General features: G+C 64.7%; 36 protein-coding genes and 1 pseudogene. 11 read left to right on the top strand and 26 right to left on the bottom strand.

The window, feature by feature from the left end; translation table 11 throughout:
* Window positions 1-325: 325 nt before the first annotated feature.
* Together ACMV8A_RS13905 and ACMV8A_RS13900 are read left to right on the top strand one after the other, a co-directional pair.
* The gene (locus ACMV8A_RS13905; RefSeq protein WP_495326477.1) at window positions 326-1,381 is read left to right on the top strand and encodes an integron integrase; all 1,056 of its coding nucleotides are present in this window, start codon (window positions 326-328) and stop codon (window positions 1,379-1,381) included.
* Window positions 1,382-1,621: 240 nt separating this feature from the next.
* Complete coding sequence (locus ACMV8A_RS13900) at window positions 1,622-5,212, top strand: error-prone DNA polymerase (RefSeq protein WP_495326475.1); 3,591 nt, start codon at window positions 1,622-1,624, stop codon at window positions 5,210-5,212.
* An 83-nt stretch (window positions 5,213-5,295) separates the two neighbouring features.
* On the opposite strand, the pseudogene ACMV8A_RS13895 reads toward ACMV8A_RS13900, so the two are convergent.
* Both ACMV8A_RS13895 and ACMV8A_RS13890 read right to left on the bottom strand, forming a co-directional pair.
* Window positions 5,296-7,485: pseudogene (locus ACMV8A_RS13895) on the bottom strand (bifunctional diguanylate cyclase/phosphodiesterase); the annotation flags it as partial.
* A gap of 1,043 nt (window positions 7,486-8,528) precedes the next feature.
* Window positions 8,529-9,452, bottom strand: coding sequence for a substrate-binding domain-containing protein (locus ACMV8A_RS13890; RefSeq protein ID WP_495326474.1), 924 nt, complete (start codon window positions 9,450-9,452; stop codon window positions 8,529-8,531).
* An 81-nt stretch (window positions 9,453-9,533) separates the two neighbouring features.
* On the opposite strand from ACMV8A_RS13890, the gene ACMV8A_RS13885 reads away from it, so the two are divergent.
* The 3 genes from ACMV8A_RS13885 to trxA all read left to right on the top strand — a co-directional run bounded on the left by ACMV8A_RS13885 (window position 9,534) and on the right by trxA (window position 17,098).
* A complete protein-coding gene (locus tag ACMV8A_RS13885) occupies window positions 9,534-12,413 on the top strand; it encodes a PD-(D/E)XK nuclease family protein (protein WP_495326473.1) in 2,880 nt (959 codons plus the stop codon).
* Between the two features lie 419 nt (window positions 12,414-12,832).
* On the top strand, window positions 12,833-16,180 hold the full coding sequence (locus ACMV8A_RS13880; RefSeq protein ID WP_495326472.1) for a UvrD-helicase domain-containing protein: 3,348 nt from the start codon (window positions 12,833-12,835) through the stop codon (window positions 16,178-16,180).
* Window positions 16,181-16,237: 57 nt separating this feature from the next.
* Window positions 16,238-17,098 carry a thioredoxin gene (trxA, locus tag ACMV8A_RS13875; RefSeq protein ID WP_495326471.1) on the top strand — a complete coding sequence of 287 codons (861 nt, stop codon included), beginning with the start codon at window positions 16,238-16,240 and terminating at the stop codon, window positions 17,096-17,098.
* A 57-nt stretch (window positions 17,099-17,155) separates the two neighbouring features.
* Here the strand turns inward: trxA and ACMV8A_RS13870 are convergent, their stop codons facing one another.
* The 12 genes from ACMV8A_RS13870 to ACMV8A_RS13815 form a co-directional block, all read right to left on the bottom strand.
* The gene (locus ACMV8A_RS13870; protein ID WP_495326470.1) at window positions 17,156-17,890 is read right to left on the bottom strand and encodes a thioredoxin fold domain-containing protein; all 735 of its coding nucleotides are present in this window, start codon (window positions 17,888-17,890) and stop codon (window positions 17,156-17,158) included.
* A 19-nt stretch (window positions 17,891-17,909) separates the two neighbouring features.
* Window positions 17,910-18,392, bottom strand: a complete 483-nt coding sequence (locus ACMV8A_RS13865; RefSeq protein WP_495326469.1) for a YajQ family cyclic di-GMP-binding protein — start codon at window positions 18,390-18,392, stop codon at window positions 17,910-17,912.
* Between the two features lie 35 nt (window positions 18,393-18,427).
* Window positions 18,428-19,750, bottom strand: coding sequence for a cyclic di-GMP phosphodiesterase (locus ACMV8A_RS13860; RefSeq protein WP_495326468.1), 1,323 nt, complete (start codon window positions 19,748-19,750; stop codon window positions 18,428-18,430).
* A gap of 47 nt (window positions 19,751-19,797) precedes the next feature.
* Window positions 19,798-20,709, bottom strand: a complete 912-nt coding sequence (gene xerD, locus ACMV8A_RS13855; RefSeq protein WP_495326467.1) for a site-specific tyrosine recombinase XerD — start codon at window positions 20,707-20,709, stop codon at window positions 19,798-19,800.
* On the bottom strand, window positions 20,693-21,169 hold the full coding sequence (locus ACMV8A_RS13850; protein WP_495326466.1) for a methylated-DNA--[protein]-cysteine S-methyltransferase: 477 nt from the start codon (window positions 21,167-21,169) through the stop codon (window positions 20,693-20,695). The genes xerD and ACMV8A_RS13850 overlap by 17 nt, the downstream gene beginning before the upstream one ends.
* Entirely contained in the window at window positions 21,166-22,950 is a 1,785-nt protein-coding gene (locus ACMV8A_RS13845; RefSeq protein WP_495326465.1) for a hypothetical protein, read from the bottom strand. The genes ACMV8A_RS13850 and ACMV8A_RS13845 overlap by 4 nt, the downstream gene beginning before the upstream one ends.
* 49 nt (window positions 22,951-22,999) lie before the next feature.
* Complete coding sequence (gene rplS, locus ACMV8A_RS13840; protein ID WP_495326464.1) at window positions 23,000-23,344, bottom strand: 50S ribosomal protein L19; 345 nt, start codon at window positions 23,342-23,344, stop codon at window positions 23,000-23,002.
* Between the two features lie 42 nt (window positions 23,345-23,386).
* On the bottom strand, window positions 23,387-24,130 hold the full coding sequence (trmD, locus tag ACMV8A_RS13835; RefSeq protein ID WP_495326463.1) for a tRNA (guanosine(37)-N1)-methyltransferase TrmD: 744 nt from the start codon (window positions 24,128-24,130) through the stop codon (window positions 23,387-23,389).
* Window positions 24,130-24,642 carry a ribosome maturation factor RimM gene (gene rimM, locus ACMV8A_RS13830; RefSeq protein ID WP_495326462.1) on the bottom strand — a complete coding sequence of 171 codons (513 nt, stop codon included), beginning with the start codon at window positions 24,640-24,642 and terminating at the stop codon, window positions 24,130-24,132. The genes trmD and rimM overlap by 1 nt, the downstream gene beginning before the upstream one ends.
* A 43-nt stretch (window positions 24,643-24,685) precedes the next feature.
* Complete coding sequence (rpsP, locus tag ACMV8A_RS13825) at window positions 24,686-24,925, bottom strand: 30S ribosomal protein S16 (RefSeq protein ID WP_495326461.1); 240 nt, start codon at window positions 24,923-24,925, stop codon at window positions 24,686-24,688.
* A gap of 173 nt (window positions 24,926-25,098) precedes the next feature.
* Complete coding sequence (gene ffh, locus ACMV8A_RS13820; protein WP_495326460.1) at window positions 25,099-26,457, bottom strand: signal recognition particle protein; 1,359 nt, start codon at window positions 26,455-26,457, stop codon at window positions 25,099-25,101.
* Window positions 26,458-26,514: 57 nt separating this feature from the next.
* Window positions 26,515-27,285, bottom strand: coding sequence for an MBL fold metallo-hydrolase (locus ACMV8A_RS13815; protein WP_495326459.1), 771 nt, complete (start codon window positions 27,283-27,285; stop codon window positions 26,515-26,517).
* A gap of 242 nt (window positions 27,286-27,527) precedes the next feature.
* Between ACMV8A_RS13815 and ACMV8A_RS13810 the strand changes: the two genes are divergently transcribed.
* The 4 genes from ACMV8A_RS13810 to ACMV8A_RS13795 all read left to right on the top strand — a co-directional run bounded on the left by ACMV8A_RS13810 (window position 27,528) and on the right by ACMV8A_RS13795 (window position 30,836).
* Entirely contained in the window at window positions 27,528-28,334 is an 807-nt protein-coding gene (locus ACMV8A_RS13810) for a cytochrome C assembly family protein (protein ID WP_495326458.1), read from the top strand.
* Window positions 28,335-28,412: 78 nt separating this feature from the next.
* Entirely contained in the window at window positions 28,413-29,708 is a 1,296-nt protein-coding gene (locus ACMV8A_RS13805) for an HlyC/CorC family transporter (RefSeq protein ID WP_495326476.1), read from the top strand.
* Window positions 29,709-29,799: 91 nt separating this feature from the next.
* Window positions 29,800-30,477 (top strand): FHA domain-containing protein, encoded by a 678-nt coding sequence (locus tag ACMV8A_RS13800; protein ID WP_495326457.1) that lies wholly within the window; start codon window positions 29,800-29,802, stop codon window positions 30,475-30,477.
* Window positions 30,477-30,836 carry a PilZ domain-containing protein gene (locus ACMV8A_RS13795; RefSeq protein WP_495326456.1) on the top strand — a complete coding sequence of 120 codons (360 nt, stop codon included), beginning with the start codon at window positions 30,477-30,479 and terminating at the stop codon, window positions 30,834-30,836. Before ACMV8A_RS13800 ends, ACMV8A_RS13795 begins: the two co-directional genes overlap by 1 nt.
* Window positions 30,837-31,030: 194 nt before the next feature.
* On the opposite strand, the gene radA is transcribed toward ACMV8A_RS13795, so the two are convergent.
* The 11 genes from radA to rnr form a co-directional block, all read right to left on the bottom strand.
* Entirely contained in the window at window positions 31,031-32,395 is a 1,365-nt protein-coding gene (gene radA, locus ACMV8A_RS13790) for a DNA repair protein RadA (RefSeq protein WP_495326455.1), read from the bottom strand.
* A 3-nt stretch (window positions 32,396-32,398) separates the two neighbouring features.
* A complete protein-coding gene (locus ACMV8A_RS13785; RefSeq protein WP_495326454.1) occupies window positions 32,399-32,620 on the bottom strand; it encodes a hypothetical protein in 222 nt (73 codons plus the stop codon).
* Window positions 32,613-33,050, bottom strand: a complete 438-nt coding sequence (locus tag ACMV8A_RS13780) for an NUDIX hydrolase (protein WP_495326453.1) — start codon at window positions 33,048-33,050, stop codon at window positions 32,613-32,615. Before ACMV8A_RS13780 ends, ACMV8A_RS13785 begins: the two co-directional genes overlap by 8 nt.
* Window positions 33,047-34,126 carry an alanine racemase gene (alr, locus tag ACMV8A_RS13775; protein ID WP_495326452.1) on the bottom strand — a complete coding sequence of 360 codons (1,080 nt, stop codon included), beginning with the start codon at window positions 34,124-34,126 and terminating at the stop codon, window positions 33,047-33,049. Before alr ends, ACMV8A_RS13780 begins: the two co-directional genes overlap by 4 nt.
* Window positions 34,126-35,514, bottom strand: a complete 1,389-nt coding sequence (gene dnaB / locus ACMV8A_RS13770; protein ID WP_495326451.1) for a replicative DNA helicase — start codon at window positions 35,512-35,514, stop codon at window positions 34,126-34,128. The genes alr and dnaB overlap by 1 nt, the downstream gene beginning before the upstream one ends.
* A gap of 112 nt (window positions 35,515-35,626) precedes the next feature.
* Window positions 35,627-36,076: a 50S ribosomal protein L9 gene (gene rplI, locus ACMV8A_RS13765; protein ID WP_495326450.1), complete on the bottom strand. Its 450-nt coding sequence runs from the start codon at window positions 36,074-36,076 to the stop codon at window positions 35,627-35,629.
* A 51-nt stretch (window positions 36,077-36,127) separates the two neighbouring features.
* A complete protein-coding gene (locus ACMV8A_RS13760) occupies window positions 36,128-37,036 on the bottom strand; it encodes a hypothetical protein (protein ID WP_495326449.1) in 909 nt (302 codons plus the stop codon).
* A 24-nt stretch (window positions 37,037-37,060) separates the two neighbouring features.
* Window positions 37,061-37,288 carry a 30S ribosomal protein S18 gene (rpsR, locus tag ACMV8A_RS13755; protein WP_495326448.1) on the bottom strand — a complete coding sequence of 76 codons (228 nt, stop codon included), beginning with the start codon at window positions 37,286-37,288 and terminating at the stop codon, window positions 37,061-37,063.
* A gap of 33 nt (window positions 37,289-37,321) precedes the next feature.
* Window positions 37,322-37,726, bottom strand: coding sequence for a 30S ribosomal protein S6 (rpsF, locus tag ACMV8A_RS13750; protein ID WP_495326447.1), 405 nt, complete (start codon window positions 37,724-37,726; stop codon window positions 37,322-37,324).
* 151 nt (window positions 37,727-37,877) lie between these two features.
* On the bottom strand, window positions 37,878-38,624 hold the full coding sequence (gene rlmB / locus ACMV8A_RS13745; protein ID WP_495326446.1) for a 23S rRNA (guanosine(2251)-2'-O)-methyltransferase RlmB: 747 nt from the start codon (window positions 38,622-38,624) through the stop codon (window positions 37,878-37,880).
* Window positions 38,625-38,758: 134 nt separating this feature from the next.
* Window positions 38,759-41,236 carry a ribonuclease R gene (gene rnr, locus ACMV8A_RS13740; protein WP_495326445.1) on the bottom strand — a complete coding sequence of 826 codons (2,478 nt, stop codon included), beginning with the start codon at window positions 41,234-41,236 and terminating at the stop codon, window positions 38,759-38,761.
* A gap of 98 nt (window positions 41,237-41,334) precedes the next feature.
* Here rnr and xseA point away from each other — a divergent pair, with 98 nt between their 5' ends.
* Window positions 41,335-42,681, top strand: a complete 1,347-nt coding sequence (xseA, locus tag ACMV8A_RS13735; RefSeq protein ID WP_495326444.1) for an exodeoxyribonuclease VII large subunit — start codon at window positions 41,335-41,337, stop codon at window positions 42,679-42,681.
* On the top strand, window positions 42,678-43,541 hold the full coding sequence (locus ACMV8A_RS13730; protein ID WP_495326443.1) for a peptidoglycan DD-metalloendopeptidase family protein: 864 nt from the start codon (window positions 42,678-42,680) through the stop codon (window positions 43,539-43,541). The genes xseA and ACMV8A_RS13730 overlap by 4 nt, the downstream gene beginning before the upstream one ends.
* 73 nt (window positions 43,542-43,614) lie before the next feature.
* Here the strand turns inward: ACMV8A_RS13730 and ACMV8A_RS13725 are convergent, their stop codons facing one another.
* A complete protein-coding gene (locus ACMV8A_RS13725; RefSeq protein ID WP_495326442.1) occupies window positions 43,615-45,708 on the bottom strand; it encodes a S8 family peptidase in 2,094 nt (697 codons plus the stop codon).
* Window positions 45,709-45,858: the final 150 nt, after the last annotated feature.

Below are 45,858 nucleotides of genomic sequence, written 5' to 3'. Positions count from 1 at the left end.
AACGATGATTAAACGACGTATTGACAGATAATTGCCTGACTGAATTACTCCATTTCATAAAATCACCTTTGTGAACAGGTGGTTGGCTCCATCCGAAGGAATGCGGGTAGGGCGAATATACCGCGATTTGCCGGGATAACAAAATATGCCCCCTGCCCTGCGCGATAACACAACATACCCGCGACATCACTCCAACCATTTTTCGCGTAACAACAAATAGTTACACACGCCCCGACAGCATGTGCCGGCTGATATGTTGCAAACCTCCATTGCATATGTATATTTATACATCTATCGTATTTTAACCACCACAGGAGTTTATGGCATGGAACAGCCAGCGAAGGAACCGCCCAAGGGGCGCCTGCTTGACCGACTGCGGGATGCGATTCGTACCCGTCATTACAGTTACCAGACGGAAAAGGCCTATCTGCACTGGGCGCGCCGTTTCATTTACTTTCATGACAAGCGGCACCCGCAAGAGATGGGGGAGACCGAGATTGCCGCCTTTCTTTCCCATCTGGCCGTGGAGCGGCGGGTCTCGGCCTCCACGCAGAATCAGGCCTTGAATGCGCTGTTGTTTCTTTACAAGCAAGTGCTGGAACGGGAGGTGGGGATGATTCAGGGCGTGGTGCGGGCCAAGCGGCCGGTGCGTTTACCGACCGTGATGACGCGGGATGAGGTGGCGGCCATCCTGCAGCGCCTAGCGGGGCGCGAGTGGTTGATGGCGGCGTTGATGTACGGTACCGGCATGCGCGTAATGGAGTGTCTGCGCTTGCGGATAATGGATATCGAGTTTGGCTTTCACCAAATCCGGGTGCGTGACGGCAAGGGACAGAAGGACCGCTCCGTTCCCCTGCCGGACAGCCTGATCTCTGCCATCAGGCAACAGATTGAAGAGGTGAAGCGCGTTCACGCCGCCGATCTGGCCGATGGGCTGGGTGAAACATCGCTGCCGTTCGCGCTGGAACGGAAATACCCCAATGCCGCGCGTGAACTTGGCTGGTGGTATCTGTTCCCCTCTTCTCAGACCAGCCGCGATCCGTACTCTGACCGTACCAAGCGTCATCATGTCGATGACTCGGTCATTCAGCGTGCGGTGAAACAGGCCGTGCGTGACTCGGGTTTGAACAAGCAGGTTTCCTGTCACAGTTTTCGCCATTCGTTTGCCACTCATCTTCTTGCTGCCGGTCATGACATCCGCACCATCCAGGAACTACTCGGCCACAACGATGTGAAGACCACGATGATCTACACCCATGTTTTGGGCAAGGGTGGCCAGGGGGTGTTCAGCCCGCTGGACTCGTTGGGGGTGGGAAGCGGGATCGGCGGTGCTCGCCCGGAGGAGCGGGCTCCTGCGGGAGGAGGATTGATGTTCATGTAGGGGCGTAGGAGCCCACTCCGTGGGCGAACATTCCGTCGGTGAATAGACGCTTGCCCCAGCGCTGTTCGCCGAGAAGACTCGGCTCCTACAAGATAATTCGCCCTCGGAGAGGGCTCCTGCGCATGGGCTCCGATTGCCCCCTCCCGACCTCCCCCACTGTCGTGGGGGAGGAGAATAAGGGGCGGGGTACTGCCGATGCCATTCGCCCGCAGAGCGGACTCCTACAATTTCCATTTTCTTATGTCGCATTCCTACGCCGAACTCCACTGTCTGAGCAATTTCACCTTTCTGCGCGGCGCCTCGCATGCGGAGGAGTTGGTGGCGCGTGCCGTCGAGCTGGGCTATGCGGCGCTGGCGATCACCGACGAATGTTCGCTGGCCGGCGTGGTGCGGGCGCATGTGGTGGCCAAGGCGCAGGGGCTGAAGCTGATCATCGGCAGCGAGCTGCGTTTTGGTGACGGCATGAAGCTGGTGCTGCTGGCGATGAACCGGGAGGGATATGGTCATCTATCCCAACTGATCACCACGGCGCGGCGGCGCAGTGCCAAGGGGGAATATGCGCTGAGTCGGGACGATCTGACGGATGGTATGCCCGGGTGCCTGGTGTTGTGGGTGCCGGAGTATGCCAGCCCCCTCCCTAACCCTCCCCCTGCCAGGGGGAGGGAATGTTCTCTTTGTGATCCTCCCCCTGGCAGGGGGAGGGAATGTTCTCATTGTGATCCTCCCCCTGACAGGGAGAGAGAATGTTCTCTTTGTGATCCGCCCCCTCCTGAGGAGCGGGAATGTCCCCTCCCCCACGACCGTGGGGGAGGCCGGGAGGGGGCGCTGATTACGGCGCAGTGGCTGGCGCACACCTTTCCCGAACGCGCCTGGATCGCCGTGGAGTTGCACCGTGGCGCACAGGACCGCGAGCACCTGGAACAGCTGGAGCATTTGTCGCAAGCGAGCGGCCTGCCGCTGGTGGCGGCGGGCGACGTGCACATGCACGACCGCGCGCGCCGGCCGGTGCAGGACACGCTGACGGCGATCCGCCTCGGCACCACGCTGGCCGCGGCGGGTTTCGCCCTGTATCCCAACGGCGAGCGGTATTTGCGTCCGCTGGATGATCTGGCGCGGCTGTACCGGCCCGAGTGGCTGGCGGAGACGCTGCGCATCGCCGCGCGCTGCACCTTCTCCCTTGATGAGTTGCGTTACGAGTATCCCGAGGATGACGTGCCGCCGGGCGAGTCGGCGGCGGCCTATCTGCGCCGCCTCACCTATGCGGGCATGCACGGCCGTTGGCCGAACGACGTGCCGCAGAAGGTGATCGGCCTGGTGGAGCATGAGCTGGAGATCATTTCCGCCATGCACTACGAACCCTTCTTTCTGACCGTGCACGACATCGTGCGCTTTGCGCGCAGCCGCGGCATTCTGTGCCAGGGACGCGGCTCGGCGGCCAATTCTGCGGTGTGTTATTGCCTGGGCATCACCGCCGTCGATCCATCGCGCGCGGAGATGCTGTTCGAGCGCTTCATCTCCAAGGAACGCGACGAACCGCCAGACATCGACGTGGACTTCGAACACGAACGGCGCGAGGAAGTTATCCAGTACATCTACCAGCGCTACGGCCGCGAGCGCGCCGCCCTGGCGGCGACGGTGATCACCTATCGCCGCCGCAGCGCGCTGCGCGACGTGGGCAAGGCATTGGGGCTGTCGCTGGATCAGATCGACCGGCTGACCGCAGTGCTGGCCTGGTGGGATCGCGGCATCCCGCCTGAACGGGTGCGCGAGGCGGGGTTGGACCCGGACAGCGCACTGGTGCAGCAGGTACTGCATCTGGCCAACGAGCTGCGCGGCTTTCCGCGCCACCTGTCGCAGCATGTGGGCGGCTTCGTCATCAGCCGTGGACCGCTGGCGCAGTTAGTGCCCATCGAGAACGCTGCCATGGAAAACCGCACGGTGATCCAGTGGGACAAGGACGATCTGGAGGCCCTGGGCCTGCTCAAGGTGGATGTGCTGGCGCTGGGCATGCTGTCGGCGCTGCGCCGCTGCCTCGACCTGTTGGCACAACACCGCGGCCGCTGCCTCACGCTGGCCGACATTCCCGCTGAAGACCCGGCCACCTACGCGATGATTCAGCAGGCCGATACCCTCGGCGTGTTCCAGATCGAGTCACGCGCGCAGATGAGCATGCTGCCACGGCTGAAGCCGGCCTGTTTCTACGACCTGGTGATCGAGGTGGCCATCGTCCGGCCCGGCCCCATTCAGGGCGACATGGTGCATCCCTATCTGCGCCGGCGCCAGGGGCTGGAGCCGGTGAGTTATCCCAATGCAGAGGTGCGCGGCGTGCTGGAACGCACGCTGGGCGTGCCGATCTTTCAGGAGCAGGTGATCAAGCTGGCGATGGTGGCGGCGGGCTTTACCGCCGGCGAGGCCGACGGCCTGCGCCGCGCCATGGCGGCGTGGAAGCGCAAGGGCGGCTTGGAGCCGTTCGAGCGCAAGCTAAAGCAAGGCATGCATGAACGCGGTTACAGCGATGAATTCGCCGAGCGCATCTACCAGCAGATCCTCGGTTTCGGCGAATACGGCTTCCCCGAGTCGCACAGCGCGAGCTTCGCCCTGCTCGCCTACGTCTCCGCCTGGCTCAAGTGCCACGAACCGGCGGCCTTTGCCTGCGCCCTGCTCAACAGCCAGCCGATGGGGTTTTATGCGCCGTCACAGATCGTACAGGACGTGCGCCGCCATGGTGTCGAGGTGCAACCGGTGGATGTGCTGCATAGCGCGTGGGACTGCTCGCTGGAACCGCCCTCCCCCTCCCCGTCCCTCCCCCTTGCAGGGGGAGGGAGTGACAACCCCATCCCCCACGATAATGAGGAAGGCCGGGAGGGGGCTGTTTTCCTCTCCGATCATGGCGGAGATGGGGATGGTGCCCGTCGAAGCCCCCCACCCCTGCCCTCCCCGCCTGGCGGGGAGGGGGCCAAGCCCCTCCCCCACGACTGGGGGGGAGGCAGGGAGGGGGCCGTGTCTCTCTCCGATCATGGCGGAGATGGGAATGGTGCCCGTCGAAGTCCCCCACCCCGCCCCTCCCCGCCTGGCGGGGAGGGGGCCAAGCCCCTCCCCCACGACTGGGGGGGAGGCCGGGAGGGGGGGCTTACCCTGCGCCTCGGCCTGCGCATGGTGAAGGGGCTTTCCGCCGACGCTGCCGCGCGCCTCGTCGCGGCGCGTAACCAGCGCCGCTTCAGTTCCGTGCCCGATCTGGTGCAGCGTGCCCGACTGGAGCGGCGCGATGTGGACGCCCTGGCCGCCGCCGGCGCGCTCGCCACCCTCGCCGGGCACCGGCGCCAGGCACGCTGGCAGGCACTGGGCAGCGAACCGTCGTTACCGCTGTTTGAACAACTGGAGTTCGCCGAAGCGCAGCCACGATTGCGCGCCCCCAGCGAGGCGGAGGATCTGATCGCCGATTACGCCAGCACGGGCCTCACTCTCGGCCGCCACCCCCTGGCCCTGCTGCGCGAACGCCTGCGCCGCGGCGGCAACGTAACGGCCCAGCAGCTCGGCGTGCTCGATGACGGCCGCCATGTACGTCTCACCGGCCTGGTGACCACACGCCAGCACCCCGGTGCCGGCGGCACGGTGTTTCTCACCCTGGAGGATGAGACCGGCGTGGCCAACATCATTGTGTGGAAGGATCGCGTGGAACGCTATCGGCGCGAAGTGTTGCAGGGGCGCCTGCTGGAGGTGCGCGGCCGGCTGCAAAAGGAAAGCGGCGTGATACACCTCGTTACCGGGCGCCTCATCGATCGCAGCGCCTGGCTCGGAGAGTTGCCGACGGAGTCACGCGACTTCCATTGAGACACGCCGCGCCACACGGCGCTCGTCCCATCCCACATAGAGGTGTCCCGAATTCGGAAGCCCTGAACTTATTCAGAGTTTACTTAGCCCTTCTTCTGTAGGCTCTCGGTGATCCAGTGGGCAGGCACCGGCTTGCTGAACAGATACCCCTGTGCAGTGGCGCACCCCTCCTGCAACAGAAAGGCCTGCTGCTCGGCGGTTTCCACACCTTCCGCAACGATGTCCAGTTGCAGGCTGCGGCCCAGGGCGATGACGGCGCGAATGATCGCGGCATCGTTGATGTCATCGGGGATATCGCGCACGAAAGAGCGATCGACCTTGAGGGTATCAATGGGAAAACGCTTGAGATAACTGAGCGAGGAATAGCCGGTACCAAAGTCGTCGATGGCCAGGGTGACGCCGAGGGCGCGCAACTCGTCCAGCACACGGATGGTTTCCTCCGCATGCTCCATGACCACGCTTTCGGTGATTTCCAGCTCGAGGTATTGCGGCGCCAGGCCGGTTTCCTGCAGCACTTCCCAGACTGTGGTGACGATGCCGCCGCGCATGATTTGCATACCGGACAGATTGACCGCCACATGCTCCAGTTGCAACCCCATGTCCAGCCATTGCTTCATCTGCTGGCAGGCCGTGCGCAACACCCACACGCCGATGGGCTGAATCAGGCCGGTTTCCTCCGCCAGGGTGATGAAACGATCTGGCGCCACCAGACCCAAATCCGGATGACGCCAACGCAGTAGCGCCTCGGTGGCATACGGCTTGCCGTCGGCCAGGCTGACCTTGGGCTGGTAATACAGCACCAGCTCATCACGTTCCAGCGCCTGCCGCAATGCCGCCTCCATCTGGAACCGCTCCACGGCGTTGGCCGTGAGAGCAGCCGTATAGAACTGATAGTTGTTGCGGCCCCGCTCCTTGGCCCGATACATGGCGATATCGGCGTTTTTGACCAGGGTTTCGGCGTCGTCGCCATCGTCGGGGAACAAGCTGATGCCGATGCTGGCGCCGAGGTGGATGTCGGCGCCGCCGACACGGAAGGTCTCCTGGAATACGTCGAGCAGTTTTTGCGCCACCTGTGCCAGATCGCCGGATGAGGCCACCTCCTCGGCGATGACGATGAATTCATCGCCGCCGGTGCGGGCGATGGTATCCGTCTCACGTACGCGCTGCTGGAAGCGTTGCGACACCTGCTGCAACAGGACATCGCCCACCGGATGACCGAGGGTATCGTTGACATCCTTGAAGCGATCCAGATCGAGGAACAGCACACCGACACGGTGGCCGTTGCGCCGCGCATGGGACAGGGCATGGGTCAGACGCATGTTGAACAGCACACGGTTGGGCAGATCGGTGAGCGGGTCGTGGTGCGCCAGATGGTCCAGTTGTTGCTGCGAACGCTTGAGCACGGTGATGTCGGTGAATACCAGCACATAATGGGTCACGGCACCGCGTTCGTCGTGTACCGCGCTCACGGTGATCCACTGCGGAAACGCCTCGCCGTTCTTGCGGCGCGCACGGGCCTCGCCCTGCCACTGACCGGACTGATGTACCTGCGGCCAGACATTCTTGAACAAGGCCTCGTCCGCGGCATCCGCATGCAGCAGGGCTATGGTCTTGCCCTTGACCTCGTCCCGCGTATAGCCGGTGATCGCCACGAAGGCGTTGTTGACCGTGGCGATACGGCCGTCGACGCCGATGATCATCACGCCCTCGGCGGTACTCTCGAACACCGCCGCGGCCTGACGCAGCTGCATATCTATCTCGCGCTGCTCGGTCACGTCCCAGAAGATGCCGAGAATACCTATGGTCTGGCCTTGCTCATCGCGCAGCGGCGATTTTACCGTGTGGATGTAACGTGTCTGTCCGTCCTTAAAATAGGGTTCTTCGCGCTCATCGATATCGCCGCTCGCAATTACCTGGCGATCGATACTGCGATAACCTTCGGCCAGTTCACGCGGGTGAAAATCGAAATCGGTCTTGCCTGCGATACCGTCCTGTGTGATCCCCAGATCATTTGCGTATTGACGGTTACAGGACACGTAGACCAGTTCGGTATTCTTGAAGAAAACGCGCTGCGGCAGGTTGTCCACCAGCAGGCGGTACAGGCGCTCGCTGTCGCGCAGCGCCTGCTCGCGGATCTGCACTGCCCCAGCCATGCCGTTGAAGGCGTTGCCGAGCCGCCCCAGTTCATCACGGCTGACCACTTCGACGCGGCGGGCATAGTCGCCGCGCTCGATGGCCTCTGCCCCCTCCACCAGGTGATCGACCGGACGGGAAATAGTGCGGTTGGCTGCCCAGGCGCCAACCGGAACAATGACCAGCGCCGACAGCAGCAACACCACCAGCAATACCGTTTGCGTACGGCGGATCTCGCCCTGCACCACAGCCTTTTCCACACCGGCAACCACATACGCCTTGGCCTGACGCTCCAGCGGCAGCAAACGGGCTGCGAGGTAGTAATCGGCATGCTCAAGCGTCAGCGCCACTTCCCCGTCGACGGCCTCACGCAGCGGTGCGACGACACCAAGCTGCTTGACCAGTACCGTATTCAATCCGCCCAGGCGAGAGCCGTCATCGAACAGAATGGCGACCCCCACACCGCTCTTCTGCTGCATCGCTTCCGCGAAATCCTGCAGGATGAAGTTGGTGGCTGTTAGCACACCCACGGTCAACACGCTGCCGTCCGGATAGGCGCGCAGTACCGGCACTACCGTTTCCTGCACAAAGCCGCGCAGACAGCGCCGATATGCCATGGTCGGCGGCATGTCGTCGCCATCCCGCTCCAGCTCCAGCGTCTGCGGCAGCTCGCCGCGCTGCCAGGAGCCGTCACCGGACTCGCTGCGCAGGTAAACCACCGGCAGACCGTCCTGCCACGACACATAACCACTGAGCGGCGCCTCGGCCGCGGAGAAGAAGGCCAGCAGGGTGCCACGCCCGTCATACACCGCAAGCTGCCCCACATCGCCAGCGCGCGCCTGGTTGCGCAACATGTCGGCCAGATGCTTCTTTTCCACGTCGTAGATCAGCGGCTGGTAATCCTCCACCGCGGCGTACTGGTGGATCATGCTCACCGACGCCACCAGGTCGTCGCGCTGCACCAGGCTGCGCGCGTTGTTCTGCAGATGCATCTCGCGCAGCGCCAGTTCCTCGTTCACCAGCATAAAGACCTTGGCAAACTGTTGCTGAGCGGTGTCGAGATGGAATTGCTCGATCAGATGCGACAGCGCGATACCAACTACCGTCAGTACCAGAACGATGGAGGACAGCAGCAATAACTGCAGGCGAAATTTGATGCCGTAGAGGTAGGCCATGAAGGTTCCTAAAAGATCGGCTCAATCCGCTCGACGTTGTCCCGCGTTACCATGACGGATTCCACTACGACGTGCTTCGGCACCTTTTCGCCGCGGCCGATGGCCAGTGCCACCTGTGCCGCCTCGACGGCGCAGGTGGGATAGGTAAAGCTGGCGCTCTGCTCGCCGCGGCGGATGGCCTCGCGCGCCTCGGCGATGTAATCGATACCGACGATGAGCAGCTTGGCTGGCTCTATCCCGGCCTTGCGCAGGGCGATGCGCGCCCCGGCGGCCATGCTGTCGCTCTGGGAGTAGATGGCGTCAAAGACCACACCCTGCCGGATCGCCTCCTCCACCGCGCGGATGGCGTCGGCGCGCAGGTAGTTACCCACCTTGGTGGCGCTGACCTGAACGCCGGGGTGATTCTTCAGCTCGGCAAGAAAGGCCTCGGTGCGGGCAATGGCGGTGGTCGCCGTAGGCACACCCTGCAGCATGAGTATCTTGCCCTTGCCCTTGAGCTGCGCTGCCATATAGCGGGCGGCACTGCGGGCGATGGCGGCATCGTCCGGCGCGATAAAGCTGGTGTAATCCTGCGATTCGATACGCCGCGTCAACAGCACCACCGGGGTGCCGGCACGATAGGCAGCGGACAATACCGGCGTCATGGCGCGGCCGTCGCGCGGGCTGGTGATGAGCACATCCACCTTGCGGTGCACCAGATCCTCGATGTCGCGGATCTGCCGCGCGGTCTCGCCGCGGCCATCAGTCACGGTAAGACTCACGTTCGGGTAGGCACTCAGGGCACTCTTCAGCCCTTCCGCCTGGGCGATACGCCAATCATTGGCCAGGGTATCCTGGGCAAACCCGATGGTCAGCGGGCGCGATTCCGCCAGGACCATGCCGGCCGCACATAACAGCAGTACGCCGACCACGCGGCTTATTCTTTTTGTCATGGCTCGCCCCTGCTTCATTTATTGCCAAAACCCACACTGGGCAGCACAGGTTATCACAACCTCCGGCGCCGACGGGTTACCATGACGGCCATGACCGCCACCCTCATCCCGCTGCCCCCCGCCGCCGACACCCTGGAGGTATTGGCGGGGCATCTGCTCGCCGATCACATCGGCCACCTGCCCCTGCTTGGCGAAGTGACCGTGCTGCTGCCCGATGCGGAGGCGGCGCCGCGCCTGCGCCGGCGGCTGCTGGAGGGCGCCGCCGCACACGGCCACGCTGCCCTGCTCGGCCCACGCATCCTCACCCTGGCAGAGTGGCTGGATGGCATGCCCCTGGCCCGCACCGTCATCAGCGACCACGGCCGCGAACTGATGCTGGTGGAGGCTTTGCGGGAACACCGCGCTCTGTTCGGCCACGGCAATCTGTGGTCCCTGGCCGACAGTCTGCTCGACCTGTTCGACGAACTGACCCTGAACCGCATCGGTCTGCCGCCCACCTTGGAGGAATTCCGCCGCCGCCTCATCGCCGGCTACGGCCCGGACAGCCGCGCCCTCGGCGCCCTCACCCTGGAGGCGAAGGTGGTCCACACCCTGTGGCAGGCCTGGCATGCCCAGATGGAGGCGCGCGATGTCATCGACCGCCCCAGCGCCCACCTGCTGCGCCTCGGCGCCAGCCTCGACAAGCGCGACGGACCACTCTACCTGGCCGGCTTCAGCCGCCTGAGCCGCGCCGAAACCGAGTGGTTGCGTACCCTGCGGGAGCGGGGCCGGGTACACCTGTTTCTGGCCGCCGACACGCCGCTGTGGACCGCGCTGCAAGGCGGGGACTATGCGACGGATATGACCCCCTACGCCACGCTGCTCGAACAGGCGCTGTATCCGCAGGCTGTGCCCCTGGCCGAACGCGCCCGCGCCTTTGCCGTGGCGCATCCCGTCTCGCCGGCGAGCGGGCGTCTTGCGTTGTACGCCGCCGACGGCGCGGAACAGGAGGCCCGTGCCGTGGAATTGCAGGTGCGGCGCTGGCTGCTGGAGGGCTGCGAGAGCGTGGCCATCGTCACCGAAAACCGCCGCCTGGCCCGCCGCGTGCGCGCCCTGCTGGAGCGAGCCGGCGTAGCCTTGCAGGATGCCGCCGGCTGGGCCCTGTCCACCACCAGCGCCGCCGCCACCCTGGAGCGCTGGCTGCAATGTGTGGAGGAAGATTTTCCCTACCAGGCCATGCTCGACCTGCTCAAATCCCCCTTCGTCTTCGCCGGCGAGGAGCGCGCGGCGCGCCTGAACGACGTCTATCGCCTGGAGCAAGGCGTGGTATTGCAGGGCAACATCGGCCGCGGCCTGGAGCGCTACCGCCACCAGCTGCGGGAGCGCCAGGGCCTGCTGCCGGCGGAGATGGCGCCGGAGCTGGAACGCGTTGCCGCCCTGCTCGACCACCTGGACCACGCCGTCAACCCGCTGCGCCTGCTCTCCGCGCGTCCACAACGTCCGGACCGCCTGTTCGGCGCCCTGCACGAAACCCTGCTCCGGCTCGGGCTGGCCGCCAGCTTTGCGGCGGATGCCGCCGGCGCGCGTCTGTTGCAGGAACTGGAGGCCATGGCCGCGGCCATCGAGGACGACACCCCACCGCTGGCCTGGAGCGAGTTCCGCGCCTGGCTCGGCCGCACCCTGGAACGCTACAACTTCCGCCCCCCGGTGAGCGGCGGCCGGGTGCAACTGATGGGCCTGGAACAAAGCCGCCTCGGCCGCTTCGACGCCATCGTCATCGCCGGCGCCGAGCGCGAATACCTGCCCGGCGCCGCCAGTCCCTCCCCCTTCTTCAATGAAGCGGTGCGGCGTGAGCTGGGGCTGCCCACCACCGAGGAAATGCGTCAGGATCGCCTGCACCTATTCCGCCGCCTGCTGGAGGCAGCGCCGCGTGTGCTGCTTACCCTGCGCCGCCAGCAGGATGGCGAAGACATCCTGCCCAGCCCCTGGGTGGAGGTTCTGCGTGCCTTCCACCGTCTCGCCTGGGATGACGAACTGACCGACCCGGTCCTGGCCGCCTGGCTGCACGACGCGGCCAGCGAGGTGTTCCGCTGCGATACCACCGCCCTGCCTCCCCCTGTGACCATGGCCCGACCGGCACTGCCCGCCGCCATGCTGCCCAAGACCGTATCCGCCAGTGCCTATCAGCAGCTCATCGATTGCCCCTATCAGTTCTTTGCCGCCCGCGGCCTTGGCCTGGCCGCACCTGAGGCGATCCGCGAGGCGCTGGAAAAGGCCGACTACGGCGAGCGTGTGCACCGTACGCTACAGGCCTTTCACCACGGCATCCGCGGCCTGCCCGGCCCCTTCGGCCGCGTCATCACCGCCGCCAACCGCGACGAGGCGGAAGCGCTGCTGCGCCGCATCGCCGAACAGGTGTTCGCCGACGATGTGGCCGGCAACCTGTTGCACCGCGGCTGGCTGTTGCGCTGGCAGGCGATCATCCCGGCCTATATCGATTGGGAACTGGAGCGGGAACAACAGGGCTGGCGCGTGGAACAGGCGGAAGCCACCCTGCGGCGCGAAGACTGGCTGCCGGGGCTGGCCTTGAAGGGACGCATCGATCGTCTCGACCACGGTCCTGAGGGACGCGGCATCGTCGATTACAAGACTGGCACGGTGCCGAAAACGGAAGACGTGGAACAGGGTGAGGCGGTGCAACTACCCTTCTACGCCATGCTCACCGACGAGACGCTGGCCCAGGTGGAATACGTGGCGCTCGATCAGCAAGACAAGAAAGTCACCGCCATGGCGACCCTGAGCGGCGAGACACTGGCCGCGCTGCGCGACGCCAACGCCAACCGCCTGCGCACGCTCTACACTGAGATGACCGCCGGCCGCCCGCTACCCGCCTGGGGCGACAGCCGGACATGCCAGCGGTGCGACATGGCCGGTGTGTGCCGGCGCGCCATGTGTGAGGACGTGGCCACACCATCGGTGTGAGGACACATGGCAGTTTTTGCGGCACAAAAAAATGAGGGCGGCCTTACGGCCGCCCTGGGTGTCCCTACTTGTGGCTCCCTGCCGCCTTCACTTCCTTGCGAAGGGTCTCCTGTGGTCCATGCATACTGCATCCTGCACCACGCACGGGCGTAATGCTAGCAGAGCACCCCACCCCGGCAAGCGCGATGCCGCTCACAGAATCACACATTGCCTTGCGCGCGTTGCACGAATATTTTTCAGCAACTGACGCCTGAACAATCACTTGCAGCGCCCCCGCTGGTTTACCGCTATACAGTGACCACGTCGCACCCGCGCGGCCACTGACACGGCTTTCAGAAAATTCCTACAAATAACGGAGCGCCAAACACGGCACGCCGACAGTGGTATGCTTTGCCCTCCATCACGCCTATGTCCGACGCATGACACACCACCCCAGCGATCCCGCCGTCAACGCCACCGTCATGGCCTCCGCCGGCACCGGCAAGACCTGGCTGCTGGTGACGCGCCTGGCACGCCTGCTGTTCGAGGGCGCTGCGCCGGACACCATCCTGGCCATCACCTTCACGCGCAAGGCGGCGGCGGAGATGCAGATGCGCCTGGCCGAGCGCCTGCTGCGGCTGGCGTCTCTGGACGCCGATGCGCTGGTCCATGAATTGCGCCAGATGCATGTCGAACCCACGACAGAGGCGCAGGCGCGCGCCCGCGCGCTGTACGAGGAACTGCTGCACGCGCCGCGCCCCCTGCGCACCACCACCTTCCACGCCTTCTGTCAGGAGATGTTGCGCCGCTTCCCGCTGGAAGCCGATGTGCCGCCCGGCTTTGAGCTGACCGAAAAGAATGGCGAGCTGCGCGCTGCCGCCTGGGAGGCACTGATCAGCGAGGCCACCACGGCCAGCGACGATCAGGTGGCACGTGACCTGGCGCTGCTGCTGGAGCTGTGCGGCGGCCAGAGCAATGTCACCGCCGCCCTGGACAGTTTTTTCGACCACCGCAGCGACTGGTGGGCCTACACCACCGGTCAGGCCGATGCCTGCGGCCATGCCCTGGGGCGGCTGCGGCAGCAGTTGCAGGTGGATCCCGACACCGACCCGCGCGCGGTTCTATTCACGCCGCACAACCTGGCCCAACTGGTCGAATTCCGCGACTTGCTGGCGCTGCACGTCACCAAGACCAACGAGGAGCACCTTGCCCTGTTTGCCGTCATCCTGGCGGACGACGCCGATATCGACCGGCGCCACGCCGCACTGACGACGGTATTCCTGACCCAAAAGGGTGATCCGCGTGTCCGCAAGGAAAGCAAGGTACAGGCGCAAAAGATGGGCATCACCGGCGAGACGCGCTTTCTCGAACTGCACGCTTTGATGTGCGCACAGCTGGCTCAGGTGCGCGATGCCCTTGCCGCCCAGCAGACGTTGCTCCTGCATGGCGCCTGGTATCGTGCCGGCACCCGCTTGCTGGAGCACTACCAACGTATCAAGGAAGAACAGCGCCTGCTCGACTTCACCGATCTGGAGTGGCGCGCCTATCGTCTGCTCACCGCCGCCGACAACGCCCATTGGGTGCAGTACAAGCTGGACCAACGCATCAACCATCTGCTGGTGGACGAGTTTCAGGACACCAACCCGACGCAGTGGCGCCTGCTGCTGCCGCTGTTGCAGGAGATGGCGGCGACCGCCCCCAGCGAACGCCAGCGCAGCGTGTTCCTGGTGGGCGACGGCAAGCAGTCCATCTATCGCTTCCGCCGCGCCGAACCGCGCCTATTTCACACCGCCCACCACTGGCTGCAGCAGCACCTGGACGCGGACGCCTATCCGCTGCACGTGTCCTACCGTTCGGCGCCGGCGGTCATGGAATGCGTCAACCGTGTCTTCGGCGCCGCCGGTCCGCTGGCCGGCGTGCTGGACGACTTTGCCGCCCACGACACCCATCACCAGGCCCTGTGGGGCCGCGTGGAACTGCTGCCGCTGATTGAAAGCGTGGCGGCGGACCCGTTGCCGCCGCGCGACACCCTGCGCAATCCGCTGACGGAACCGCGCCGCGTGCAGGAGGATGAACGCCATCTGCAGGAGGGCCGGCAGATCGCCGCCACCCTCACCGCCCTGATGGATGCCGGTACCCTGCTCGGCCCGCCGCAGGCGGCCCGCCCTCTGCGTTACGGCGATGTCATGCTGCTGGTGCGCAAGCGCAGTCACGTGCACGCCTATGAACAGGCGCTGCGCGAGGCCGGCATCCCCTATCTCGGCGCCGACCGCGGCACCCTGCTCGACAGCCTGGAAGTGGACGACATGGTGCGGCTGCTGGAGACGCTGATCGCCCCCTACAACAATCTCGCCCTGGCGCAGGTGCTGCGCTCGCCCCTGTTCGCCTGCAGCGACGATGAATTGATAGCCCTCGCCCAAGGCCAGCGCGGCGCCTGGTTCGAACGCCTGCAACATACCGATGCCGCCCCCGGCACGCCGCTGCGCCGGGCCGCCGACTGTCTGGGCCGTTGGCACGCCTTGGCCGGCGCCCTGCCGATCCACGATCTGCTCGACAAGGTCTACAGCGAAGGCAATGTCATCGCCCGCTACGAGGCGGCCTTCCCCGCGCACCTGCGCCCGCGCCTGCGCGCCAATCTCACCCGCTTCCTCGAACTGGCGCTGGAGATCGACCACGGCCGCTATCCCAGCCTCACCCGCTTCCTCGCTCGCCTGGGTGAGATGCGTGAACAGGATGAGGCGCCGGACGAGGCCCCCAGCGATGCCGCCACCGATCGCGTGCGGCTGATGACCATCCACGCCGCCAAGGGGCTGGAGGCGGGCGTGGTGTTTCTTGCCGACGCCGCCGCCACCGGCGGCAACGACCGCCCCTGGCATGCACAGGTGGGCTGGCCGGCGGAGGCCGAAGCGCCCGAGCATCTGTTGCTGGTGGGCAAGAAAGAGCAACTGGACGCCTTTACCCGCGCCCAGCTCGAGGAAGAGCAGGCCGCCGAGCGGCGCGAAGCGGCCAATCTGCTCTACGTGGCGCTGACCCGCGCCCGCCAGTTGCTGTATATCTCCGCTTGCCAGCCCAACAAGGGCGACAAGCTGGGCTGGTACGGCGACCTGCAACAGGTACTGGAAGAACCGATAATCTCCAATGCCATGCCGAGCCGCGCCGGTGTCACGCCCACAGCCGTTGCCGCCACCATGGTCACACCTCCGCCTGGGCTGCGCGAGGTACTGGATGTCACACCGCTGGCGCGGGAAATCGCTCCCAGCCGCAGCGTGCATGCCCGTGGCAACGACGGCGGCGACGAGGACGGCCGCCTGCGCGGCATCGCCATCCACCGCATGCTGGAATTGCTCAGTAACGGCAGTGCCGCCGCCGCGGTGCGCCATCAGGTGGCAACGGAACTGCAACGCCAGCCCGACGATGTCGAGCTGACCGTCTGGTGGCAGGAGGCGGCCGCCGTGCACAGTGCACCGCAGTTTCGTACCCTGTTCGATCCGGCCTGTTACCGCCAGGCCTGGAACGAAGTGCCCTTGCAGTACAGTGAGAAGGGCTGCGCCGTGTACGGCCTCATCGATCGCCTGGTGCTGCTGGACGACGAGGTGATCATCGTCGATTACAAGACGCACCGTCAGGCGGTAAATGGCCGTCTCGCCAGCCTCGCCGCCCCCTACGCATCCCAAATGGCCTACTATGCCGCAGGCGTGCGCCGGTTGTGGCCGGGCAAGCGGGTGCGCCCGCTGTTGCTGTTCACCGCCACCGGCGCCAGCATCGAGGCCGGTATTGAAATCGCATGATCACGCCATAGATAAGCAACCCGACGAACCCGGGCAGTCGAATAGGCCAATCAATCCATGAGCGACAACGCATACATCATCGACGTTACCACCGACAACTTCGCCAGCGTGGTGGAGCAATCCATGCAGGTGCCGGTACTGGTGGACTTCTGGGCCGCCTGGTGCCAGCCGTGCAAGGCATTGCTACCCATCGTGGAAAAGCTGGCGGCGGAATATCAGGGCCGGTTCCTGCTGGCCAAGGTGAACATCGACCAGCAACAGACGCTGGCCAATCAGTTCGCCGTGCGCAGCGTACCGACGGTCAAGCTGATCCGTGACGGCCGTATCGTCGACGAGTTCAGCGGCGCCCTGCCCGAATCCCAGGTACGCGCCTTCATCGACAAGCATATGGAACAACCGGCGGATCGCTATCTGGCCGCCGCCGAACAGGCCTGGGAAAATGGCGACGCCGCCCAGGCCGAGGCGATACTGCGCCAGGTGATGAGCGAGGTGCCGAATGATCACCGCGCCCAGTTGATGCTGGCGGAACTGCGCGCCGCCACCGGCAACACCGACGAGGCCACCCAGTTGCTTGCCGCCTTACCGACAGACCTCGCCCTGTCACCCCAGGCCGAGGCGCTGCGTGCCCGCCTTACCTTTGCCACGGCGGCTGCCGGCGCCCCCGAAATCGAAACATTGCAGCAGACGCTGGCCGCCAACCCCAAGGACAGCCAGGCCCGCCATCGACTCGCCGCGCGACTGGTGTTGGCGGGAGACTTCGAAGGCGCGCTGGAACAACTGCTGGAACTGGTGCGGCGTGATCGCGCCTACGGTGACGACGCCGGCCGCAAGGGCATGCTGCAGATATTCGACCTGCTCGGCGGACAGGGCGAACTGGTGAACCGCTACCGGCGCCTGATGTTCACAGCGATGCACTGACGCAAGACACAGACGCCGCCTTGCCGAAAAAGAAACGGGGCCATACGGCCCCGTTATTCATTTCTTCGCCAGACGCATGGCATCCAGTTCCTGCACCAGCCGCTGTGGCGGCAGGTAGCCCGGAACCACCGTGCCATCCTCCAGTATCAGGGTAGGCGTGGCGCTGACACCGAGCGACTGTCCCAGGGCGAGGTGTTCGGCCACCGGATTGTTGGCGCAGACGTTAATACTCACCTTCTCCTCATTCTTGGCCAGGTCCATCGCCTTGTTGCGACTGCTCGCGCACCACACCGACGCCACCTTGTCATAGGACGGCGAGGGAATGCCGGCACGGGGGAAGGCGAGATAGCGCACGGTGATGCCAAGATCGTTCATCTCCTTCATGCCGCTGTGCATCTTGCGGCAATAGGTGCAGTCGATATCGGTGAACACGGTAATGGTGTGCTTGGCCTTGCCCTTGGCGGGGTAGATGATCATCGACGCCTTGGCCGCATCCAGCGCGGCCAGCCGCGCCTTGCCGCGCCAGGCCTCGGTCAGATTGGTCTGCTGCTGCAGATCGAACATGTCGCCGCTGATCAGATGGCGGCCGTCGGCCGAGATGTAGAACAGGCGCGGACCATAGGCAATCTGATACAGCCCGGGGATGGGCGAAGGACCGATGGCATCCGGATTCTGGCCCGGCATCAGCCCATCGACGGCGGCGCGGATATTCGCCGTGGCGGCATCATCGGCATGCAGCGGCGCTGCAATGAGCAGCAGGGAAACAACAGCAACAAGAGCGGAACGCAACATTGACAATACCTTTGTGTAATCAATCACGAAAATTGGTGAATTGCAGCGGCATGTCCAGCTCGGCACCGCGCAACAGGGCTATGGCCTCCTGCAAGTCATCACGCTTCTTGCCGGTAACCCGTACCTGCTCGCCCTGCACGGCGGCCTGCACCTTCATCTTGCTGTCCTTGATGCGGCGAACGATCTCCTTGGCCAAGTCCTTGTCGATACCCTGGCGTACCTTGATGCGCTGACGGCAGCGCATGTTGGCGGTCTCGATGTCCTCTTCCTGCATGCACTTGATGTCGATGCCGCGCTTGGCCAGGCGCTGATAGAGGATTTCCTTCATCTGCTTGATCTGGAAATCGTTCTGCGCATGCAACACCAGGGCCTCGGACTCCTGTTCCACCTTCGCCTCTGAACCCTTGAAATCGAAGCGATTGTCCACTTCGCGGTTGGTCTGGTCCACGGCATTGGCCAGTTCGTGTTTATCGATTTCAGAGACTATATCGAAAGACGGCATGGGTTCCTCACTAGAGACAATGTACTTTGGCCACCCTATTGGGTAACCGGCATTTCTTCGGCAGCGCCTTCGAGCACCAGGCTGCGCACATCGATCCCGTAGGCGTTGGACTGCAGAATCCGTTTAATGTTCAAAGGCCAGCTGTCATCGGCATAGTGGGCAAGATTGAGCAGCTTGCGCACCGGATAGGGCTTCTTTTCCGTATCCAGCACCAGGGTAATGATGGGCCGCATGCGCTGCGCCAGGTTCATGGTCATCACTACACCCACCTCGCCGGTTTCCAGCTCGACGATGCTGCCGATGGGATAAATGCCCAGACACTTGATGAATGCTTCAATCAAATCGCGCACAAAGCTGTGCGGTGTCCATCCATACATCAGGTTCAGCGCCTCATGGGGAGAAATACCCATGTGATAGACACGATCCGAGGTAATGGCATCGTAGACATCCACCACTGAAACTATCATGGCAAACCGGCTGATCTCATCGCCCTTGAGGCCGCGCGGATAGCCGCTACCGTCCACCCGTTCGTGATGGGAGCGGATGATATCCAGTGCCTGCGGGCTGATATGCTGACTGTGCCTCAGCATGTCATAGCCATACTCAGCATGGCGTTTCAGTTCCGCCATCTCGTCATCGGTCAGCCGCTCTATCTTGTTCAGGATGGTCAGCGGCACCTTCATTTTGCCGATATCGTGCAACAGTGCGCCGTGACCAAGATCGCGCAACTCGTGCTCGGTCAAGCCCAGATGACGCCCGAACACCAGGCTCATGATGCAAACATTGAGACTGTGCTGAGAGGTGTATTCGTCCCGATGCTTGAGCATGGTAAGCCAGACCAGGGCGCTTTCATTGGTCATGATGGAATCGACCAGGGCATTGACCACCTTCTTGGCCTCGACCGGGTCCACCGCACGTCCCAGCCGCACATCTTCCAGCACTTGGGTAACGTATTCATGGGTGCGACCGTAGGTTTCGCGGGCCCGTTGCAGCACGGTGAGAAAGGCCGTCGTATCCTGCTTGCCACCAGGCTTGACATTACTCTCCCGGTTCACTCGCTGAGTGGTGAAACGCGGTGGCTGTACCGCCTGCGGCTCGTCATCCGCCGGCTGTTCGAGCAGGAGATAGTCATCCATACGACGCAGCAGCCGCATGTCCGGCTCCCAACCTATGGACTGGGTCACGTCGACAAACACATGCTGGCAACACTCGCGCAATTGGGCGATCTGTTCTTCACTGGTAATGGGGAAGCCCTGGAACAGGAACGGCGTCCCCAGCCACGGCCGGTCCAGCTCGGCCACATACATGCCCGGCTTCAAGTCGCTGACGTAGACCTTGATGCGCTCAATTTCCTGCACTTTCCGGCTCCTGCTGCCCTGCCTGAGTTCTTTCCATCATAGCGCAATCACCCACGCGGATGATGCTGCGCATGCAGTGCCTTCAGCCGCTCGCGCGCCACATGGGTGTAGATCTGCGTGGTGGACAGGCTGCTGTGTCCCAGCAGCATCTGCACCACGCGCAGATCGGCGCCATGGTTGAGCAGGTGGGTGGCGAAGGCATGGCGCAGGGTATGGGGCGACAGGTGAGAGGTGATCCCCGCCTGGCGGGCATAGCGCTTGATCAGATACCAGAAGGCCTGCCGCGTCATGGCCTCGCCGCGCCGGGTGGGAAACAGCGCAGCGCTCGCCTGTCCCTGCACCAGTAGCGGCCGCGCCTCCGCCAGATAGCGTTCCAGCCAGCTCACTGCCTCCTCGCCCAGCGGCACCAGGCGCTCCTTGCTGCCCTTGCCCAGGATCCGCACCACGCCCTGCTGCAGGCTGACCCGGTACATCTCCAGGCTCACCAACTCCGACACACGCAGGCCGCTGGCATACAGCACCTCCAGCATGGCGCGGTCGCGCAAGCCCAGGGGATCTTCGATATTCGGTGCCGCCAGCAGCGCCTCCACCTCCGCCTCGGTCAGCGCCTTGGGCAGGCCACGCCCCAGCTTGGGGCTGTCGATGCGCGCGCTGGGGTCCTCTGTGAGCAACTGCTCACGCACCAAATAGCGGTAGAGACGGCGCAAGCTGGAGAGCAGACGGGCGGTGGTGCGCGGCTGGGCGCCGGCGGCAACCCGGCTGTGCAGATAGCTCAGCAAATCCTGCCGTGTCGCGGCCTCCAGCGTGCCGAGCCCCTGCTGCTCCAGCCAGCGCGCCGCCCCCTGCAAGTCACGCCGGTAGGCGGCCAGGGTGTGGTCGCTGAGGCCGCGCTCCATCCACAGCGCATCGAGAAAACGCTCCAGCAAAGGGCTGGACAAGGTCTCAGCCTGCGGCTTCATGCTCGAGCAGCCAGTTCTTCAGCCGTAGCGGTTCGCCGTCGACAGCGCCCATGTAGCCCCCCAGACCGTGGGCAGCCACCACGCGGTGGCAAGGGATGAGCAAGGGTATGGGGTTGGCGCGGCAGGCCGCAGCGACCGCACGGGCGCTGCTGCCAAGGCGTTGCGCCAGCACCCCGTAGCTGCACGGCCGGCCCGCAGGAAGCGCCAGCAACGCCTGCCATACCCGTTGCTGGAACGGCGTGCCCTGCGGGGCGAGGACCACGCTTGGCGGCGTATGGGCGGCGGAAAAATAGCGTTGCACGTCGGCTGCGGCCTGGCGCGCGCAGTCATCTTGCGGCGAGTGTAGCGGCGTAGTGGCAGGCAGAAATTCCGCTTCACTCACAGCATCGCCTGTACAGCGGATACCAAAGCGCCACGCCGGCAGCGGCGTGGCGATCACCGCCGACCACACCGAAGTCATTGCGGCCGGACCAGCAGCAATTGCTGCAAATCGCGGCGCAGTACCGCCCGACGCCCGGGGTCGTCGGTGGTACGCAGCAGTTCCTCATACAGGGTGCGGGCGTCGGCCACCACACCGGCCTTGGCCAGCGCCTGGGCGGCCTGGTAGCGCGCCGTCTGGCCCCAGGGGTCCAGCGACTGCGGCAACGGCACCATGGCGGAGCGCAGATACAGGGCGGCGGCCTCCAATGGGCGCGACTGCGCCAGACGGGAATCCGCCATCCAGTACCACAACTCGCGCTGCAACTGCATATCGGCAACCTGGCCCTGCAAAGACTCCAGCAGGCGATAGGCCGCCTCGTGCTCCCCCACGGTCTGCAGGTCGAACAGCACCTGGATCAGGCGATCCAGCTCCGGCCGCGACAGACGGGCACTCTGCCCGATCATCTCGCGCAACACACCCTCCGCCTGGAGATAATCCCCTCCCAACAGCAGCACCCGTGCCTGACGCAGCCGCCACATCACCCGGTCGGCCCCGGGCGGCGGCTGATCCAGACCGGCCATCAGGCGCGCCGCCAGCGGCAAATCACCGGCCGCGATCACCGGATCGAGCAAGGTGCGCCGCACCCCTTCCGGGATACTTGCCACCTCGGCATAACGCGCAGCCACCAGATATAGCTGATGCACCACCTCAGCCCCGCCTTCCTGCTGCAGCAGGTTTTCCACCAGAGAGGCATGGGCCTGCTGGCGTACCGCCTCGCTGGCGCCATGCAGGGCCAGCAGGGCATTGATGGAACGTACACGAATGGGATACATGCGGCCGGCCGCCTGCGCCTTGGCCAGCCAGGCGGCATCGTCACCGATCAGCAACTGCTCACGATTGCCCACCTGCCGGGCATAGGCCAGGTAGGCCTCCCACAGGGCGTCAGGGGTCAGCGCAAACAATTCGCCATCGAGGGGATACTGGCGGATGCGGGAAAACACCTGTTCCAGGGCGATGGCCTGTGCGGCGGGGTCTGCGGCGGCAGCAGCAGCTTCTGCGACCACGGCCTCGGCCTGCTGGCGCACCTGCGGTGTCAGCCCCTTCTCCTGCAGCAGCTCCCGTACCTCGCGCAGCACGCGACGCGGCTCCCATTGCCCGCTGCGCAGGCGCGCCAGCAACAACAGGGGGCGGGCCTCGCCGGAATTCAGACCGTGCAGCGCCTCCACCGCGTCCGCCGCACGCCCCTGCCCCAACAACACCTGGGCACTGAGCAGGGCATCCTCCGGTCCGCCGCGGCCGTAGTCATGGCGGTAGCGCAACATGGCGGCATAGGCGTCGTCACCGCGCCGGTCGGCGCGGTAGCTCTGAATCACCAGGCGCCGCCAGGCGGTCAACTCGATATCACTGCCGGTGCCACTCCACAGCAACTGGCGCAGGACGCTGCGGGCACGTTCCACCGCCCGCAGTTCGATAAGGGCGCGGGCACGCCAGGTCTGTGCCCAGCGGAAAAAATCGGCGGGGACATCGGCGGGAAGTTGGCCGATACGATCGTGCAGAGCCTGCCAATCCCCCCCCGCCGCGAGCAATTGCACACGGTGATGCTCCCAGGCCATCCAACCGGCGGCATCCTCCTGCCAGGCCGGTTGTTCCTGCTCCAGCAGCGCCAGCGCCAACCGCGGCGCACCGCCAGCGGAGAGCGCCTCCAATTGCGCGAGGGTGACCGCCGTCGCCGGCGTCGCCGTCAGTAACAGCCACCAGGCCCAAAGCAAAAAGCGGATGCCACCGCGAGGGTGGCATCCGCTTTTATTCTGCACAGTCATGGTACCTATTGCTGTCCCGATCCGCGCCCGGCGGCAGGACCGGTACGACTTACAGCTTCTCTTTGATACGAGCCGACTTGCCGGTGCGGCCGCGCAGGTAGTACAGCTTGGCACGGCTGACGTCACCACGGCGCTTCACTTCGATGGAAGCGATGGCCGGGCTGTAGGTCTGGAACACGCGCTCCACGCCCTCGCCATGGGACAGTTTGCGCACGGTGAAGGCCGAGTTCAGGCCGCGATTGCGCTTGGCAATCACCACACCCTCGAACATCTGCAGACGCTCGCGGTCACCTTCCTTTACCTTTACCTGCACCACGACGGTATCGCCAGCGCCGAATTCCGGCACCTCGCGGTTCATCTGTTCGGCTTCAAGTTGTTCGATGATGTTGCTCATGACACGTTCTCCGGAAATATCCGCCGCATTATACACATAGAATCAATTTTGTTCATGCCCGCCGATGAAATCAGTGAGCAATTTCTGCTGTTCCTTGCTCAGCTCCAGCCGTTCCAGCAAATCGGGCCGCCGCAACCAGGTCCGTCCCAGTGCCTGCTGCATGCGCCAGCGCGCGATGGCGGCATGATCACCCGACAGCAGCACCGCCGGCACCTCCCGTCCCTCCCATACCTCGGGCCGGGTGTAGTGCGGACAATCGAGCAGCCCGCCGGCGAAGGAGTCCTGCGCGGCGGAGGCCTCGTGGCCCAGCACACCGGGCAGCAGGCGCGCCACCGCATCCACCAGCACCATCGCCGCCAGCTCGCCGCCGGACAAGACGTAGTCGCCGATGGACCACTCCTCATCCACTTCCGCCTCGATGAAGCGTTCGTCGATGCCTTCGTAGCGCCCGGCCACCAGCAGCAAACGCCGCCGCCGTGCCAGTTGCTCCACCCCGGCCTGATCCAGCGGCCGCCCCTGGGGCGACAGGTAGACCACGTGGGCCGGCTCCGGGTCTGCCATCCGCGCCGCCTGCACCGCCTCGGTGAGCGGCTGCGCCAGCATCACCATGCCGGGACCACCGCCATAAGGGCGGTCATCCACCGTGCGGTGATTGTCGTAGGTGAAATCTCGCGGATTCCACAACGCCAACTGCAAAATCTGCCGTTTTACCGCCCGCCCGGTCACGCCGTACCCGGTCAAGGCATCGAACATCGGCGGGAACAGCGTGACGACGTCGATGCGCATCAGAAGTCGGGGTCCCAGTCGACCCGCAACAGGCCGCTGCCCAGGTCCACCTCGCGGATCACCTGATCCACATAGGGCAGCAGGCGCTCGCGTTCGCCGCGCACCACCACCACATCGTTGGCGCCCGTCTCCAGCAGGTGGTCCACCACCCCCAGTTCGACACCGTCCAGCGTTACCACCTTCAGGCCGATCAAGTCGGCCCAGTAAATCTCATCCCCAGCCGCCCGCGGCAACTGGCTGCGCTCGATGGCGATGTCGCAGCCGATCAGCGTCGCCGCCGCATCGCGGTCGTCGCAGCCTTCCAGCTGCGCCACGATGCCCTTGCCGTGGACACGGCCGCCCACCGGCTTCATCGGCATCCATTGGCCGTCACGCAATACCTGCCAGGGGGTATAGCGAAGGATATTGTCCAAGGGCTGGGTGTGGGAGAATACCTTCACCCAGCCGCGCACGCCGAACAGGCCGGCGATGCGGCCCACGACGATACGCTTATCCTGCCCCGACTCAACCATCAGCGCACAGGCCGAGCGGCCCTCCGTCGATGGCGCAGTGGAATCAGGCGCTCTGCTTCAGCAGGCTGGCGACGCGCTCGGATGCCTGAGCACCCTTCGACAGCCAGTAATCGACGCGCTCACGGTTGATGCGCACCGATTCTTCGTTGGCGGCAGCGATGGGATTGAAGAAACCCAGGCGTTCGATGAAGCGACCGTCACGACGGTTGCGGCTGTCGGTAACAACGATGTTGTAGAAGGGGCGCTTCTTGGCGCCGCCACGTGCCATGCGGATAGTGACCATTGTGTAAAAAATCCTCGTGTACACAAACAAACGGGGCCGCTGACTTCAGCGGCCCACGGCGGAAAGCCGCATATTCTATGTCAGAGAAGGAAAAAAGAGAACAGGCATGAGGCAAATGGCGGACAACGGGCGGAGAGCGCCCCGCTGCCGCACTCGCAATATATCTTATTGATTCAGAAAGGCATTCCAGGCGGCATGCGGCCCTTGAGGGCACGCATCATCTTGGCCATGCCGCCACCGGACATCTTTTTCATCATCTTCTGCATCTGATCGAACTGCTTGAGCAGGCGGTTGACATCCTGCACCTGGGTGCCGGAACCGTCGGCGATGCGGCGCTTGCGCGAGCCCTTGATGAGGTCCGGGTGCTTGCGCTCCTGCGGGGTCATGGAATTGATGATCGCCTCAAGACGCTTGAACTCCTTGTCGTTGACCTGATTTTTAACCGCCGAGGGCAGATTGGAGACACCGGGCAACTTGTCCAGCAGGCTGGCCACGCCACCCATGCTCTGCATCTGGCGCAGCTGGTCACGGAAGTCGGCTAGGTCGAAGCCCTTGCCCTTGCTGATCTTCTTGGCCAGTTTCTCCGCCTCGGCACGGTCCACCTTGGCCTGTACCTCTTCCACCAGGGACAGTACGTCACCCATACCCAGGATGCGCGAGGCGATGCGTTCGGGGTGGAACGGTTCCAGGGCGGAGCTCTTCTCGCCCACGCCGAGAAACTTGATGGGCTTGCCGGTGATCTGGCGCACCGACAGGGCGGCACCGCCGCGGGCGTCACCATCAGTCTTGGTCAGCACCACGCCGGTGAGCGGCAGGGCATCGCCAAAGGCCTTGGCAGTGTTGGCGGCATCCTGGCCGGTCATGCTGTCGACCACGAACAGGGTTTCCGCCGGCTCCAATGCGCCGTGCAGACGCTGGATCTCCGCCATCATGTCGGCGTCGATGTGCAGACGGCCGGCGGTATCGACGATGACCACATCGAGATAGTGTTTGCGGGCGTAGTCCACGGCGCCCCGGCCGATGGTCACCGGATCCTGGCTGGTCTCGCTGGGGAAGAACTCGACGCCGACCTCACCGGCCAGGGTCTGCAACTGCTGGATGGCGGCCGGACGGTAGATGTCGGCGCTGACCACCAGCACCTTCTTGCCCTGGCTCTCTTTCAGCCAGCGCGCCAGCTTGCCCACGGTGGTGGTCTTGCCGGAGCCCTGCAGGCCGGCCATCAGCACCACGGCAGGCGGACGCACATTGAGGTCGAGGCCAGCGTGGGCCGCTCCCATCAGCCGTACCAGTTCGTCGTGAACGATCTTCACCAGCACCTGGCCGGGGGTGAGGCTGGACATCACCTCCTGGCCGACGGCGCGCGCGCGCACCTGCTCGATGAAGTCGCGCACCACCGGCAGGGCGACATCCGCCTCCAGCAGCGCCATGCGCACTTCGCGCAGGGTGTCCTTGATATTGTCTTCGGTGAGGCGACCGGCGCCGCGCAGGGTACGCAGCGTTCGTGTCAGCCGTTCGCTGAGGCTGTCAAACATGTACGGGGTCCACAGTGACGGCGGGGCAAACCCGCCGGGGGTCAGAAGTGGCGGGGATTATAGCGTGAAGCGCTCGCCACCGGTGAGATGGTCGACGTCATAGCCGGCGAGCAGGGTGCGGGCCTCCTGAAAAATCTTCTCCTCCGCCCCCGGCTTGGCATGGGTCAGCCAGATGCGTGGGCGGTGGTGCAGTTTGCCGAGGTCCTCGGCCAGCATCTCCGGCGAATAGTGCCGTGCCGCGCGACACAGTTCCCGTTCGGCGTTAGGGAAAGCGGCCTCCACAACCAGCAGATCCAGCCGGGGACCGGCATTGAGCGCGGCCCAGAAAGTATCGTTGGTCGTCGTGTCGCCGCTGAAGGCGAAGACGCCGCTCGGTGTGGCAATGCGGTAACCCACCGTGGGCACGATGTGCCTCACCGGAATCATCTCAAACTGGCGCTCACCCAGAGTCACCACCTCGCCCGGCTCCAGTGTCTCGAAACGCAGCACCGGGCGTTCCGGGTGCGGCAGACGGGTGAAGTCCGGCCAGATCACCCCGTTGAAAACATGCGCCTGCAGGGCGCGGATGGTATCGGGCAGGGCGTGTATGAGTATCGGCGCGTCAACCCGGTCGAATACCGAATCAACCACCAGCGGGATGGCGAGTATGTGGTCGAGATGGGAATGGGTCAGAAAGATGTGCTTGATGTGCGCCATCTCATCCAGCGTCAGATCACCCACGCCGCTGCCCGCATCCAGCAGGACGTCGTGGTCTATCAGGAAAGAGGTGGTCCGGAGCCCTGCCCCGATGCCACCACTGCACCCCAATACCCGAATATCCATACCCAATCTCCCACACCCTGTCCTGCGGCGGACTCCCTGTACACGCCTGCTACCACGGCACATCGCCATGATTCGGCTGCTTTTGTAGCACGATACGAGGTATTTGCACACTGCCGCCCATCAGGGAATAAGGCAAGTCCGGCGGATGCCCCAGCCGCGATGGGCAATCCGTCACACCGGCCGCCCGCGCTGCGCTTCAACGCCGCCGCCAGTTATGCGATGATGCCCGCCTGACGACGCCCAACACCATGACTATCGCGCTTACCTTCCTCACCGTTGCTCTCTATTTCGTGGCCACCATGCTGCTGCTGCGGCGCCTGGCGTTGGGGGCGACGGCCAGTGAGCGTTCCCGCATGCCGGCCCTGCTGGTGGGACTGGTCGCTGTCGCCCTCCATGGCATCCTGGTCTACCAGGCCATCTTCCTGCCGGAAGGGCTGGACCTGGAATTCTTTTACGTCGTCTCGCTCATCGCCTGGCTGGTGGCCCTGCTGTTGCTGCTCGCCGCCCTGACCCAGCCGATAGAGAATCTGGGTGGCGTGGTGCTGCCCCTGAGCGCGCTGGCGCTGGTATTGCAAACCGTATGGCCGGCCTCCCCCAACCTGGTGGCGCAGACCGGCGTCGAAATGCAGGCACACATCCTGCTGTCCATCCTCGCCTACAGCCTGCTGGCCCTGGCCGCAGTACAGGCCATGCTGCTGGCCGTTCAGGATCGCCACCTGCGCAACCGCCATCCGGGGGGATTCATCCGCGCCCTGCCGCCGCTGGAAACCATGGAGCGCATGCTGTTCCACATGATCGGTCTGGGCTTTCTCCTGCTCAGCCTGTCGCTGCTATCCGGCTTCCTCTACCTGGAAAACATGTTCGCCCAGCATCTGGTGCACAAGACCGTGCTGTCGGTCATCGCCTGGCTGGTCTTCGCCATCCTGCTGTGGGGACGCTGGCGTTTCGGCTGGCGCGGGCGCAAGGCCATCTTCTGGACGCTGGCCGGCTTCGTACTGCTGATGACCGCCTACCTGGGCAGCAAGCTGGTGATGGAGCTGATCCTCCAGCGTTAACCTGCCAGGGTTGACAACACCCCACGCAACCCTTTGTAATCAAAATACTTTAATAACCATGGGGTTTACCCTTTCTTGATCGACGACATACCTACCGGCCTGTTGGTCGGCGCCTTGATCATTCTCATCCTCCTCTCCGCCTTCTTCTCCGGCTCGGAAACCGGTCTGTTCAGCCTGAATCGCTACCGGCTGCGCCACCTGGCGAAGAAGATGCGCCAGCCCGGCGCCACGCGCGCCTACGATCTGCTGCAACGACCGGACCGCCTCATCGGCCTGATCCTGCTGGGCAACAATTTCGTCAATATCCTCGCCTCGGCCACCGCCACCCTGCTCGGCCTGAAACTGTACGGTGAGGCCGGTATCGCCATCGCCACCGGCGCGCTTACGTTTCTGATCCTGATCTTCGCCGAGGTGGCGCCGAAAACGGTTGCCGCCCTGCATCCCGAACGCATCGCCTTTCCCGCCGCCTTCGTCCTCAAACCGCTGCTCAAGGTGTTGTATCCGCTGGTGTGGGCAGTGAATACCGTTGCCAACGGACTGCTGCGGGTGTTCGGCATCTCCACCGCCGACGCGCCCAAGCTGCACCTCTCCAGCGATGAATTGCGCACCGTGGTACATGAAGCCGGCAGCATGATCCCGCAACGTCACCAGCAGATGCTGCTGTCCATCCTCGATCTGGAAAAGGTCACGGTGGAAGACATCATGATCCCGCGCAACGAAATCTTCGGCATCGATCTGGAAGATGACTGGGCCGACATCGTGCAGCAGCTCAGCAGCAGCCAGCACACCCGCGTGCCGGTATTCAAGGGCGGCATCGACAACGTGCTGGGCATCGTGCACCTGCGCAACGTACTGGCCGTGCACAAGCACGGTGAGCTGACGCGCGATGCCTTCATGAAGGTGATCCGCGATCCCTACTTCATCCCCGAGGGCACCGCGCTCAACACCCAGCTGCTCAATTTCCAGCAGCAGCGCCGCCGCATCGCCCTGGTGGTGGATGAATATGGCGACATCCAGGGGTTGGTCACGCTGGACGATATCCTGGAGGAGATCGTCGGCGAGTTCACCACCGACCCGGCCACCCTGAGCAAGGACATCCACCCGCAGGAGGATGGCACCTACCTGGTGGAAGGCAGCGCCAACATCCGCGACCTCAATCGACTGATGCAGTGGAACCTGCCCACCGATGGGCCGAAGACCCTGAACGGCATGATCATCGAATATCTGGAAACCATCCCCGAGGCCGGCACCAGCCTGCTGCTTGCCGGTTATCCGCTGGAAATCGTGCAGACCACGGCCAGTGCGGTAAAAACCGTACGCATCGACCCCAATTTCCGCGCAAAAGGCACGGTGGAGACGGCAGACCAAGGGTAGCAAGGCGCCGATACATGGCGCAGGCGGCAGTACCCTAACCAGACGGGCATGGCTATACTAGCCAGCAAGAATAACTAGCGGAGTGACCTGCGTGTCCAAACTGACCCTTTCGTTCAAGGGTAAACTGCTCAAATACTTCCCGTTGAGCAACGGCGAGACCATCATCGGCAGCGATCCCGGCTGCACCGTATTCATCGACAGTCTCGCCATCCAGGCACGCCACGCCAGCCTGACCCTGGACGGCGAGACGGCGGTGCTGCGCGATCTCGACACCCCGGACGGCACCTTCGTCAACGGTACACGCATCAGCAGCGAGCACACCCTCAAGAGCGGCGACGACATCCGCATCGGCAAGCACAATCTCACCTTTACCCTGGAGACCGCGGTGATCGCCGAACCTGCGGTCACCACCGAGGAAACGGCCGCGCCGGTGCCGCTGGAAGAGGCGATGCCGGAACCGGAAATCACCGAGGCCGACACACTGGAGCTGGAACCCATCCATACCCCGCGCCACGCCTTCCTGCAAATCCTCAATGGCCAGAATATGGGCAAGACCATCAGCCTCAAGCGCAACCTGATGAACCTGGGTAAGCCGGGGGTGCAGTTGGCGGTCATCGCCCACCGCAATGACGGTTTCTTCCTCAGTCACCTGGAAGGCGACACACCGACCCGGGTGGGCGATACGGCCATCGGCGACAAGGCCTGGCAGCTGCATGACGGCGACATCATCCAGATCGGCAACGTGCGCATGCAGTTCACCCTGCACTGATGAACGAAAAACGCCACTTCAAGCGCATCCCCATGGACGGCCATGCCGCCCTGTTCTGCGGCGGCGACCGTTGGGACAGCCGCCTGCTCGACATCTCTCTCAAGGGTGCTCTCATCGCCGCTCCCGCCGACTGGGAAGCGGACTCCGCCAGCAACTGTCAGCTGGAACTGCATCTGGACGGCGACGTGGTGATCTGCATGGACGGCACGGTGGTGCACTGCGAAAACGGCCACCTCGGCTTTCGCTGCGATCACATCGAACTGGACAGCATCTCCCACCTCAAGCGCCTGGTGGAACTGAACCTGGGCGATGAAGCCCTGCTCGAACGCGAGCTCACCGAGCTGTCCCAGGGCGGCTGAGCCCTTAAAAAACCAATTTGCCGCAGAGGCGCAGAGACGCGGAGAAAACTCTTGGCAGTAACCGCGCTGTGGCAGCATGTAACCATTTGCGTGGCTGACAGAAGGGAATACCTCTACCCGTTCCGAGCCGCACGGCACACACTCCACCAGAAAATATCTCTGCGCCTCAGCGTCTCTGCGACAGGTTGTTCAGATCAGAACTGCTGCAAGGCCTCGTCGAGGCGGCGCACGCCGATGATCTCCAGGCCGTCCACCTTCTGCTTGGGTTTGTTGGCCAGCGGCACCAGGGCGCGGGTGAGGCCGTGCTTGGCCGCCTCGCGCAGGCGGTCCTGACCGTTGGGCACCGGGCGGATCTCGCCGGCCAGCCCCACCTCGCCGAACACCACCAATCCCTGCGGCAGCGGGCGGCTGCGCAGGCTGGACAGCACTGCCAGCAGCGTCGCCAGATCGGCACCGGTTTCGGTGACGCGCATGCCACCCACCACGTTGACGAATACGTCCTGGTCGTGGGTGACGATGCCGCCGTGGCGGTGCAGCACGGCGAGCAGCATGGCCAGGCGGTTGTGCTCCAGGCCGACGGTGACGCGGCGCGGGTTGGACAGATGGCTCTCGTCCACCAGGGCCTGCACCTCCACCAGCAGCGGCCGGCTGCCTTCGATGGTGACCATGATCACGCTGCCCGGCACCTCCTCGTCGTGGCGCGACAGAAAGATGGCCGAGGGATTGGTGACCTCCTTCAGCCCCTTGTCGGTCATGGCGAACACGCCCAGCTCATTCACCGCGCCATAGCGGTTCTTGAACGCGCGCACCACACGGTAGCGGCTGCCGGAATCACCTTCGAAGTACAGCACCGTGTCCACCATGTGCTCGAGCACGCGCGGCCCGGCCAGTTGGCCGTCCTTGGTGACATGACCCACCAGGAACAGCGCGGTGCCGCTCTGCTTGGCGTGACGCACCAGCTGCGCCGCGCTCTCGCGCACCTGGGCCACCGAGCCCGGCGCCGATTGCAGCAGCTCCGTGTACACCGTCTGCACCGAGTCCACCACCAGCACCTGCGGCTTCTCCTGTTGCGCCGTGGCGAGGATGTCCTCCACCCGCGTCTCCGTGAGCAGGCGGACATGGCCAGCATCGAGACCGAGACGCTGGGCGCGCATGCTCACCTGCTGCGGCGACTCCTCGCCGGTGACATAGAGGGTGCGCTGGCCCGCGCCGAGGGTGGCGAGCGTCTGTAGCAACAGCGTGGACTTGCCGATGCCCGGATCACCACCCAGCAGTACCACTGAACCGGCCACCAGGCCACCGCCCAGCACGCGGTCGAATTCACTGCTGCCGGTGGACAGGCGCGAGGTCTCCTCCGGCGCCACCTCTTTCAGGCTCTGCACCACCAGGGTGCCGGCGGTGCCGGCATAACCGGCGTGGCGCCCCTTGCGCTCGGCCGGCGGCGCCGCGATGGTCTCCACCAGGCTGTTCCAGGCGCCGCACTCGCCGCACTGCCCCGCCCACTTGGGGGCCTGCGCGCCGCACTCGGTACAGCTGTAGATGGTCTTGCCCTTGGCCATGGCCTATTCCTTATCGTCGTCGGCATCCGGGTAATTGCGCCGATCGGCCTTGCCGCCGCGACGCGTCTGTTGCCGCTGCGTGCGCAATCCCCACAACAAGGCGAATACCAGCGCCGCGGGCAACAACACCAGCAACAGGATGGTTGCCGTCACGCCCATTTCGGCCGTGCAGGCGGAGAGAGGCAGAGACAGCGGCAGCACGCTCATCAGTCGGGTTCTAGACATGCAGATAGCCCTCCGTGTCAGCGGGAAACAGCGCGCGCAAGGCGACACGCGAACTGGCGTTGAGCGGCAGGGCGCCCAGTTCACTCCAGGCCACCCAGCGCGCGGCACGGGCATCGTCACCGGCCTGCGGCTCGCCGCTCAGGTACTCCGCCGCCAGGTCGACGATGACATAGTGAAAGCGCAACGCGCCCTGGTCGTCGTGCTCGAGGTGTTCGCAGGTGTAGATGGGCGTGGTGGCGCGGATGACGACGCCGGTCTCTTCCAGGATTTCGCGCTCCGCCGCCTGCTGCAGCGTCTCGCCCAGGCGCTGGCGACCGCCGGGGATGGCCCACAGCCCGGCGCCGGGCGGACGGCCGCGCTGCACCAGCAACACGCGACCCTGGTGCACCACCACCGCGCCGACACCGACCTGCGGCCCCGCCGGTGTCACGCCCCGTTCTCGACCGCATCGACGCGCGGCATCACCCGGCACAGCAGCTCGTAGGGAATGGTGCCGGCATGCTCGGCGATCTCCTCCACCGGCAGTCCCTCCCCCCACAGCACCACCGGGTCACCGGCGCGGGCCGCGGGCAGGCTGCGCAGATCGACGGTGAGCATGTCCATGGAGACGCGGCCGATGAGCGGCACACGCTGGCCATTGACCAGCACCGGCACGCCATTGGCCACATGGCGTGGATAACCATCGCCATAGCCCGCCGCCACCACGCCTACCGGCATGTCCTCGGGGCAGACAAAGGCACCGCCATACCCCACCGCCTCGCCGCGCCTCAGGTGATTCACCGTGATCAGCTCCGAACGCAGGGTCATCACCGGTTTGAGGCCATGTTCAGTGCCCCGCCCGCCCAGCAGGGGCGACACGCCGTACAGCATGATGCCAGGACGCACCCATTCGGCATGGGAGTCGGGCCAGCCTAGCAGGGCGGCAGAGTTGGCGATGGAACGCTCGCCGGGCAGTCCGGCGGTATGGCGGCGGAAATCGGCCAGCTGGCGGGCGGTGAAATCGTCATTGAGGTTATCGGCGTTGGCCAGGTGGGTCATGCAGCCGACCACCGCACTCACATTGCGGCAGGCCGCGAGCCGCTGCCAGGCGGGCTGCGCCTGCGCCAGGGGAAAACCAAGACGATGCATACCGCTGTCCACTTTGAGCCATACTGCCAGCGGCTCGGGCAGCTGCACCTGTTCCAGCAGTTCCAGTTGGGTGGTGTTGTGGATGGCGGGAATGAAACGGTGACGGGCGATGGCCTCCAGTTCATCGGCGCCGAAGAAGCCCTCCAGCAGCACGATGGGCTGCTGGATACCCGCCTCGCGCAGCTGCAGCGCCTCAGCCAGACAGGCCACACCGAAGCCGTCGGCGTCCGCCAGGGCGCGGGCCACGCGCAACATGCCATGGCCGTAGCCGTTGGCCTTGATGGCCGCCAGGACACGACTGTCCGGCGCGGCGGCGCGGGCGCGGGCCAGGTTGTGGCGCAGCGCCGCGAGATCGATGACGACCTGGGTGGCGCGCATCAGTACTCCTCGTACCCTCCGTGCGCGCAGTTCTCGAAGCGGGTGTACTGGCCAAGGAAGGTGAGACGCACGGTACCGATGGGGCCGTTACGCTGCTTGCCGATGATGATCTCCGCGGTGCCCTTGTCGGTGCTGTCGGGGTTGTACACCTCGTCGCGGTAGATGAATACGATCAAGTCAGCGTCCTGCTCGATGGCGCCGGACTCGCGCAGGTCGGACATCACCGGACGTTTGTTGGGGCGCTGTTCCAGCGAGCGGTTGAGCTGCGACAGGGCGATCACCGGGCAGTTCAGCTCCTTGGCGAGGGCCTTCAGCGAACGCGATATCTCGGAGATCTCACCGGTGCGGTTTTCGCTGGTGCCAGGCACCTGCATCAGCTGCAGGTAGTCGATGACGATGAGGCCGAGGCCGTGCTCCTGCTCGCGCGCCAGGCGGCGGGCACGGGCGCGCACCTCGGTGGGGCTGAGGGCCGGGGTGTCGTCGATGAAGATCGGCGCCTCCGACAACAGGCTCACCGCCGAGGTCAGGCGCGGCCAGTCCTCGTCGTCCAGCTTGCCGGTACGCACCTTCTTCTGATCGATATGGCCGAGGGAGGACATCATGCGCATGGCCAGCGCCTCGCCGGGCATTTCCATGGAGAACACCGCCACCGGTTTCTGTTCCTTGATGGCGACGTGCTCGACGATATTCATCGCGAAGGTGGTTTTGCCCATGGAGGGGCGACCGGCGATAATGACCAGGTCGGACTTTTGCAGACCGGCGGTCATTTCATCGAAATCGTTGTAGCCGGTGGCAACGCCGGTAATCGGGCTGTCCATGCTGAACAACTGGTCGATCTTGTCCACCGCCTTGACCAGCAGGTCCTTCATGCCGGCAAAACCGACGCGGGCGCGCGCACCCTGGTCGGCGATCTCGTAAACCTTCTTTTCCGCCTCATCCAGCAGCTGGAACACCGAACGCCCGTCCGGATTGAAGGCGGTGTCGGCGATGTCGTTGCTGACGCGGATCAGTTGGCGCAGCACCGAGCGTTCGCGCACGATACTGGCATAGGACTTGATGTTGGCGGCGCTGGGGGTGTTGCCGGCCAGGCTACCGAGATAGGCGATACCGCCGGCATCGTCGAGCTGACCCTTTTTGTCCAGCCACTCGGCCAGGGTGACGACATCACAGGGGTCGCTCTTCTCCGCCAGCAGACGGATAGCATGGAAGATCAGGCGGTGGTCGCGGCGGTAGAAGTCGTCCTCGGCCACCAGATCGGCGACCTTGTCCCAGGCGCTGTTATCCAGCATCAGACCGCCGAGTACGGCCTGCTCGGCCTCAATGGAATGGGGCGGAACCTTGAGCGCCGCGGTGGCGTCCTGCCCGTGGGAAATGGCGAGCTTCTGCATGGCGTTCGGTTAGCCGGCTGACCAGAGGGTTCCCAGAGTGCCCCAGGCGGCTGCCCGGAGGAAGGGCGCAAAATCCATGCCCGCCCCATGGCGGGGCGGGCATGCGTGCAGCTTAGGCAGCGACGACGACGACCTTGATGGCCTGGGTGACGTCGGTGTGCAGGTTCAGCTCGATCTCGAACTCGCCGGTCTGGCGAATCGGGCCTTCCGGCATGGCGATCTCCTGACGCTTCACCTCGATGCCGGCCTTGTTGACGGCCTCGGCGATGTCGGCGGTGCCGATGGAACCGAACAGCTTGCCTTCATCACCGGCGTTGTGGGCGATGGTCACGGCGCCCAGCTCGGCGAGCTTGGCGGCACGGGCCTGGGCGGCGGCCAGCGCAGCGGCGGCAGCCTGCTCCAGCTCGGCGCGACGGGCCTCGAACTTCTCGATGTTCTCCTTGGTGGCCATCACGGCCATGCCACGCGGCATCAGGTAGTTGCGACCGTAACCGGAACGCACCTTGACCTTCTCGCCCAGGGCGCCCAGATTGCGAACCTTCTCCAGCAGAATGACTTCCATCGTTTTTACCTCGACTTAAATTTGCGCCCGGTCTTGCCGCGCCACTTCAAATTATTGATTGGGTCTACCGGCCCCGAGACGGGTCCGAAAATCCATCCAGTTATCCACCATACCTGCTATCGCCAGGGTGAGCGCGGTTTGCGTCGTCACCATCGGCAACAGCAGCAACACGTACATTGCCACCAGCCAGCCCACGTTGGCCCCGGTGCGCGCCACCAGACCGTGTACCAGCGCCACCCCCTGCAACAGATGCAGCAGCAGCGCCAGCGGCAACAGGTCGGTCAGCATCGCCAGCCCCGGTGTCTGCATCCAGGCCAGCGCCAGCAGCAGCACCGTCACGCCGGTCAGCACACGTCCCAGCCGCAGGGCATGGAACTCGCTGCGGAACCCACCCGGGTTGTACAGCGCCGCCTGCCACCAGCGGGCCAGGAACAGACTCAAGGCCACGCCCAGAGCCACCGCCGCACCGACCATGCCCGTCATCAACCCGGCCATGTCGTCCAGCACCGGCCGCAGGATCTCCTGCTGCTCGGCCGTGGCCTGCTCCACCATGCGGTACAGCATCTCGCGCCACCAGCCGGCGGGGTCAGCCACGCCGGCATGGAAGCCGAACACCACCATCACACCGAACAAGCCCGCCAGCAGCAGGCTGCGGGCCAGATTGCCGGTACGGCGCAGACTGTAGGCCGATACCAGCAGCGGCAGCCACAGCACCAGCAGAAAGGCCAGCGGCGCCATCACGTTGCCTACCAGCACCCCACCGAGCACGGCAGTGGCCACACTCGCACCGGCCACCACCTTGCCCGCCTCGAGCAGGCCGAGGCGCAGGGTTACCAACCCCACCGCCGCTGCGCTGAGATAACCCAGCGGCGGCAGCAGCAATCCGAGCATGGCGGCGACACTGGTGACCAGGATCGCCGCCATCGGCCCGCGCATGATGGTGTTCGCCAGGAACCTCATCGCGGCGTTCCGTTCAGAACGGGATTAATCGTGCGAATCGGTGTACGGCAGCAACGCCAGATAACGGGCGCGCTTGATGGCCAGGGCCAGCTGACGCTGGTACTTGGCCTTGGTGCCGGTGATGCGGCTCGGCACAATCTTGCCGCTCTCGGTCACGTAGCCCTTCAGGGTGTTCAGATCCTTGTAATCGATGTACTTCACGCCTTCGGCGGTGAAGCGGCAGAACTTCTTGCGTCGGAAGAAACGAGACATGTGTGTGCTCCTGGTAGTGTCCGTGCAACAGCCTTACTCGGCTGCGGCCTCTTCGGCATCGGCTTCGTCGTCAGCCATGTCGTCACGGCTGTTGCGCTCGCGGCGGTCGTCACGCTCTTCACGCGACTTGGCCAGGAACGACGGCTCGGTCACCGCCTCATCCATGATCAGGATCAGGTTGCGGATCACTGCATCGTTGAAGCGGAAGGCGGACTCCAGCTCCTTCATGGTCTCGATCGGGCACTCGATGTTCATCAGAACATAGTGCGCCTTGTGGATCTTGTTGATGGGATAGGCCAGCTGGCGGCGGCCCCAGTCTTCCAGGCGATGAATCTTGCCGCCGGCGGTTTCGATGGTCGAACGGTAACGTTCGATCATGGCAGGAACCTGCTCGCTCTGGTCCGGGTGGACCAGAAACACGATTTCGTAGTGCTTCATTGTCACTCCTTACGGTTTGGACAGCCTCGGCATGGACTCCGCCGAGGCAAGGAGTAATACCGCCACAGCGGCGGCATTAAAGGCGCGGGATTATAAAGGGTCCGGGGGGCAGGGTCTAGGGCTAATGGCCAGAAAAAACGCGGCCTGGCGGCTAGCCGCCACGGCTGCGCTGGCGCAGGGCCTCGAACAGGCAGATGCCGGTAGCCACAGAGACATTGAGACTTTCCACGCTGCCTGCCATGGGGATGCGCACCAGCACGTCGCAATGTTCCCGGGTCAGGCGGCGCAGGCCGCTGCCTTCCGCCCCCATCACGATACCGAGGGGGCCGCGCAGGTCGGCCTCATAAAGCGAGGTGTCGGTCTCCCCCGCCGCCCCCACCAGGAATACCCCAGCGTCCTGCAACAGGCGCAGGGTGCGGGCGAGGTTGGTCACCTGTACGAAGGGCACGGTCTCGGCAGCGCCGCTGGCCACCTTGCGAGCCACCGGGGTCAGGCCGCAGGCCTTGTCGCGCGGGGCGATGACCGCATGCACCCCGGCGGCATCGGCGCTGCGCAGGCAGGCGCCCAGGTTGTGGGGATCGGTGACACCGTCGAGGATGAGCAGAAAGGGCGGGACATCCAGCTCGGTCAGCAGTTGATCGAGGAAGGCCTCGCTGCGCGCCTCGGCCTGACGCACCCGTACCGCGGCGCCCTGGTGGCGATCGCCACCGGTGAGCTTGTCCAATTCCTGGCGCTTGACCCAGTGTGGCCGCAGCCCGGCGGCCTCGGCGGCAGCGGCCAGGGCCTGCAGGCGCTGGTCACGCCGGCCGGAATCCAGCCACAGCTCCATCACGCCGTCGGGGCGCTGCAATACCGCCTCGACGGCGTGCAGGCCGAATACCAGTTCTGTCGCTGCCATGGGGTAACCCACCACTTCGTTGAGAAAGCCACGAACCGCCTCCCCCGCTGGCGGGGAAGGTTGGGAGGAGGGGGGTGGCGAAGCTAGCGCCCCTCCCCAGCCCTCCCCACCGGGTGGGGAGAGGGCCAGCGACATTACTCCGCTGCCGGCGCGCGCTTCTTGCCACCGCGGCGGCGGCGGCGCTTCTTGGATTTGGACGCCGCACCGCCTTCCTGCCCGGCCGCTTGCGGCGGCGCGGCCTGTTGCTGCACTGGCTGCGCCTGGTCCTGCGACTGCGGCTGTTGCGGCGGCTGGGATTTTTTCCTGGAGCGGGAGCGGCCCTTCTTCGGCGCGGCCTCGGAACGGGGCTGCCCCTGTCCCTTGCCCGACTCCTTGCCCGACTCCTTGCCCGACTCCTTGCCCGACTCCTTGCCCGACTCCTTGCCCGACTGGGCCCCCTCTTCCAGCACCAGTTCGAAATCGATCTTGCGCTCGTCGAGATCGACACGCACCACACGCACCTTGAGCTTGTCGCCCAAACGATAGATACGTCGGGTGCGCTCGCCCACCAGGCGGTGGTGCGCCGGGTCGAAGTGGTAGTAGTCGTTCTGCAGACCGGTCACATGCACCAGACCCTCGACGTAGATGTCGGCCAGCTCGATGAACAGGCCGAAACCGGTGACGCTGGTGATGATGCCGTCGTAGACCTCGCCCACCTTGTCCAGCATGTACTCGCACTTGAGCCAGTCCACCACGTCGCGGGTGGCCTCGTCGGCGCGGCGCTCGGTCATGGAGCAGTGCTCGCCGAGCAGCATCATGTCGTCGTGGCTGTAGCGGAAGGCCGCCGGCCGCTTGCCGGACAGCACATGACGGATGGCGCGGTGCACCAGCAGGTCCGGGTAGCGGCGGATCGGCGAGGTGAAGTGGGTATAGGCCTCGTAGGCCAGGCCGAAGTGGCCCAGGTTGTCCGGCGAGTACACTGCCTGGGCCATGCTGCGCAGCAGTACGGTCTGGATCAGGTGGGCATCGGGACGGCCGGCGATGTGCTTGAGCAGCTCGGAGTAATGGCGCGCCTCGGGGCGCTCGCCGCCGCCCATGGACAGGCCCAGCTCGCGCAGGAATTCGCGCAGGTTGGTGAGCTTTTCCTCGGTCGGCGTGGCGTGCACGCGGTAGACGATGGGCACCTCGGCCTTGGACAGGAAATCGGCCGTGGCGACGTTGGCCAGCAGCATGCATTCCTCGATGAGGCGGTGGGCATCGTTGCGCACTACAGGAATCACGCTCTCAATCTTCTTGTTCTCACCGAACACGATGCGCGTCTCGGTGGTATCGAAGTCGATGGCGCCGCGCCGCTCGCGCTGCGTCTGCAGCACGCGGAACAGGGCGTACAGGTGTTCAAGATGGTCCACCAGCTCGCCGTACTGGGCACGCAGCGTCTCGTCGCGTTCCACCAGCATCGCCGCCACCTTGGTGTAGGTGAGGCGCGCCGCCGAACGCATCACGGCGGGATAGAACTTGTAGTTGCCCAGCACGCCGGTGGCGCTCACCTCCATGTCGCACACCATGCACAGACGGTCGACGTTGGGGTTGAGCGAGCACAGGCCGTTGGACAGCTGCTCGGGCAGCATGGGGATCACACGGCCGGGGAAATACACCGAGTTGCCGCGCACGCGCGCCTCGGCATCCAGCGGGCTGCCCGGCTGCACGTAATGGGACACGTCGGCGATGGCCACCACCAGACGCCAGCCCTTGCCGCGCGGCTCGGCATACACCGCGTCGTCGAAGTCCATGGAGTCGTCACCGTCGATGGTGACCAGCGGGATGTTGCGCAGATCGACGCGGCCCTGCTTGGCCTCCTCCGGCACCACCGGCGGCAGCTTGGCCGCCTCGTCCTCCACCAGCAGCGACCACTCCTGCGGCAACTGGTAGGCGCGGATGGCGACATCGATCTCCATGCCCGGCGCCATGTGGTCGCCGAGGATCTCGATGACACGACCGATGGCCTGGCGGTAACGGGTGGGCTGCTCGAGGATCTGGGCGGTCACCAGCTGACCGTGGCGCGCGCCGTAGGCCTGCTCGGCCGGGATGAGGATTTCGTGTACCACGCGCTTGTTGTCGGCGATGACAAAGCCGACGCCGCCTTCCACACGGTAGCGTCCCACCACGCGGTCGGTATTGCGCTCCAGCACCTCGACCACGGCGCCCTCGCGGCGGCCACGCCGGTCCAGGCCGGAAACACGGGCCAGCACGCGGTCACCGTGGAATACCGCCTGCATCTCGCGCGCGGTGAGGAACAGGTCGGAACTGCCGTCGTCGGGCACCAGAAAGCCGAAGCCATCCGGGTGGCCGATGACGCGGCCGGGGATCAGATCCATCTTGCTGATCAGGCCATAGCCGCCGCGGCGGTTGCGCATCAGCTGGCCGTCGCGCTCCATGGCGCGCAGGCGGCGAGTCAGGGCATCCAGCTGTTCCGGGTCGTGCAGGCCGAGGGCCTGGGCAATCTGGGAGGTTTCGAGGGGAACCCCCTGGTCCTCCAGCAGCTGCATGATGAATTCACGGCTGGGGATGGGGTTTTCGTACTTCTGCGCTTCGCGCTCCTGGAAGGGGTCTTGCTTGCTTCTGCGTTTTGACATGTGTTCGTTTATGCGTTCCTGGGTATATAAGGCGCCAATTGTAGCCGTTCCGGCCAGTCAAGGGCAGAAATTATTCCCAACATGAGTAAAATGCCCCCATGTCCACCTCATCCGACACCCCGAACCGCGACGTCTACACCGTCTCACGCCTGAACGCCGAGGCGCGCGCCGTATTGGAGGGCAGCTTCCCCCTGTTGTGGGTGGAAGGCGAAATCTCCAACCTGGCCCGCCCCGCCTCCGGTCACTGGTACTTCTCCCTCAAGGACGCCGGCGCCCAGGTGCGCTGCGCCATGTTCCGCCAGCGCAACCAGCTGCTGCGCTTCAAACCGCAGGACGGCATGCACGTACTGCTGCGCGTGCGCATCTCGCTGTACGAGGGGCGCGGCGAATTCCAGCTCATCGCCGAGCACATGGAAGAGGCCGGCTCCGGCGCCCTGCAACGCGCCTTCGAGATGCTCAAGCTGCGTCTGCAAAACGAGGGGCTGTTCGACCCGGCGCGCAAGCGGCCGCTGCCGCGCCTGCCACGCCGCATCGGCGTGATTACCTCACCCACCGGCGCCGCCATCCGCGACATCCTCACCGTGCTCTCGCGCCGTTTCCCGGCCATCCCGGTGGTGATCTACCCGGTGCCGGTGCAGGGCACGGGCGCCGGCGAGCAGATCGCCGCGGCCATCAAGCGCGCCGGCGAGCGCGCCGAATGCGACGTGCTCATCGTTGGCCGCGGCGGCGGTTCGCTGGAAGACCTGTGGGCCTTCAACGAAGAGGTGGTGGCGCGCGCCATCCACGCCTCGCCGATCCCCATCGTCAGCGCCGTAGGCCATGAGGTCGACTTCACCATCGCCGACTTCGTCGCCGACATGCGCGCGCCGACGCCGTCCGCCGCGGCGGAACTGCTGAGTCCAGACCGCGAAGAGATGCGCAGCCAACTGCTGCAACAGCGCATCCGCCTGGCGCGCAGCTTCCAGCGCCAGATGCGGCACAAGAAACAACTGCTCGACGCGCTGCAAAAACGCCTCAAGCATCCGGGCCGCCGCCTGCAGGAGATCGCCCAGCGCCTGGACGAAATGGAACAGCGCCTGGTGCGCGCCAGCCATCACCTGCTGCGCCATACCCGTGCGCACCTCGCCGCACTGCACGCCCGGCTGGAGCGCCATACGCCGCTGCACCGCGTACAGTCCATGCAGGCGCGACGGCAGGAATTGCAGCGCCGCCTGCACAGCGCCACGACACAACATCTGGAGCGAATGAACCGCCGCCTGGCCCAGGCCGCGCACACCCTCGACGCCGTCAGCCCGCTGGCCACCCTGAGCCGCGGCTACGCCATCGTCACCGCCGCCGACGGCAGCGTGCTGCGCGCCGCCGCGCAAACCGCGCCGGGCCAGCAGGTGCAGGCCCGTCTCGGCCAGGGCCACCTGCTCTGCCGGGTGGAAGGAGTGGAAAAATGAATCAGCAACCGTCGGTATCGCAGCATTACACACAACTCGTTCTGGTGTGTCTGTTGCTGCTTTGCACCAACGCGGCCTACGCCCTGCCGCAAAGCGCCGCCGTCCCCGGTGGTGTCGCCATCATTGCGCTGGGGGAACACAAAACGCTGCCCAAGGCCTATTACCAGGGCCGTCCGGTCATGGTGCTGAAAAACGAAGGCCGCTGGCAGGCAGTGGTCGGCATCCCGCTCAGCGCCGCGCCGGGCCGCCACACCCTGCGCGTGCAACCGCAGGCAGGCGCGGACCGTACCCTCACCTTCGAGGTGAGCGCCAAGCAATACCAGGAACAGCACCTCAGCGTGCCGCCGCGCATGGTCAACCCCAGCCCGGAGGATCAGCAGCGCATCGCGCGCGAACTGAAGCTGAGCACGGAAACCTACCGCACCTTCAAGGCCGCCGCGAACGTCCCCACCCGCTTCATCCTGCCGGTGGAAGGACGCTACAGCAGCCCCTTCGGCCTGCGCCGCTTCTTCAACGGCGAACCGCGCAACCCACACAGCGGCATCGACCTCGCCGCCCCCACCGGCACCCCGATCCGCGCCCCCGCCGCCGGCCGCGTCCTCGCCACCGGCGACTTCTACTACAACGGCAAAACCGTCTTCCTCGACCACGGCCAGGGCCTCATCACCATGTTCTGCCACCTGGACAGCATCACGGTGAAAACCGGCCAGGTGATCGAGACGGGACAATCTCTCGGCACCGTCGGCGCCACCGGTCGCGTCACCGGCCCCCACCTGCACTGGAGCGTCAGCCTCAACGATGCGCGCGTGGATCCGCTGTTGTTCCTGGCGCCGGAGGTTGTGGCGCAGTTGATGCAATAAGTCGTTCTGCACCCTCCCCTGTCAACCACGAGGCCAAACGACAAAGGCCCGCTTACGCGGGCCTTTGTCGTGGCTACACAAGTCGCCGTCTCAGCAGCGGAGCAGCAAGGAGCGTCAAGGCAAGCCAAGCGAAGCTGCCGCCACCGCCGCTGGATGAAGTGACTGCGGTATAAGATGCGGAGGCTACCGTCGTGACACCGCTCGTGACCACGACAGACTGCTGTGCCGGCGCATTCCACCCTGCAACAGCCTTGAACTCAATCGTGTGATTCCCCGGGGTTATATTGCCCTCCGTGGCGCCGCTGTCAAACCAGGTACTGGTGCCAACTCGGCGCCATTTGGCGCCGGCATCGATCGCACCCTGCGGTGAGAGGACCACCTGAAGTGCGCCATTCAGGGTGTAAGTCTCATTGACGTTGTTTGTCGTTCCGGCGATCACGGAAACCTGCTGATTTGCCGGCTTGGTCCACCCGGTTATCGTTCTGAATTCCAGTGTGTAAGATCCTTCAGGGATATCGGTCTCTGTAGTTCCGCTGTTGCGCCATATACTCGTACCGAGACGGCGCCATTGAGCACCGTCGGTAACCGCCTCCGCGGGTTCAATCTGTACCTGCAAAGAGCCATCATACAATGCCGCCAGATAATCCAGGGCCGCCACCACATCGATCCTTGGCTTATCAACGCCGTTGTAGCTCACTGTAATAGAACTGGTGGCCATTGCAGCTTCCCGGTCACTGACCGATGCGGTGCGATACATCTGCCTCAACAGCGCGAAGGCGCCGGCCACGTGAGGTGCGGCCATGGAGGTTCCGGACATGGTGACGTATCCGCCGCCATTCTGAGACGATCTGATGTTTGTTCCTGGCGCCACGACATCTATCAGCGCCCCCCAATTGGTGTAGACCGAGATGCTGTCGTTCTTGTTGCTTGCAGCCACCGTAACGGCGGTAGATATACAGCCCGGTGCACCGACGGCATCATCGTAGTAGCTGTTGCCCGCAGCAATGACGGTAGTGATCCCGGCTGACCGCAAATTATCAATGTATGCCTTGCGCATATCTACATCACACGCCTCGGTGTAACGTCCACCACCGAGACTCATATTTACTGCGGCAATGTCTTGGTACCCACTCAGATTGTCATAAATATGATCCAACGCCGCCATTTGATCCGTGCTATAGGTCAGAACGCAGGGGTCTCCCAGGCCCGAGTCACTGCAAGCCGTTCCGGTAAACCGGCTGAACACCTGTATCGCGATGATGTCGGCGCCTTTCGCGACCCCGGAATAGGTGTCGGTACCGTCGATTGCATTCGCACCGGCGGCAATGCCCGCGACATGGGTGCCATGGCCACAGCCTGCGGCACCGGAACAGTCCACGCCGGAACCGGCCGCCGTCGATTCGGCGACACCACCCGGGCAGAGGGAAGTGGAGCCGTACGGAGCATAAGTGGTGGAGAAACACGCCTCCGATACCACCCGCGACTGAAAAAAGGCATGACTCTTGTCCACGCCGGTATCCAGTATGGCAACAGCGATGCCGCCTCCAGTGCTTCCCTTGCCCCAAACATCGTCGGCATTAATCAAGGGCACGCTGTCCTTCAGCGCGGGAGGAACGGGAACATCCTCATGCACCGCAACCACCTGCGGGTCCGCCAGCAGCCGCTCCAGTGTGGACGCATCGGCAAACATGGACAGATACGGCACAGTACGGAACAGACGCAGGTTGGCGATGTTGTCCGGCAACGTCACCGGCACCCGCGGCCTACCGGATGCATCTGCATCCGGCGTAATACCCAGGCGGGTAAGTACATCGCGCTGGGCACGGCTGATACCGTTGCGCTGCCCCGCCTCCTGCACACCATCCACCATCGCCCGGCCCAAGTCCGTCTGCTCGGGCAGGCGCACCTTGATGATGACGCGCACCCTGCCCTTCTGCTCTGCCTTGGCCAGCAGGGGTTCCGCCGCCTGCCGCACATCAATGTCTGCACCGGAACCTCCCCTGCCCAGGGCGGTGACTGCATTAACAGCCGCCGTGGGGGCGACCACTAGACCCCGATCCTGCTGCTCCCCCGCAAAGACCGACAGAGAAAACACAGCCAAGACCGCTGCAACCGCAGCAATGCTCAGCCAATCTCGTAAAGAATCCTTCTCACGCCTTGAAATCACGCCAATCTCCTGACCTTATGTTTTTGGCTCTTCCCCGGATCGAGTGGGTAGCTTAGCCTGTTGAACCATGAGAGACATAGACCTGTACGCCCAGATTCTTGGATTGCGGTCGCCGTGGAAGGTGGCCGATGTGCAATTGTTGCGTGATGC

The organism is Sulfurivermis sp. (genome assembly GCF_059410345.1).
Note: the sequence above shows the minus strand (reverse complement) of the source record. Positions and strands in the feature narration are given on the sequence as shown.

Coding starts and splice junctions, on each gene's coding strand:
- ACMV8A_RS13880 (WP_495326472.1), top strand. CDS start 12,833: ATGACACACCACCCCAGCGATCCCGCCGTCAACGCCACCGTCATGGCC.
- ACMV8A_RS13900 (WP_495326475.1), top strand. CDS start 1,622: ATGTCGCATTCCTACGCCGAACTCCACTGTCTGAGCAATTTCACCTTT.
- rimM (WP_495326462.1), bottom strand. CDS start 24,642: ATGGTTGAGTCGGGGCAGGATAAGCGTATCGTCGTGGGCCGCATCGCC.
- alr (WP_495326452.1), bottom strand. CDS start 34,126: ATGCGCGCCACCCAGGTCGTCATCGATCTCGCGGCGCTGCGCCACAAC.
- ACMV8A_RS13865 (WP_495326469.1), bottom strand. CDS start 18,392: ATGCCGTCTTTCGATATAGTCTCTGAAATCGATAAACACGAACTGGCC.
- rplS (WP_495326464.1), bottom strand. CDS start 23,344: ATGAGCAACATCATCGAACAACTTGAAGCCGAACAGATGAACCGCGAG.
- dnaB (WP_495326451.1), bottom strand. CDS start 35,514: ATGCAGAAGCTCGCCATTTCCCACGGGCAGGACGCCACCGCGGCGCTC.
- ACMV8A_RS13870 (WP_495326470.1), bottom strand. CDS start 17,890: ATGTTGCGTTCCGCTCTTGTTGCTGTTGTTTCCCTGCTGCTCATTGCA.
- radA (WP_495326455.1), bottom strand. CDS start 32,395: ATGGCCAAGGGCAAGACCATCTACAGCTGTACCGAGTGCGGCGCGCAG.
- trmD (WP_495326463.1), bottom strand. CDS start 24,130: ATGCGCATCGACGTCGTCACGCTGTTCCCGCCGATGTTCGATGCCTTG.
- rnr (WP_495326445.1), bottom strand. CDS start 41,236: ATGTCAAAACGCAGAAGCAAGCAAGACCCCTTCCAGGAGCGCGAAGCG.
- ACMV8A_RS13890 (WP_495326474.1), bottom strand. CDS start 9,452: ATGACAAAAAGAATAAGCCGCGTGGTCGGCGTACTGCTGTTATGTGCG.
- ACMV8A_RS13730 (WP_495326443.1), top strand. CDS start 42,678: ATGAATCAGCAACCGTCGGTATCGCAGCATTACACACAACTCGTTCTG.
- trxA (WP_495326471.1), top strand. CDS start 16,238: ATGAGCGACAACGCATACATCATCGACGTTACCACCGACAACTTCGCC.
- xseA (WP_495326444.1), top strand. CDS start 41,335: ATGTCCACCTCATCCGACACCCCGAACCGCGACGTCTACACCGTCTCA.
- ffh (WP_495326460.1), bottom strand. CDS start 26,457: ATGTTTGACAGCCTCAGCGAACGGCTGACACGAACGCTGCGTACCCTG.
- ACMV8A_RS13785 (WP_495326454.1), bottom strand. CDS start 32,620: ATGTCTAGAACCCGACTGATGAGCGTGCTGCCGCTGTCTCTGCCTCTC.
- ACMV8A_RS13795 (WP_495326456.1), top strand. CDS start 30,477: ATGAACGAAAAACGCCACTTCAAGCGCATCCCCATGGACGGCCATGCC.
- rpsR (WP_495326448.1), bottom strand. CDS start 37,288: ATGTCTCGTTTCTTCCGACGCAAGAAGTTCTGCCGCTTCACCGCCGAA.
- ACMV8A_RS13810 (WP_495326458.1), top strand. CDS start 27,528: ATGACTATCGCGCTTACCTTCCTCACCGTTGCTCTCTATTTCGTGGCC.
- rplI (WP_495326450.1), bottom strand. CDS start 36,076: ATGGAAGTCATTCTGCTGGAGAAGGTTCGCAATCTGGGCGCCCTGGGC.
- ACMV8A_RS13845 (WP_495326465.1), bottom strand. CDS start 22,950: ATGACTGTGCAGAATAAAAGCGGATGCCACCCTCGCGGTGGCATCCGC.
- ACMV8A_RS13760 (WP_495326449.1), bottom strand. CDS start 37,036: ATGAGGTTCCTGGCGAACACCATCATGCGCGGGCCGATGGCGGCGATC.
- ACMV8A_RS13885 (WP_495326473.1), top strand. CDS start 9,534: ATGACGGCCATGACCGCCACCCTCATCCCGCTGCCCCCCGCCGCCGAC.
- ACMV8A_RS13905 (WP_495326477.1), top strand. CDS start 326: ATGGAACAGCCAGCGAAGGAACCGCCCAAGGGGCGCCTGCTTGACCGA.
- ACMV8A_RS13850 (WP_495326466.1), bottom strand. CDS start 21,169: ATGACTTCGGTGTGGTCGGCGGTGATCGCCACGCCGCTGCCGGCGTGG.
- rpsP (WP_495326461.1), bottom strand. CDS start 24,925: ATGGTCACTATCCGCATGGCACGTGGCGGCGCCAAGAAGCGCCCCTTC.
- xerD (WP_495326467.1), bottom strand. CDS start 20,709: ATGAAGCCGCAGGCTGAGACCTTGTCCAGCCCTTTGCTGGAGCGTTTT.
- rpsF (WP_495326447.1), bottom strand. CDS start 37,726: ATGAAGCACTACGAAATCGTGTTTCTGGTCCACCCGGACCAGAGCGAG.
- rlmB (WP_495326446.1), bottom strand. CDS start 38,624: ATGGCAGCGACAGAACTGGTATTCGGCCTGCACGCCGTCGAGGCGGTA.